The 57,671-nt window shown below is 43.6% G+C and carries 50 protein-coding genes (2 of these 50 only partly in view); 22 read left to right on the top strand and 28 right to left on the bottom strand.

Going from position 1 to position 57,671, the window contains the following annotated elements:
* A protein-coding gene (locus EXT48_RS08795; protein WP_130164231.1) for a transposase crosses the window boundary here: on the bottom strand, nucleotides 1–276 show its beginning. It extends 696 nt beyond the left edge of the window; only the first 276 of its 972 coding nucleotides appear in the window; its start codon is at nucleotides 274–276; its stop codon lies off the left edge, out of view.
* 128 nt (nucleotides 277–404) lie between these two features.
* Here EXT48_RS08795 and EXT48_RS08790 point away from each other — a divergent pair, with 128 nt between their 5' ends.
* Complete coding sequence (locus tag EXT48_RS08790) at nucleotides 405–869, top strand: nuclear transport factor 2 family protein (protein WP_130164230.1); 465 nt, start codon at nucleotides 405–407, stop codon at nucleotides 867–869.
* A 156-nt stretch (nucleotides 870–1,025) separates the two neighbouring features.
* On the opposite strand, the gene EXT48_RS08785 is transcribed toward EXT48_RS08790, so the two are convergent.
* From EXT48_RS08785 to EXT48_RS08775, 3 genes are all read right to left on the bottom strand, one after another.
* The gene (locus EXT48_RS08785) at nucleotides 1,026–1,919 is read right to left on the bottom strand and encodes an ABC transporter ATP-binding protein (RefSeq protein WP_130164229.1); all 894 of its coding nucleotides are present in this window, start codon (nucleotides 1,917–1,919) and stop codon (nucleotides 1,026–1,028) included.
* The gene (locus EXT48_RS08780; protein WP_039497625.1) at nucleotides 1,916–2,722 is read right to left on the bottom strand and encodes an ABC transporter permease subunit; all 807 of its coding nucleotides are present in this window, start codon (nucleotides 2,720–2,722) and stop codon (nucleotides 1,916–1,918) included. The genes EXT48_RS08785 and EXT48_RS08780 overlap by 4 nt, the downstream gene beginning before the upstream one ends.
* Nucleotides 2,723–2,898: 176 nt before the next feature.
* Complete coding sequence (locus tag EXT48_RS08775) at nucleotides 2,899–4,719, bottom strand: M2 family metallopeptidase (RefSeq protein ID WP_039497626.1); 1,821 nt, start codon at nucleotides 4,717–4,719, stop codon at nucleotides 2,899–2,901.
* A 362-nt stretch (nucleotides 4,720–5,081) separates the two neighbouring features.
* Between EXT48_RS08775 and EXT48_RS08770 the strand changes: the two genes are divergently transcribed.
* Nucleotides 5,082–7,352: an acyl-CoA dehydrogenase gene (locus EXT48_RS08770; RefSeq protein WP_130164228.1), complete on the top strand. Its 2,271-nt coding sequence runs from the start codon at nucleotides 5,082–5,084 to the stop codon at nucleotides 7,350–7,352.
* Nucleotides 7,353–7,426: 74 nt separating this feature from the next.
* Here EXT48_RS08770 and EXT48_RS08765 read toward each other — a convergent pair whose 3' ends face one another.
* A complete protein-coding gene (locus tag EXT48_RS08765; RefSeq protein WP_039497631.1) occupies nucleotides 7,427–7,876 on the bottom strand; it encodes a hypothetical protein in 450 nt (149 codons plus the stop codon).
* Nucleotides 7,877–7,992: 116 nt separating this feature from the next.
* On the opposite strand from EXT48_RS08765, the gene EXT48_RS08760 reads away from it, so the two are divergent.
* On the top strand, nucleotides 7,993–8,979 hold the full coding sequence (locus EXT48_RS08760) for a WD40 repeat domain-containing protein (RefSeq protein WP_130164227.1): 987 nt from the start codon (nucleotides 7,993–7,995) through the stop codon (nucleotides 8,977–8,979).
* A 62-nt stretch (nucleotides 8,980–9,041) separates the two neighbouring features.
* On the opposite strand, the gene astB is transcribed toward EXT48_RS08760, so the two are convergent.
* Nucleotides 9,042–10,382: an N-succinylarginine dihydrolase gene (gene astB / locus EXT48_RS08755; RefSeq protein ID WP_130164226.1), complete on the bottom strand. Its 1,341-nt coding sequence runs from the start codon at nucleotides 10,380–10,382 to the stop codon at nucleotides 9,042–9,044.
* 386 nt (nucleotides 10,383–10,768) lie between these two features.
* Between astB and EXT48_RS08750 the strand changes: the two genes are divergently transcribed.
* A complete protein-coding gene (locus EXT48_RS08750) occupies nucleotides 10,769–12,664 on the top strand; it encodes a DUF294 nucleotidyltransferase-like domain-containing protein (RefSeq protein ID WP_130164225.1) in 1,896 nt (631 codons plus the stop codon).
* Nucleotides 12,665–12,673: 9 nt separating this feature from the next.
* Nucleotides 12,674–13,375: a 3'-5' exonuclease gene (locus tag EXT48_RS08745; RefSeq protein ID WP_039497646.1), complete on the top strand. Its 702-nt coding sequence runs from the start codon at nucleotides 12,674–12,676 to the stop codon at nucleotides 13,373–13,375.
* 61 nt (nucleotides 13,376–13,436) lie between these two features.
* Here the strand turns inward: EXT48_RS08745 and EXT48_RS08740 are convergent, their stop codons facing one another.
* The 9 genes from EXT48_RS08740 to EXT48_RS08700 all read right to left on the bottom strand — a co-directional run bounded on the left by EXT48_RS08740 (nucleotide 13,437) and on the right by EXT48_RS08700 (nucleotide 23,967).
* A complete protein-coding gene (locus EXT48_RS08740) occupies nucleotides 13,437–15,011 on the bottom strand; it encodes a BCCT family transporter (RefSeq protein WP_130164224.1) in 1,575 nt (524 codons plus the stop codon).
* Between the two features lie 693 nt (nucleotides 15,012–15,704).
* Nucleotides 15,705–16,370, bottom strand: coding sequence for a CoA transferase subunit B (locus tag EXT48_RS08735; protein ID WP_010604942.1), 666 nt, complete (start codon nucleotides 16,368–16,370; stop codon nucleotides 15,705–15,707).
* A gap of 9 nt (nucleotides 16,371–16,379) precedes the next feature.
* Entirely contained in the window at nucleotides 16,380–17,078 is a 699-nt protein-coding gene (locus EXT48_RS08730) for a CoA transferase subunit A (protein ID WP_045988113.1), read from the bottom strand.
* 27 nt (nucleotides 17,079–17,105) lie between these two features.
* Nucleotides 17,106–18,014 (bottom strand): hydroxymethylglutaryl-CoA lyase, encoded by a 909-nt coding sequence (locus EXT48_RS08725; RefSeq protein ID WP_130126478.1) that lies wholly within the window; start codon nucleotides 18,012–18,014, stop codon nucleotides 17,106–17,108.
* Nucleotides 18,014–19,957, bottom strand: coding sequence for an acetyl/propionyl/methylcrotonyl-CoA carboxylase subunit alpha (locus EXT48_RS08720; RefSeq protein ID WP_130164223.1), 1,944 nt, complete (start codon nucleotides 19,955–19,957; stop codon nucleotides 18,014–18,016). The genes EXT48_RS08725 and EXT48_RS08720 overlap by 1 nt, the downstream gene beginning before the upstream one ends.
* An 8-nt stretch (nucleotides 19,958–19,965) precedes the next feature.
* Entirely contained in the window at nucleotides 19,966–20,748 is a 783-nt protein-coding gene (locus tag EXT48_RS08715; protein ID WP_130164222.1) for an enoyl-CoA hydratase-related protein, read from the bottom strand.
* 9 nt (nucleotides 20,749–20,757) lie between these two features.
* Nucleotides 20,758–22,365, bottom strand: a complete 1,608-nt coding sequence (locus tag EXT48_RS08710; RefSeq protein WP_130164221.1) for a carboxyl transferase domain-containing protein — start codon at nucleotides 22,363–22,365, stop codon at nucleotides 20,758–20,760.
* Nucleotides 22,366–22,374: 9 nt separating this feature from the next.
* Nucleotides 22,375–23,550: an isovaleryl-CoA dehydrogenase gene (locus tag EXT48_RS08705; protein WP_010378622.1), complete on the bottom strand. Its 1,176-nt coding sequence runs from the start codon at nucleotides 23,548–23,550 to the stop codon at nucleotides 22,375–22,377.
* A 24-nt stretch (nucleotides 23,551–23,574) separates the two neighbouring features.
* Nucleotides 23,575–23,967 carry a MerR family DNA-binding transcriptional regulator gene (locus EXT48_RS08700; RefSeq protein WP_010378624.1) on the bottom strand — a complete coding sequence of 131 codons (393 nt, stop codon included), beginning with the start codon at nucleotides 23,965–23,967 and terminating at the stop codon, nucleotides 23,575–23,577.
* 314 nt (nucleotides 23,968–24,281) lie between these two features.
* Between EXT48_RS08700 and EXT48_RS08695 the strand changes: the two genes are divergently transcribed.
* From EXT48_RS08695 to EXT48_RS08625, 14 genes are all read left to right on the top strand, one after another.
* Nucleotides 24,282–25,460 carry an acetyl-CoA C-acyltransferase gene (locus EXT48_RS08695; protein ID WP_130164220.1) on the top strand — a complete coding sequence of 393 codons (1,179 nt, stop codon included), beginning with the start codon at nucleotides 24,282–24,284 and terminating at the stop codon, nucleotides 25,458–25,460.
* 96 nt (nucleotides 25,461–25,556) lie between these two features.
* On the top strand, nucleotides 25,557–27,047 hold the full coding sequence (locus EXT48_RS08690) for a CoA-acylating methylmalonate-semialdehyde dehydrogenase (protein WP_010604936.1): 1,491 nt from the start codon (nucleotides 25,557–25,559) through the stop codon (nucleotides 27,045–27,047).
* A 107-nt stretch (nucleotides 27,048–27,154) separates the two neighbouring features.
* Nucleotides 27,155–28,312 carry an acyl-CoA dehydrogenase family protein gene (locus EXT48_RS08685; protein ID WP_010604935.1) on the top strand — a complete coding sequence of 386 codons (1,158 nt, stop codon included), beginning with the start codon at nucleotides 27,155–27,157 and terminating at the stop codon, nucleotides 28,310–28,312.
* A 10-nt stretch (nucleotides 28,313–28,322) separates the two neighbouring features.
* On the top strand, nucleotides 28,323–29,099 hold the full coding sequence (locus EXT48_RS08680) for an enoyl-CoA hydratase (protein ID WP_130164219.1): 777 nt from the start codon (nucleotides 28,323–28,325) through the stop codon (nucleotides 29,097–29,099).
* Nucleotides 29,099–30,238 (top strand): enoyl-CoA hydratase/isomerase family protein, encoded by a 1,140-nt coding sequence (locus tag EXT48_RS08675; protein WP_130164218.1) that lies wholly within the window; start codon nucleotides 29,099–29,101, stop codon nucleotides 30,236–30,238. The genes EXT48_RS08680 and EXT48_RS08675 overlap by 1 nt, the downstream gene beginning before the upstream one ends.
* 12 nt (nucleotides 30,239–30,250) lie before the next feature.
* Nucleotides 30,251–31,138 carry a 3-hydroxyisobutyrate dehydrogenase gene (gene mmsB / locus EXT48_RS08670; protein ID WP_010604932.1) on the top strand — a complete coding sequence of 296 codons (888 nt, stop codon included), beginning with the start codon at nucleotides 30,251–30,253 and terminating at the stop codon, nucleotides 31,136–31,138.
* Nucleotides 31,139–31,144: 6 nt separating this feature from the next.
* The gene (locus EXT48_RS08665) at nucleotides 31,145–31,906 is read left to right on the top strand and encodes an SDR family oxidoreductase (RefSeq protein WP_010604931.1); all 762 of its coding nucleotides are present in this window, start codon (nucleotides 31,145–31,147) and stop codon (nucleotides 31,904–31,906) included.
* 118 nt (nucleotides 31,907–32,024) lie between these two features.
* Nucleotides 32,025–32,414, top strand: a complete 390-nt coding sequence (locus EXT48_RS08660) for a VOC family protein (protein WP_130164217.1) — start codon at nucleotides 32,025–32,027, stop codon at nucleotides 32,412–32,414.
* 29 nt (nucleotides 32,415–32,443) lie between these two features.
* On the top strand, nucleotides 32,444–32,740 hold the full coding sequence (locus EXT48_RS08655; protein WP_045988103.1) for a DUF1330 domain-containing protein: 297 nt from the start codon (nucleotides 32,444–32,446) through the stop codon (nucleotides 32,738–32,740).
* A gap of 100 nt (nucleotides 32,741–32,840) precedes the next feature.
* The gene (locus EXT48_RS08650) at nucleotides 32,841–34,238 is read left to right on the top strand and encodes a hypothetical protein (RefSeq protein ID WP_130164216.1); all 1,398 of its coding nucleotides are present in this window, start codon (nucleotides 32,841–32,843) and stop codon (nucleotides 34,236–34,238) included.
* A gap of 130 nt (nucleotides 34,239–34,368) precedes the next feature.
* Nucleotides 34,369–34,908 carry a heme NO-binding domain-containing protein gene (locus EXT48_RS08645; RefSeq protein WP_039497675.1) on the top strand — a complete coding sequence of 180 codons (540 nt, stop codon included), beginning with the start codon at nucleotides 34,369–34,371 and terminating at the stop codon, nucleotides 34,906–34,908.
* Between the two features lie 4 nt (nucleotides 34,909–34,912).
* Nucleotides 34,913–35,863: a sensor histidine kinase gene (locus tag EXT48_RS08640; protein ID WP_130164215.1), complete on the top strand. Its 951-nt coding sequence runs from the start codon at nucleotides 34,913–34,915 to the stop codon at nucleotides 35,861–35,863.
* A gap of 125 nt (nucleotides 35,864–35,988) precedes the next feature.
* Complete coding sequence (locus EXT48_RS23850) at nucleotides 35,989–37,644, top strand: biotin/lipoyl-containing protein (protein WP_240703367.1); 1,656 nt, start codon at nucleotides 35,989–35,991, stop codon at nucleotides 37,642–37,644.
* Nucleotides 37,645–37,707: 63 nt separating this feature from the next.
* A complete protein-coding gene (locus EXT48_RS08625) occupies nucleotides 37,708–38,223 on the top strand; it encodes a hypothetical protein (RefSeq protein WP_130164214.1) in 516 nt (171 codons plus the stop codon).
* A gap of 62 nt (nucleotides 38,224–38,285) precedes the next feature.
* On the opposite strand, the gene EXT48_RS08620 is transcribed toward EXT48_RS08625, so the two are convergent.
* The 5 genes from EXT48_RS08620 to EXT48_RS08600 form a co-directional block, all read right to left on the bottom strand.
* Nucleotides 38,286–39,638, bottom strand: a complete 1,353-nt coding sequence (locus EXT48_RS08620) for a cell wall metabolism sensor histidine kinase WalK (protein WP_130164213.1) — start codon at nucleotides 39,636–39,638, stop codon at nucleotides 38,286–38,288.
* Nucleotides 39,635–40,300 (bottom strand): response regulator transcription factor, encoded by a 666-nt coding sequence (locus EXT48_RS08615; protein ID WP_130164212.1) that lies wholly within the window; start codon nucleotides 40,298–40,300, stop codon nucleotides 39,635–39,637. The genes EXT48_RS08620 and EXT48_RS08615 overlap by 4 nt, the downstream gene beginning before the upstream one ends.
* Nucleotides 40,297–43,362 carry an efflux RND transporter permease subunit gene (locus EXT48_RS08610; RefSeq protein ID WP_130164211.1) on the bottom strand — a complete coding sequence of 1,022 codons (3,066 nt, stop codon included), beginning with the start codon at nucleotides 43,360–43,362 and terminating at the stop codon, nucleotides 40,297–40,299. Before EXT48_RS08610 ends, EXT48_RS08615 begins: the two co-directional genes overlap by 4 nt.
* A gap of 104 nt (nucleotides 43,363–43,466) precedes the next feature.
* Nucleotides 43,467–44,540 carry an efflux RND transporter periplasmic adaptor subunit gene (locus tag EXT48_RS08605; protein ID WP_165384102.1) on the bottom strand — a complete coding sequence of 358 codons (1,074 nt, stop codon included), beginning with the start codon at nucleotides 44,538–44,540 and terminating at the stop codon, nucleotides 43,467–43,469.
* Nucleotides 44,530–45,288, bottom strand: coding sequence for a MipA/OmpV family protein (locus tag EXT48_RS08600; protein ID WP_052258383.1), 759 nt, complete (start codon nucleotides 45,286–45,288; stop codon nucleotides 44,530–44,532). The genes EXT48_RS08605 and EXT48_RS08600 overlap by 11 nt, the downstream gene beginning before the upstream one ends.
* A gap of 289 nt (nucleotides 45,289–45,577) precedes the next feature.
* Here EXT48_RS08600 and EXT48_RS08595 point away from each other — a divergent pair, with 289 nt between their 5' ends.
* Nucleotides 45,578–46,027 carry a DUF4826 family protein gene (locus EXT48_RS08595; RefSeq protein WP_017219474.1) on the top strand — a complete coding sequence of 150 codons (450 nt, stop codon included), beginning with the start codon at nucleotides 45,578–45,580 and terminating at the stop codon, nucleotides 46,025–46,027.
* Here EXT48_RS08595 and EXT48_RS08590 read toward each other — a convergent pair.
* The 8 genes from EXT48_RS08590 to cspD form a co-directional block, all read right to left on the bottom strand.
* A complete protein-coding gene (locus EXT48_RS08590; protein WP_130164209.1) occupies nucleotides 46,011–46,469 on the bottom strand; it encodes a GNAT family N-acetyltransferase in 459 nt (152 codons plus the stop codon). The genes EXT48_RS08595 and EXT48_RS08590 overlap by 17 nt on opposite strands.
* Nucleotides 46,470–46,602: 133 nt before the next feature.
* A complete protein-coding gene (locus EXT48_RS08585) occupies nucleotides 46,603–47,790 on the bottom strand; it encodes a cupin domain-containing protein (RefSeq protein ID WP_130164208.1) in 1,188 nt (395 codons plus the stop codon).
* Between the two features lie 87 nt (nucleotides 47,791–47,877).
* Complete coding sequence (purB, locus tag EXT48_RS08580) at nucleotides 47,878–49,248, bottom strand: adenylosuccinate lyase (RefSeq protein WP_039497692.1); 1,371 nt, start codon at nucleotides 49,246–49,248, stop codon at nucleotides 47,878–47,880.
* 274 nt (nucleotides 49,249–49,522) lie between these two features.
* A complete protein-coding gene (gene hflD / locus EXT48_RS08575; RefSeq protein ID WP_010604919.1) occupies nucleotides 49,523–50,125 on the bottom strand; it encodes a high frequency lysogenization protein HflD in 603 nt (200 codons plus the stop codon).
* Nucleotides 50,125–51,225: a tRNA 2-thiouridine(34) synthase MnmA gene (gene mnmA / locus EXT48_RS08570; protein ID WP_010379287.1), complete on the bottom strand. Its 1,101-nt coding sequence runs from the start codon at nucleotides 51,223–51,225 to the stop codon at nucleotides 50,125–50,127. The genes hflD and mnmA overlap by 1 nt, the downstream gene beginning before the upstream one ends.
* 114 nt (nucleotides 51,226–51,339) lie before the next feature.
* Nucleotides 51,340–52,008 carry a pseudouridine synthase gene (locus EXT48_RS08565; RefSeq protein WP_130164207.1) on the bottom strand — a complete coding sequence of 223 codons (669 nt, stop codon included), beginning with the start codon at nucleotides 52,006–52,008 and terminating at the stop codon, nucleotides 51,340–51,342.
* A gap of 111 nt (nucleotides 52,009–52,119) precedes the next feature.
* Nucleotides 52,120–54,339, bottom strand: coding sequence for an NADP-dependent isocitrate dehydrogenase (locus EXT48_RS08560; RefSeq protein WP_130164206.1), 2,220 nt, complete (start codon nucleotides 54,337–54,339; stop codon nucleotides 52,120–52,122).
* Nucleotides 54,340–54,830: 491 nt separating this feature from the next.
* Complete coding sequence (gene cspD, locus EXT48_RS08555) at nucleotides 54,831–55,049, bottom strand: cold shock domain-containing protein CspD (protein ID WP_010379294.1); 219 nt, start codon at nucleotides 55,047–55,049, stop codon at nucleotides 54,831–54,833.
* A 199-nt stretch (nucleotides 55,050–55,248) separates the two neighbouring features.
* On the opposite strand from cspD, the gene clpS reads away from it, so the two are divergent.
* Complete coding sequence (gene clpS / locus EXT48_RS08550) at nucleotides 55,249–55,566, top strand: ATP-dependent Clp protease adapter ClpS (RefSeq protein ID WP_010379297.1); 318 nt, start codon at nucleotides 55,249–55,251, stop codon at nucleotides 55,564–55,566.
* A gap of 28 nt (nucleotides 55,567–55,594) precedes the next feature.
* Nucleotides 55,595–57,671, top strand: the 5' portion of a protein-coding gene (gene clpA / locus EXT48_RS08545) for an ATP-dependent Clp protease ATP-binding subunit ClpA (RefSeq protein ID WP_017219467.1). The gene runs 188 nt beyond the window's last position; only the first 2,077 of its 2,265 coding nucleotides appear in the window; its start codon is at nucleotides 55,595–55,597; the stop codon falls past the right edge of the window.

The raw sequence follows: 57,671 nt of genomic DNA, 5'->3' as shown, positions 1-57,671 counted from the left end.
CAAAATCGCTTTATCCGACAGACGCTTAGCCTTTATATCATCAACATATAAAACAATGTGAGTGTGATTACTCATCACGGCGTAAGCACAAACATCAATACAAAACACAGACCCCAACATCAATAGCTTTTCTCCAACCCAATCCCGGCGGTGTTCATATGATTTTCCAGTAAATCTATCTTCACCGCACAGAAAGGCGCGTCTTACGCAACGGGAGATACAGTGGTAGTATTTGGTGTCGGTTAAACTGATTTGCTTTTTACGGGCAGTAGCCATAGTTTGGTTTCCTCAATCCTTTGAGTGCAGAATTAAAGCTTAGGCGGTATCTTAGAAAGGTGCAAATTAGTGGTGGGTGTCAGCGATTTGAGCGATTTGGCTTTAGGTACAGCAGGAAGGAAAGATCCGTGAATAAATTTATATTAGTGTTATTTTGTTTGCTTTTTTCGTTTTCTAGTAGTGCACACGATAATTTCACATCAGAGCAACTAATTGAGAAAGCAAAAGTATTTGTAGCGGCAAAAAATGCGCGTCAACAACCCAATTCAACAATTAAAGAAATAGAAAACTATATCTCATTACTTTCTGATGACTTTATCGATGAGCACGTCAAATTTAAATTTACTTATACAGATAAATCTAAACTCCGAGAAGATATGATTAATAAATTAAAAGATGAAGTCATCCATAGTTCAATAGAAATAAATGAGGTAATGGTTGGCGCTAATGTCGTCATTGTGAAAATGACCGAATCAGGCAAAGTAAAACCTGCTCATTTAGATAAAACTATTGAATATAGTAAAACCAATATTGTTTCACTTGAGTTTAATAAAGAGGGCTTAGTTACGCACATTCGTCGACACCACGGGTAATTTATAACCATACAAACGCTTTAACAAATTAGTAGTGGATGTCAGCGATTTGGTCCGATTTGGCTCAAAAAAACGCCCGATGAAGTTCATCGAGCGCTTTAATTTCAAAAAGTGTCAACCCACATGCTAAGACGGGTCAACTAAACTAACCGTGTGCTAGCCGAACAGTTCATCTTCTAGTGTTTTACCGTTAACTAAAGACTTGTAACGCCAGCCCTGTTCACGGCAAAGCCTGAGTACATCAATATCAACCTGTTGGCCGCTACGATACTCAATAAGCAGGGCGCCACTGGCATTTACCGTCACCTCTTCAACGCCTTGTAAGGTCCTCAAAAGCGCTATGTGACTACTGGTGCCAGACTCTTTAAGTTTTACAGTCAGCGTGGCAAGTTCCGCTTCTTGAATGCGGTCAACAGCGGTTAATTTACCATGCTGTAAATGTAATACCTGATCGCACAAATCATCGAGTTCTACTAAATCGTGTGAACTCAAAATAAAGGTCGTTTCAGATTGAAGCCTTTTTACTAAGTTTCTGATCTCACGAGCATTCACGGGATCTAATCCTGCCGTGGCTTCGTCAAGCAGTACAATTTCAGGCTTTGAAAGTAGTGTTTGGGCAATACAGATACGTTTTCGCATGCCATGAGATAACTCATGAGGTTTGGCGTGATAACAGTCTTTGAGGTCGACAAGCTCAAGCACTCTGTGTGTTTCACTCTCGGCCGCTTTCGCATCTAAACCTTGAAGTTGTCCGTATAAACGTAGCTGATTACTGACAGAAAACCTTGGATCAAGCTGAGCATCCTGTGGAAGTGCCGCAAGTCGGCCAAAAAGCGCAGCGCTACCAGGCTTGCAGCCCAAAATTTGAACACTGCCAGCATCGGCATTTAGATATCCGCAAAGAGAGCTAAAAAGGGTGGTTTTACCCGCGCCATTTGGGCCGACAAGTGCAATGGGTGAACCTGCGTTTAGGGTAAACGATACGTTATCTAGTGCGCGCTTTCGTCCATATGCTTTCACTAAATTATTAACTTCAATAATGCAACTCATAGCGCGCGCCTTCTTAATAGTTCACAACTAATTGCAATTAACACGAGGCTATGCAGCACCGGTGTGGCAAAGCGAGTGAGGTTGATATTCTGTGCGATGGTTTCTGAGCCTTGGAATCCAGGAAAAAGATAAAAAAGGTACTCTGCGTAAGCGCTGTACTCAAGTGCAAAAGCGACTAAAGTGGCAAGCGTTAAGTAGGTTAAAATTGCGTAAATCATGCTCATTTTGCTCGAGTTAGCAAAGTGATTTGCAACAGACATCAGGGCAATAAATGGCGCAGTAATAAGCGTTAGCTCTAAAACAATTAATGTTGCTCGAGTAAGGCCTGTGAGCCATAAGCTTGGGTCGCGCACCACCATTAATATCCAAGCACCTACAGCAGAAATTGCTATGAGCAGCAACGTATTGAATACCTGCCCAACAAAGCGACCAACAACAATTTCCGCGCGAGATGTGCGCAGGGTTAGAAATCTCAGTGTGCCGCGAGTTCTATCTTCTACGGTTTGATCTGCACTTGAAAAGATCACAAAAAGAGGAAACAAGAAGATTGACCAAACTAAGTACAGTGCAAGTTCCATTTCAGGCCACTGGGCAATGCGATGCATACCAACGACGCCGGAAAAACTCTGGATCATATTTTTGAAGTTGGGGTCGCTGACAATGGATACCGCTTCTGCAATGGCGTAGCGCAAAATGGCATACCAAACCAAAACAAATGCGGCGATGGCTATCCATCCGCGTTTCGTTGCAAACAAGCGTTGCAATTCAAAGATGGCTATTAGGCCAATTCTTTTTATATTCATAAGGATCCTTGCAGGTGACAACACAGACTTTCACTACTAGAGCGGTAGGTCTGATTTTGATTTGAGCGTATATGATTGGGGCTAAAAAAGGAAGTTACTGAACTGTAACAAAATTAAACCAATAAAAAACGGGCACAATTGAGTGTGCCCGTTTCTGAATCTCTATTTGCTAGCAATTACCAGCCGCAATTACGGCCTTTATTTTGCTCATCTAGGTATTTTTGCAATGGTGCAAAGTAGTCAAGTACTGCTGTTGCATCCATTTCATCTTTACCTGTTAGCGTTTTAAGTGCTTGTTGCCAAGGTTTGCTGCTGCCCATTTCAAGCATGGCATTTAAACGCTCACCAGCTGCTTTCGAGTTGTAAACAGAACAGCGGTGAATGGCTTCTTTGCTGCCAGCAATTTCACAAAGTGATTTGTGGAATTGGAACTGCAAAATATGCGCTAGGAAGTAACGAGTGTAAGGTACATTACCAGGTACGTGGTATTTTGCACCTGGATCAAAGTCATTTTCTGTACGTGAAATTGGTGCTTTAACACCTTGATATTTCTCTCTTAATTCCCACCACGCTTGGTTGTACTCTGCTGGGGAAATCTCACCAGAGAATACTTTCCAGCGCCATTGGTCGACAAGTAGACCAAATGGAATAAATGCAACTTTATCAAGTGCCATCTTCATCAATAGACCGATATCTTTTGACTCATCCGGTACGTTATCCAACAAACCAATTTGCTTTAAGTAGCCGGGTGTTACAGATAGCGCGATGGTGTCGCCGATAGCTTCGTGGAAGCCATCGTTGGCACTTTCTTGGTAATACACAGGCTGCTGATTGTAAGCGCGTTGATAGAAGTTATGGCCTAGTTCATGGTGGATAACTGAGAACTCTTCACCTGTGCGTTGGATACACATTTTGATGCGTAGGTCGTCTTTGGCATCTAAGTTCCAAGCTGATGCATGACATTGTACGTCGCGATCTTGTGGTTTAATAAATAAAGAGCGTTCGTAGAAAGTCTCAGGTAATGGGGCAAAACCCATAGAGGTGAAGAACTTTTCTGCACCTTTTACCATTTTGATTTCGTCGTAATTGTGTTTAGCCAGTAGCGCCGTTACATCATAACCCGGATCTGCGTTTTCTGGCGCGACTAGGTCATAGATATTGCCCCAGCTTTGTGCCCACATATTGCCAAGCAAGTGTGCAGGAATAGGCTGGTCTTGAGGCACTTTATCTTCGCCGTATTTCTCGCCAAGCTTGGCTCTAACATGACAGTGCAGCGAATCATATAGCGGCTTTACTTGATTCCAAGTACGGTCAAGCTCTTTTGCAAAGTCGTCCGCTGGCATGTCGTATTTACTGCGCCACATTGCGCCTGTGTCTGCGTAGCCAAGCTCATTCGCACCTTCGTTGGTAAGTACCACTTGCTTTTCATAGAGTGGACGCATTGGCTTTGACACTTCACGCCAACCTTGCCAGATGTCTAAAAGCTCTTCATAGTCGCGACTATTAGCCATCTTAGCCGTCATGTCGCCAAGGCTTAGGCAAGTGCCATCATCTTTACAGTATTTGCCCTTGCCGTACATACCATCAAGCTCTGCAGTGAGCTTTGCAAGTTCCGCTGTTTTGTCAGCATCTTTTGGTGCAGGTAATGTCAGGTTTAGCTTCAATTTATCAAGCTTACGTCGGGTATCTTCGCTTAACGCCAAGCCATCAAATTGTGCTGCTTGGTTAGCAAGCTCCACGAGCGCAGCGGTGTATTCCTCATTCACGTCTGCAGCAAGTGAAGCGGTGTCGTGAGTAATAAAGTTCGCATAAATCCAAGCTGAGCGGCTAGAGCGGAAGTTAAGGTCAACCAGCTGCTCTGACGCCTTATCTAAAAATGCAACTGCATCGGCTTCTGATAATGCTTTATTTGTAGTTTCAGTGGATTTGCAGGCAGAGAGTGCAAAAGTACTGGCAACGATGAGTGCGCCAACACTTAACTTAAATCTTGGTTTCATAGGGTTCACTTGTTGTTTTAATTAATACACGAGCCGACTTAACACTAGACGGCGTTTTAGTATCTATAGCCAGCTACACTAATTGGGTTAATTGCTACAAATCAGCAAGTAAATTAATCCAATTAGTATTAGTCGTATGAACAACTAATCGTAGTGAGCGCGGCTTTTTCTCGCAGCAAAGCATCATTTTTTGCTGTGGTGGCAAGAATAATAGCAGGACGACTTTAAAACGACAATTTTGCGATGGACAAACAAAGAGATGCGAGCGCAGATAAAAGTTGAGTTAGTGTGATTATTAACCATAATTAAGGCAGTCAATTGTATCAAAAGGCCGTATTTGAAGCCTGCAAAAAGGAGTGCATATGACTTTAGTTTTATTGGTGATATTGGCAATTGTGGTGGTATTTTGTGTCCGTGATATCAGGGTTAAGTTGATCACTAAACCGCTCTTTAATTATTTCAAAACGTCATTACCTGAACTCTCCCAAACCGAGCGAGAAGCGATGGAAGCGGGGAGTATCTGGTGGGATGGGGCGTTGTTTTCTGGTAAGCCGAATTGGCGAAAGTGGTTGAGTAATGATAAGCCAAAGTTGAGCGATGAGGAACAGGCATTTATAGATAACGAATTACATACGCTGCTAAAAATGCTTGATGAAGAAAAAATATCTGAGGCTCAAGACCTGCCTGAAGAAGTTTGGCAATTTTTAAAAGAAAAGGGTTTTTTTGCTTTTATTATTCCAAAGGCTTTTGGTGGTCGGGAATTTAGTGCTCAGGCGAACTCCACCGTCGTTGCAAAAATAGCCAGCCGTAGTTTGTCTACGGCAGTGACCGTGATGGTGCCAAATAGTTTAGGCCCTGCGGAGCTGCTGCTTCATTACGGCACCAATGAACAGCAGAATACTTGGCTGCCAAAGCTTGCCTCGGGTGAGACACTTCCTTGTTTTGCATTGACCTCTCCAGAGGCAGGATCGGATGCGGGTAGCATTCAAGACTTTGCGATTGTGTGTGAGCGAGAATTTGAGGGAGAAAAGCAAATTGGACTTGCGGTAACTTGGCAAAAACGATACATCACGCTGGCGCCCGTCGCTGATGTATTAGGACTTGCGTTTAAGGTTTACGACCCGGATCAATTGCTTTCAAATAAAGTAGAGCTTGGGATCACTTGTGCACTTATACCGACTGCACATAAAGGCGTAAAAACAGGAGATCGACATAACCCGCTGGGGCAAGCCTTTATGAATGGCACAACCAGTGGTGAAGATGTTTTTATTCCAATGGCTTGGGTGATAGGCGAACAAGCAGGTATCGGCAAAGGGTGGCGCATGCTGGTGTCGTGTTTAAGTGCTGGACGGGGGATATCTTTGCCTGCACTGAGCGCGGGAACCGCTCAATTAAGTGCCAGAACGACTTCGGCTTATGCCGGTGTCCGTCGTCAATTTGGTGTACCTATCTCTGCCTTTGAAGGAGTGCAAAGCGCGTTGGCCAGAATTTACGGCTATAGCTATCTCATTGAAGCGGTGAGACAAACTACAGCGTTGGCAATTGATTTAAAGCAAAGCCCTTCGGTAGTTACTGCGATTGCCAAGTATCACCTCACAGAGCATGCAAGGGTGGCATTAAATGATGCGATGGATATTCATGGCGGTAAAGCCATTCAAATGGGGGAAATGAATTATCTTGCCCACAATTACATGGGGATGCCGATTTCTATTACCGTTGAGGGCGCCAATATTTTAACGCGAAGCTTGATGATTTTTGGTCAAGGTGCAACGCGTTGCCATCCTTTTATACTGAAAGAAATGAGTATCGTACAGCAAGAAGATCAATTAATCGCATTGAAAGAGTTTGATGAAGTGCTTTGCAAACACTTGCAGCATACCTCTGTGAATGGGCTTAAGGCGTTTTTTAATGGCTTCACACTTGCACGTTTCGAACGCGCGCCAGTGAGTGGTGATGTGGCGGCGTATTACCGACGGCTAACATGGTTGAGCCAAGCGCTTTCTGTGTATAGTGATATCGCTATGTTAAAGCTTGGCGGTTCACTAAAACGTAGAGAAATGCTCTCTGCAAAATTAGGAGATGTCCTGAGCTTTCTTTATATCGCCTCGTGCGTATTAAAAAAATACGAAGATGATGGCCGTCAGCAAGGGGACTTACCGCTGGTAAAGTTTGCCTTAGATCACTGTCTTAACGAAGCAAGTAAGGCTATTTATGCATTTTGCGATAACTTTACCGCAGCACCTCTGGCATTTTTGTTAAAACGTTTGGCGTTTCCTGTTGGTAAGTGGCTCAAAGCGCCAAGTGATAAATTGGCGGTTCAGGTATGTAGCAATGTTTCCGATCACAACTCGACCCGAGAACGTATCTCGCATCTGTGCGCCGTTGTAAAACACTCTGCTATAGATACGGTTGAGCATGCTTATTTACTGGAAAAGGCACATGCTCCACTAATGGCAAAATATCGTAAGTGGTGTAAACAAAACAGCGTGAAACTGGTGGGTAAGACATTGAATGAAAAACTCAGTATCGCAATGGACGACAAGGTGATTGATGATAAGAGTTCTGAAACCATCTTTTGTATTGAAACGCTGGTTGCAAAAGCGATTGCTGTTGATGCAAGAGCGCCCAACTAGTTTGTTGTGACGGAGTATATTGGCTAATTTGTAAAAAAGCCCCGACAACGGGGCTTTCCAATCTAATTCTTGAGTTAACGTGCAAAGGGGTCGGCTAGTACCTTGTCTACGTACCATTTGCCTTTTTTGCGCACCATACTGACACTACGCATGTCGTCTACTTGCTCACCGTGGAGCTGACCTGTAAAAATTAAATTAATTTTTGCGCTGTCGCCATACTGTTCGCGTAGACTTTGATTGGTCATATCAACTTCTATGGTGACTTCATCGTATTGCATATTCACTAAATTTCTGGCGAATTGCGACGCAGTACCGTAAGAGCGCATGATACGCGCGTGACGGGGAGTGGCGATTTTCATTGCAGCGTCTAAATCTTTTTGATTATAGAGTGCGTCAAAATACATTGTTGCGGCATATCCAGGAGTGTCCTTGTCACCACTGACATTATCCTCTGAGCCGCACGCTGAGAGTAAAATCATTGCGGCTAAGACAACGAAAGTTTGCTTAATAAGTGACTTTGTCATGCTAAAATACATCATATGCAGTCTAAAATTATTCACAATAAGTTAAGTTTGTCTGCTAACGGCCGATATGTAAAGCCAGTAAATGAAATAAATGTATTATGTGCTAAGGGTTTAAGATGTCTCGTTTAATATCACTAGCTTGTTTCGCTTTATTTTTAGTAGGGTGTGGATCGCAGCCTGAAATTAGTAAAGGGGTAACAAGCCAGTTGACGCAAAATGGCATAATACTCGGGCATTTTTCTAAAGATGGAAAGTGGAGCGTAACATTAGACAGTAATGCTGAAATCCATATTTATGACAATGCCAATCAGTCTGTCATATTCTCAGTACCTAAAGACAAAATAAAAACACCAGTTAAAGAAGTTTTATTGTCAGATGATAAGGAAATGCTCATCGTGGCAGGTGAAAACCTTATCTCAATTTGGTCTGTTCCAAAGCAAAAGTTGATAACGAACGTACCTTTTGCTGGGGTGAGTCCACTTGCTTCAATCTCTGCTTTAGCGCTTTCCCATAATAATCAGCGTTTGCTAGTTGCGATGGATGATGGCTCACTCAATATGGCGGATCTATTCACTAAGTTAAACAATCGTTTTATGCCACATACTCGGCCGATAGAGCATTTGGCGTTTGATAATAGTGGCGACTATTTTGTTACAGGCGCGCAAGATGGGTTGGTTGCCCTTTGGCAATTTGCCTCACCAGAACCTTTATATGAGCATCAATTTAGTCATCGTGTTACCAGTTTAACAGTGAGTCATGATGGCAAGCATTTATTCGTCTCAGATGGGTTGAATGCGCAACATGTACTAGACTTTGAGTCTGGAAAACAGCTCAGTGAGCTAAAGTATATGGCCCGTTTTAAGATGTTTAGAAAGGCTAAATTTATTTCTGACTCAGGCTTACTCGCGACATCATCGTCAAAATCTCACCTCTCCATCTGGCGCTATGAGAGCGGGGAAGAATTAGGCACTTGGTCTATTCATACTGAAAGTGAGGGAGCAACGGTAGTCGATATGTATGTCCCAAACCCAGACACCTTAGTAACGCTAAATAGCGACGGTATGCTTGAGACGTGGGCGGTTAATGTACTTGCTAAAAAGTAAGGGAGTGAAATCACTCCCTTAAAACCTCAGATTAATTGTAGTTTGACAAGCAAAGCTTGAAATTAGGCGCGTTGGAAGTCGTAAACGCTACCAAGATCGAGTAATTGCGTGAGTTCATCCAGTGCAGTATAGGACTCTTGCAGTAGGCTCGGATCAGCTAAATCTTGCTCTGTGACTTTATCGCGATAATGTTTATTGACCCACGCGCTTAGTTGAATAAATTTGTCTTCACTCATCATCACTTCTGGATTTACCGCTTTTAGCTCATCTTCATTGAGTGCTACACGTAATCGCAAACATGCAGGTCCACCACCATTTTGCATACTTTGGCGTAAGTCAAAAAAGCGTACTTGCGAAATCGGATTTTTTGCACAGAGCATATATTCGATATACGCGGCAACGTTATCATTCTTCGCACATTCCTCCGGTGCAACCAGCATCATCTCGCCTGATGGCAAGGTGATCAATTGTGAGTTAAATAGGTAGCTTTTTACTGCGTCCTCAACACTCACTGCATGCGTCGGAACTTCTACAATATGTAAAGGTTTTTCGCCGATATACGCTTGTCTAATTTTAGTTAGACTGGTGGTCTGATCGATGAAGGCTTGATCATGGCAAAACAGCACATTCTCATTGCCCACCGCAATGACGTCATTATGGAACACGCCTTGATCAATCACATTTGGATTTTGCTGGATAAAAATTGCTTGCTTATCATCTAATTGATGTAATCTTGCAATCGCTTGGCTTGCTTCTAATGTTTGTCGAGCAGGATATTTAGTAGGACCCTTTATATTGCTGTTAAAGCCACTTGAACCGTACACAAATAATTGTAGACCTTTACTGCCATGGCTATCGGCGAGGCGAGTGTGGTTCGCCGCACCTTCATCGCCAAAAAAAGGCTGCTCAGGCAAATGCGGGTGATGTGCAAAATATTGCGCATTGGCGAACATAGCTCGAAGTAAATTTGTGGTGGTTTCGGGCTCTATTGAACGGTGGAATTTGCAGTTTAAATTGGCACTTGTGAAATGTACTTTACCATCGCTGGAGTCAATAGAAGGCGATACAGTCGCCGCATTTGCTGTCCACATTGCAGAGGCCGAGTAACAAGCTCTAAGCAATATAGGATCGTGTTTATACGCTTTTTCAAGTACCTGTGCATCGGTGCCTGAAAAGCCAACGCGGCGTAGTGGGGTTAAACTCGGGCGTGCATGAGGTGCGAATATCCCTTGTTTTAGGCCGATATCATGCATTGCTTTCATCTTTTCAAGACCTTGCAATGCCGCTTCTTTTGGATTAGAGACGCTGGTAGCGTTAGAAAGTGACGCGACATTACCATAAGATAATCCGGCATAATTATGTGTTGGCCCTACTAAGCCGTCGAAATTGACTTCATAAGTCATGAGTGCGGTTCCTGTTGCAAATAGTTATAGATGACTAGTATGAGGCGGTTTTGCTGGTTTTTAAAGTGACTTAGGTCAAATTTGGCGTTTGTACTTATTTAGCTTTAGCACGCAGTCATAGTAAAATAAACTAATTGGTAATTGGTAATTGGTAATTGGTAATTGGTAATTGGTAATTGGTAATTGGAATTAACCTATTACAACGCAATTCCTCAGTTTTACTAAATTCGATTGCATCCTAGTGAGTCTTCTGCGCGTAGTGGTGAACAGCTGAAAAACTATGGCTGCAGCCTTAGTTTATTACCCTAGTTAAACCAGCTTTCATTGCAAATTTATCCCTCGTTGCCCACAATAGGGTTAAATTCCTTTTTATATCAAGGCAAACCATGGAAGTTGAACATCAGGAAATTGCCAATTTTTTAGTAGCTTACCCGCCGTTTTCGGATTTGCCTCAAGAGGCACTACATAAACTCGCAAGCCAAGTCGAAGTAGGTTATTACCGAGCGGGCAGCGGCATTTTGGAATATGGAGAGCAGATCACCTACCTGTATGTGATCCGATCTGGTGCTGTCGAGCTCTATCGGCGCTCAGGTGAGTTATACAATCGTATTTCCACAGGTGGGATCTTTGGCCAGCGTGGTTTATTGATGAATCGCAAAGTTCGTTTTGGCGCTCAAAGCCTTGAAGATACGCTGGTGTACTGTATTCCTGTAGGCATTTTTGATGAGTATTGCGACGTTTATGAAGCGTTTGCTGATTATTTTGAAGCAGACGATAATGCTAGACTAAAAATCACGGTTTCTGAGCAAGCCGACAGCAACGATTTGACCACGGCCAAAGTGCGTAAACTATTGCTACGCGACGTGGTATACGTTGAACGCAACGCCACGGTACAGCAGGCAGCTCAAGTGATGGCAAAAGAGCATGTATCATCACTACTTATCTATGACCCCGAGAAACCTGTTGTCGAAGATCCAGATGAAGATGATGGTCAGGTGGTTGGCCTTATCAGTGACAGAGATCTTCGCACAAAAGTAGTCGCTGAGGGGCTGAATTATCAAACTCCGGTCTCTGAGATTATGTCGACCGATCTTATTATTGTTGACTCCAATGCCTACGTCTTCGAAGCCATGATGCTGATGCTAAGAGACAATGTGCATCATTTGCCCGTTGTTCATAAGCGTAAACCGATAGGAGTGGTCGCGCTATCCGATATTTTGCGCTATGAGTCTCAAAGCAGCCTGTTGTTTGTTAGAGGGCTAATGGACCAGCAAAGTGTTGAAGACTTGAGTAGTTACGCCAAACAGCTTCCTGCAATTTTTACGCGTATGGTGAATGAAGACGCCAATTCACACATGATTGGTTCTGCGATGTCGATTATAGGTAAAACGTTTAAACACAAGTTACTCGAACTCGCGGAAGCAAAATTAGGTCCGCCACCAGTTCCTTACTGCTTTATTGCCCTTGGTTCAATGGCTCGAGACGAACAGTTAATTGTGACCGATCAAGATAATGCACTGATCTTGGATGACAGTTATCAACCCGCTGAGCATGGCGCTTACTTCGAAAAGTTGGCGAAGTTTGTGTGTGATGGTCTAGCCAATTGCGGCTATAAATATTGCGATGGTGGGATCATGGCAAGCAACCCAGCTTGGCGTATAACTTATAGTCAATGGTTAGCACAATTTGAAGACTGGATAGAAAACCCCAGTCCTGAGGCTTTGCTTAATAGTTCGATTTTCTTTGATCTGGAAGGCGTATGGGGTGAAACAAAATGGGCTGAGAAACTCACTGCTTTTATCAGTAAAAAGGCCAAAAGCACCCCTAAATTTTTGGCTGCGATGGCACATAATGCGCTAAGAAGAACACCGCCTTTGGGCTTTTTTAATGGTTTTGTCCTTGAGCAAGATGGTGAGCACAGGCGTTCGATGAACATTAAACGCCGTGGCACAGCACCGCTTTCAGACTTGGTTCGAGTGCATGCCCTTGGTGTTGGCTCTAAAAAACAAAACTCCTTTGAACGATTAGAAGATATTGATGAGGCAAATATACTGCCAAAGGGCAAAGTGTTAGATCTGCAAGCTGCGCTTGAATACATCGCCATCATGCGTATTCGTCATCAAGCATGGCAAATTGAGCAGGGCGAAAAGCCTGATAACAGCTTGCCGCCTGAAACACTCTCTGATTTTGAACAGCGTAATCTTAAAGAAGCTTTTGGCGTGTTAGACAAAGCACAGAGCTTTTTAAAGTTTCGCTATCAAAACAAATCCATGATGAAGTAGCGGTGTAATATGCAAGGCGAGATTATGTCATGGCCAAATCGCTTTCAGCATTTGGTAGAAACGTCGAAAGACCCGAGAATTCAAGCATTTTATCAGCAAGGCGTGGTAGATCCGTACCAGCAATTGAGCCAGTGCGAGTTTGTTGCCCTTGATTTTGAAACTACAGGGCTCGACCCAAACACCGATGACATTGTGAGCGTTGGCGTCGTGCCATTTAATTTACGACGGATCCGTTTGGCTCAAGCGAAGCATTGGTTAGTGAAGCCAACCAGTCCGCTGGCTGAAGAGTCTGTGGTACTGCACCGGATCACACACTCACAAGTTGAAAGCGCGCCAGATCTGCAGGATATTCTTGAGGAAGTGTTTGCTTCACTACATGGTAAAGTCATTGTGGTGCACTATCAGTTTGTCGAAAAGTCATTTTTCAATTCTGCGCTAAAAGCGAGATTGGGGGAGGGTATTGAGTTTCCAGTGATTGATACGATGGAAATTGAAAAGTCAGCGATAAACAACGCCAGAAGTTGGCTTGATAAGCTCAAACGTAAACCTATTCCTTCGGTACGTTTAGCTGACTGCAGAAAGCGCTATGGGCTTCCCTATTATCAGCCACATCATGCCTTGTCCGATGCGTTAGCAACGGCGGAGTTATTTCAAGCTCAAGCTCAATATTGTTTAGACCCATCAGACATGGTGAAACGCTGGTGGAGCTAATCCCAAATAACAAAAAGGCGGAGCATACAGCAAGCTCCGCCTGTAATGAGGTTAACGACCGTTAGCTTTTAGGCTCAGTTCTAAGCCCGAGGATCAAACTTACACACATCAATAGTAGTACAAAAGTAAACGGTAAACCTGTTGAAATAGCACCAGCTTGCAGTGCTTCAATTGCTTCTTTACCGCCGATCCACAATAGTGCTGCCGCAATTGCACCCTCAATACTCGCCCAGAATATACGTTGTGGTACTGGGGCATCTATTTTACCACCAGCGGTAATGCTATCGATAACCAAAGAACCAGAATCCGACGAGGTGATGAAGAAAACCAGTACAAGTAAAATCGCTGTGAACGAGAGTAAATCGCTCATCGGTAGGTTTTCAAACATTTGGAACATCGCCAGTGGCACTTCAGTCAAACCATCAGTACCTAGAGCGCCAATGCCATTTTTTACCTGATTGATAGCAAGGCCACCATAGATTGACATCCAGATCACGGTTACCAATGTCGGGATTAATAATACTGCGGTAATAAACTCGCGTATGGTGCGACCCTCAGAAACGCGTGCGATAAACATACCGACAAACGGTGACCAAGAAATCCACCATGCCCAGTAAAATACGGTCCAACCTTGGAACCATGCTTCATCTTCACGACCATGCGGGTTACTCAGTGGAATGATGTTTTCAACATAGGCCATTAAAGTCGTCGGAATATTACCCATGGCAATCGCAAAACCTGCAATACCAACGAATACTAATAACACAAATGCAATTAACATATTAACGTTACTAAGTATCTTTACACCGCCATCAATACCGCGAACAACCGAAATAATCGCAAGGGCAGTAACGCCCACAATCACGGCAATTTCTAGACCGAGACCTGCTTCTATGCCAAATACATGTTGGATCCCAGCACCAGCTTGCTGTGCGCCCAGACCGAGTGACGTCGCAAGGCCAAACAAGGTAGCAAGAACGGCGAGAATATCGATGATATGGCCCGGCCAACCCCAAGCTCTGTCTCCTAAAATAGGATAAAAGATCGAGCGGATTGACAGTGGTAAGCCTTTATTGTAGGCAAAGAATGCTAAAGAAAGCGCGACAACGGCGTAAATAGCCCAAGGATGCAAACCCCAATGGTACATGGTCGCGCCCATTGCAAGTTCAGCCGCTTCAGGTGTGTTTGCAGCAACATTTAATGGTGTTTTATACCAGCCAGTGTAGTAGGCAACAGGCTCCGCTACACCCCAAAACATCAGACCAATACCCATACCTGCTGCAAATAGCATCGCCAGCCATGACGCCCGAGTATAGCTTGGTTTGGCGTTTTCACCACCTAAACGAATTTTACCGTAAGGCGATAAAACGAGCACCAAACAAAATAGCACAAAGAAATTACCAGACCACATAAATAGGGCATCAAAGTTACCTATGATATCCCACTTTATGCCGTCTAAAGTGGTTTTAGCTGTGTTTGCATCAACTAATAATACGGCGACTAAAAACGCCAGTATTAATCCAGCACTTACACCAAATACAGGGTTATGTACGTCAAATCCCCACTTTTGAACATTGTCTTGTCCAACGGTGTAGTCTGTATTATCGATGCTGTACTTATCGTGGTGATTGCCCATGATATCCTCTTGTTGTTCTCATCGTGATACGACACCAAGCTGATATACTGAATTAATCGCTAGACAATGGTTGATAACAATTCGACATAAACTAACTATGCAACAAAGCAAAATGTAATCTGGCTATTAATGCTAATCATTAGCGGCTTAGAATGACTTTATCTGCCATACAATATGCTAGCCATAAGCCACAAAAATTACTTAGTCTAGTTTAGATTATTTAGCGTATTCATTCGATTTATGCATTTCAATCACACCAGCCGAATGACTATCTAAATATATGATGGGTTTATGTTAGTTACAGCGACAGTATACTGCCTCAATACTTGTAATTAAGATAAACCAACCGAACCGTTATGCTACTAAGCTATGGTATCAATATATTGTGTCAACTTGATATTCAGTCGATGCTTCAAAGCAGCAACTTTTTAGTTTTAAGTTGTACTGGCAGGTGAAAATTCAATGCCAACCAAAACTATCTTTACTAGTTTAGGGGGTGAGATTGAAAAGTAAATGGCTACTGAATTTTTTATTTAAAAATCATCACATTCATCAACTAGACATAAAGAGTGATGTAGAGTAAAGAGTTTTCCTTTGATGGTGAAAAAAAACCCCTCTTGCGAGGGGTTTTGGGTAACTCAGCGCCTTTGGCACTGGGAATGAGGTCGGTACATTTGTAAGTTAGGGTGTGTCTTACGACGCCTCAAACTGCATTTCGGGGATCTCACCGTCGACGATAAGCTTGCCTGCAGTTTTGCTGATTATTTCATCAACACTAACACCCGGTGCGCGTTCTAGCAAATGGAATGCGCCGTCTTTTACTTCTAACACAGCTAAATCTGTTACGATTTTCTTTACACAATTTACGCCGGTCAGTGGCAATGTGCATGATTCAAGCAATTTAGAATCGCCGTGTTTGCTAGCATGGGTCATGGTCACTATGATGTTGCGTGCACCAGCAACTAAGTCCATTGCACCACCCATGCCTTTGATTAATTTTTTCGGGATCATCCAAGACGCGATATTGCCTTGTTGATCAACTTCAAAAGCACCTAGTACCGTCAAGTCTACATGACCACCACGGATCATGGCAAAGCTTTCCGCACTATTAAAAATTGCTGCACCTGTCGCTGCTGTCACGGTTTCTTTACCCGCGTTGATCATATCGGCATCAACTTGGTCTTCAGTTGGGTAGGGACCCATACCCAACAAGCCATTTTCCGATTGCAGCATCACTTCAATGCCTTGTGGTACGTAGTTAGCCACTAAGGTTGGAATACCTATGCCTAAGTTAACGTAGTAACCGTCTTCAAGCTCTTGCGCCACGCGCATCGCAATTTGTTCACGATTTAAACCCATGATTGCCTCCTATTTGCGCGTTGTGACACGTTCAATACGTTTTTCAAAGTCACCTTTGATCACGCGATTGACATAAATACCAGGGGTGTGGATTTGACTCGGCTCAAGTTCACCCGGTTCTACGATTTCTTCAACTTCCGCGACGGTGATTTTTCCGGCTGTCGCTGCCATTGGGTTAAAGTTCATTGCTGTGTGGCGGAACACCAAGTTGCCGTAGCGATCTGCTTTCCAAGCCTTAACAATAGCAAACTCACCGGTAATTGATTCTTCCAAAATATATGGTCGGCCATCAAATTCTTTTACTTCTTTACCTTCAGCAATGGGAGTACCGTACCCTGTTGCCGTGTAAAAAGCTGGGATCCCAGCGCCACCAGCGCGCATCTTCTCTGCAAGCGTACCTTGTGGTGTTAATTCAACGTCAATAATGCCATCGAGTAGTTGCTGTTCAAACAGCGCATTTTCACCAACATAAGAGGCAATGATCTTCTTAATTTGACGATCTTTAAGCAAAATACCTAAACCAAAGTCGTCGACCCCACAGTTGTTTGAAACCACGGTAAGTTCTTTTGTTTGCAGGCGCTTAATTTCTGCAATTAAGCCTTCTGGAATACCACACAAACCAAAGCCACCTGCGATGATGGTATCGCCGTCTTTAAGACCCGCCATCGCTTCGCTGTAGCTTGATACGACTTTATCGAAACCGGCCATAAGCCCACTCCTAATAATGTTATTGTTTTAAGATTGACAAGTTTGTTTGAGTGCTAACGACACTTTACTGCTTGGTGTCTTGCCTAGCGCATCACAAATTGTCCATCCTGCTTTTGCTAGCCTTTCTAAATCAATTCCACACTCAATGCCAAGTCCTTGCAGCAAGTAAACTACATCCTCAGTGGCAACATTTCCTGACGCGCCTTTGGCGTAAGGGCAACCACCAAGACCTGCAACGGCGCTATCAACAGTTGCGATCCCCATTTGCAGGGCCGTGTGAATATTCGTTAATGCTTGTCCGTAGGTATCATGGAAATGCACCGCAAGCTTGTCAGCAGGGATATGTTGCAGTAACAAGGTGAGCAGCTGCTGGACCTTTTTAGGCGTACCAACACCTATGGTGTCGCCTAGGCTGATTTCATAACAACCAAGTGACAACAATTGTTTACATACCGCTAAAACTTGCTCTGGTTGTACTTCACCTTGATATGGGCAACCAACCACGCAGCTAACATAACCTCTTACTTTTATGTTGTTTTTTTGTGCAAGTTCAACAACGGGACGAAAGCGTTCAATACTTTGTTCAATCGTGCAGTTGATGTTTTTTTGCGTAAATGCCTCACTGGCGGCAGTAAAAATGGCAAATTCGTCGACCTGATTTTCTAGTGCAAGCTCTGCGCCTTTAAGGTTTGGCGTTAGGGCGCTTATTTCAACGCCTTCACTACGCTCAAAGCCTTGGATCACCGCAGCAGAATCGGCCATTTGTGGCACCCATTTGGGCGACACAAACGCGCCTGCTTCTATGTGCTTGAGACCAGCGTCTTTTAATGCGTTAACCAGCGCGATTTTAGCTTCTGTGGCAACACTGACCTCATTTTGTAAGCCGTCACGTGCGCCGACTTCTACAATTTTGACGTTAGCCGGATACTGAGACATTAGTCTTGCTCCTCAACAATCGCCAGCATATCGCCATGACTGACCAGCTCGCCTTCTGCAAAGCAGTATGAAGTGAGCGTGCCATCAAATGGTGCATTGAGCGTATATTCCATCTTCATGGCTTCGATTATCACCACGGCATCGCCTTTATTAACTTGGGTACCGACGGCTAACAAATGTTTAACCACGGTGCCGTTCAATGGCGCTGCCAGCGGTGCAGCTTCGTGCTCATGATCGCTAATGTAATGCTTTGACTTGAGTTCAACGGTATGTTGATACGGGCCATACATAATAGTGATCGCGGTTTCGGTCACAATGGCACTGGCTTGTAACCTTGCACCATCAATCACCACTGTCAACTGGTGTCCATTTAATTCACATTCAACTTGGTGGATTTGCTCGTTAAACGAAACCTTCCAACCACCTTGAGATTGATAGGCACAGGCGACATGATCTGCAAATGGTAAATCCACTTTCGCGGTTTGGTTAAGCCTAAAGCCTAAGTTTCCCCACACCGTGTTTTTACATGGTTGTTGGTGGCTAAGATAGGCCGCACTTGCTAATAACACCATTTTATCCAGCGGCGTATTCGATAGAGTTAATACCTCAGTTTGCGTGTCAATAAAGTGGGTATCAGGCGCACCAGCTGTGAAAGTAGGGTGGCCTGCTAAGTGATGTAAAAATGCAATATTGGATTTTAAACCACACAGATGTACTTGCTCTAAACTCGATTTTAGCTTTAGTAACGCTTGTTCACGATTTTTGCCATGAACAATAAGCTTGGCGATCATAGGATCGTAAAATGGGCTGATCTCATCGCCTTGCTGCACGCCTGTGTCAATTCTTACGCCATCTTTGGCTTCTGGAAAGCTAAGGTGTGAAAGTACACCTGAAAACGGCATGAAGTTTTCTTCAGGGTCTTCTGCGTAAATACGTGCTTCAAAGCTATGACCAGATAACGAAATCTGCTGTTGAGTCAGCGGTAGCTGTTCACCCGCAGCAACCATCAGTTGCCACTCGACTAAATCGAGATCAGTTACCATTTCTGTCACTGGGTGCTCTACTTGCAGGCGGGTATTCATCTCCATAAAGAAGAACTCATCGCCACATAATAAGAACTCTACTGTACCTGCGCCGCGATAGTTAATCGCTTGCGCACAGCGTACTGCTGCTTCACCCATAGCTTTGCGCATCGCATCACTCAAATCTGGGGCGGGCGCTTCTTCAATCACCTTTTGGTGACGACGCTGTAGTGAACAGTCTCTATCACCGAGGTAAACACAGTTACCGTGACTATCGGCAAAAACTTGTACTTCTACGTGACGAGGCTTATCAACAAAACGCTCAAGCAGTACTAAGTCATTGCCAAAACTCGCTGCAGCTTCACGTTTAGCACCATGTAGTGCCGACAAAAACTCGCTGCTTTCTCGTACCACGCGCATCCCTTTACCACCACCGCCGTAAGCGGCTTTGATAAGTACCGGAAAGCCGATTTTTTCTGCTTCTGCTTGCAAGAAATCATCTTCTTGTTTGTCGCCATAATACCCCGGGACTAAGGGCACATTAGCGTCATGCATGATTTCCTTGGCACGGGTCTTAGAACCCATCGCTTCAATAGAGCTTGCCAGCGGACCAATAAACGCAATGTTTGCCGCTTCACATGCTTTAGCGAATACTTCATTTTCAGACAAAAAACCATAACCAGGGTGGATGCAATCGACGCCCGCCGCCTTGGCGACTTCAAGAATTCGGTCCGCAACCAAATAAGACTCTTTACTTGGTGCCGGACCGATATGATAGGCTTCGTCAGCTGTTTTCACATGCATCGCATTGGCATCTGCATCAGAATAAACTGCCACTGTGGTTAGGCCCAATTTCTTTGCGGTGCGCATCACGCGGCAGGCAATTTCACCACGGTTCGCGACTAGAATTTTAGTTAGCATGTTGACTCCTATTCGCTTGCGGCGGTTTGCCAGCGTGGTGCTCGTTTATCGAAAAAGGCGCTAAGACCTTCTTGGCCTTCGTCACTTACTCTAATTTCAGCGATACGCTTTGCGGTATGGGCGACCAACGCTTCATTTATCTCTTTACCAGCAACTTCGCTGATCAGTGCTTTGGCACTTTTCACAGCAGCAGGGCCATTGTTAAGCAAGGTATCGAGAAAGTCCGCTTCGCTTTTTGCTAAATTATCGCTCAATTCGTGAATTAAACCCATTTCTAGCGCCTTTTCACCATCGAAGACTTCGGCTGTTAAAAAATAGCGTCGCGCTTGGCGCTCCCCAATGGCTTTAATGACATAAGGACTAATCACAGCCGGAATAAGACCAAGCTTGACTTCACTTAAACAAAATTTAGAGTTGTGCTCTGCAATGGCGATATCACAACAGGCGATTAACCCAAGCGCACCGCCAAAAGCAGCACCTTGCACCAAACACAGCGTTGGGTGAGGGCAAGTGGCCAGCACTTGCATTAATTTAGCAAGTTCTAAAGAATCAGCGACGTTTTCGTCATAGTCGTTGTCTGCCATGGATTTCATCCACGCCAGATCAGCCCCCGCTGAAAAGTGTTTACCTTCGGTTTTTAATACCAGCGCTCTGACATCGAGATCGCTGGCATATTCGATATTCTTAATGAGTTCGGCAATCACCTCCGCATTGAAGGCATTATGTTTTTCTGGGCGACTTAGCTCTAAAATCGCCACTTTGCTTTTTGTTATATTTAAAGTGACAGGCATAAGTGCTCCTTACATTCTGAAGACGCCAAATTTAGACTCTTTTTGCGGCGCATTGCTCGCAGCCTCTAAGGCAAGACCAAGTACTGTGCGCGTATCCGCAGGGTCGATAACGCCATCGTCCCAAAGCCTTGCGCTGGCATAGAATGGGTGTCCTTGCTTTTCGTATTGCTCGATAATTGGCTTTTTAAATTCGCTCACTTCGGCATCGCTCATGCTAAGGCCTTTGCGCGCTAAACCATCTTGTTTAACCTGCGTTAATACGCCAGCAGCTTGTTCACCACCCATTACGGAGATCCGTGCGTTTGGCCACATCCACATCATGGTTGGCTCGTAGGCTCTACCACACATGCCATAGTTACCAGCACCATATGAGCCGCCAATCAATACTGTAAACTTAGGCACATCAGCACAGGAAACGGCTGTTACCATTTTTGCACCGTGCTTAGCGATACCTTCCGCTTCGTATTTTTGGCCAACCATAAATCCAGTAATATTCTGCAAAAATAGCAGCGGAATATTGCGCTGTGCACAGAGTTGAATAAAGTGTGCGCCTTTTTGCGCTGATTCAGAGAAGAGAATACCGTTGTTTGCTACGATCCCCACAGGGTGACCATAAATCTCAGCAAAACCAGTCACGAGCGTTTCGCCGAAGTAGCGTTTAAATTCATCAAACTGAGAATCGTCCACGATACGGGCAATGACTTCGCGTACATCAAATGGCTTTTTCAGATCCGTACCGACAATGCCATACACCTCACTGATGTCATAACGTGGTGGTTTGGCATCTTGAAGGAGTGGGCGAATAGGGCGCTGATGGTTAAGGCGTGACACGCACTGCCTTGCGATAGAAAGCGCATGCTCGTCATTTTCTGCATAGTGATCGGCTACACCTGAGACTTTACAGTGAACATCTGCGCCGCCTAAGTCTTCTGCACTCACTTCTTCACCCGTGGCCGCTTTAACAAGTGGTGGCCCTGCCAAGAAAATGGTGCCTTGTTCTTTGACGATAATACTTTCATCGGCCATTGCTGGTACATATGCGCCGCCAGCGGTACATAACCCCATGACCACTGCGATTTGTGGGATCCCCTTTGCAGACATACGGGCTTGATTGTAGAAAATCCGACCAAAATGCAATTTATCTGGGAATACTTCATCTTGTTCTGGCAAGTTCGCACCGCCAGAATCCACTAAATAAATACAAGGAAGATGGCAGCGCTCAGCGATTTCTTGCGCTCGTAGGTGTTTTTTTACAGTAATAGGGAAATAGGTTCCCCCTTTTACCGTCGCATCATTTGCCACAATCATGCATTCAACGCCTTTGACGCGTCCGATCCCGGCGACCACACCAGCACAAGGAATATCTTGCTCGTAAACGCCAAACGCGGCGAATTGGCCAATTTCTAAAAACGGCGAGCCCTCGTCAAGCAAGGTTTCAATTCGGTCACGGACAAATAATTTACCGCGACTTTGGTGACGGGCAATAAGCGCTTCACCACCGCCTTGGTTCAGTGTAGCGACTTTATCTTTAAGATCAGCAACCAGCGATGCCATCGCATCGCTGTTTGCCTTGAATTGAGGATCATGCGGATTAACCGCAGAATTTAGTACCGTCATGTAGCACTCCTAGCGACTTTCGTTGAATAGCTCACGTCCGATAAGCATACGGCGGATCTCAGACGTACCAGCGCCAATTTCATACAGCTTGGCATCGCGAAGTAGTCGACCTGTAGGATATTCATTGATATAACCGTTTCCGCCTAGTAGCTGAATGGCATCAAGTGCAAGTTTGGTTGCAAGTTCTGCGGCATACAAAATTGCACCAGCAGCATCTTTACGTGTGGTTTCGCCACGGTCACAGGCTTTCGCCACGGTATAAACGTATGAGCGTGCGGCGTTCATTTGCGTGTACATGTCAGCAACTTTGCCCTGCACCAGCTGGAATTCACCGATGGATTGGTTAAATTGTTTACGCTCGTGAATATAAGGTACTACCACATCCATACAAGCCTGCATAATACCAAGCGGACCGCCTGCCAATACCACACGCTCGTAGTCTAGGCCACTCATGAGTACCTTAACGCCTTCGTTGTATTCGCCAAGGATGTTTTCTGCAGGTACTTCGCAGTTTTCGAATACCAGCTCACAGGTGTTTGAACCACGCATTCCAAGTTTGTCTAACTTTTGTGCCGTTGAAAAACCAGGGAAGCTTTTTTCGACGATAAAGGCCGTGATCCCGCGAGGGCCTGCATTGGTATCCGTTTTTGCGTAAATCACAAAAACGTCGGCATCTGGACCATTGGTGATCCACATTTTATTACCGTTTAGGATGAACTTGTCACCTTGCTTTTCAGCACGTAGTTTCATTGAAACCACGTCAGAGCCAGCATTGGGCTCACTCATTGCTAGTGCACCGATGTGTTCACCGCTGATAAGTTTTGGTAGATACTTTTCTTTTTGGGCTTGGTTACCGTTACGGTTAATTTGGTTTACACATAGGTTTGAGTGTGCGCCGTAGCTTAAGCCAATTGATGCACTCGCACGGCTTATCTCTTCCATTGCGATAACGTGTTCAAGATAACCCATGTTTGAGCCGCCAAATTCTTCAGCGACGGTGATCCCAAGTAGGCCCATTTCGCCAAACTTTGGCCACATTTCGTTTGGAAATGCATTTTCTTGATCTGTTTTTTCAGCAAGTGGGGCAATTTCACTGGTCGCAAAGCTATTGACATGATCACGGATCATGTCTGCTGTTTCGCCTAGTCCAAAGTTTAATTCTTTATATAAAGATACTGTGCTCATCGGTATTCATCCTGTTGTGAGAGTTTATTTTTCGAGCTCGTGTAGGGTGTCGCGACAACGGCGCTCAGCCGTCACCAGTTCCATTAAGACAACTTTAATGTCGTCCATTTGTTGGCTTAAGTCGGCTTTTTTTTCTTCAATGAGTTGCAACATGGTTTTAAGTTGCTTTTCGCTCGATTTGTCGGCGTCGTAAAGCTCAAATAGTCGGCCAGTTTCAGCAAGTGTAAAACCAAGACGTTTTCCGCGAAGGATCAGTTTTAATCGAACTTTGTCACGTTTTGAGTAAATACGCGTTTGTCCTTGGCGCCTAGGAGAAAGGAGTCCTTGGTCTTCGTAAAAACGAATACTGCGAGTAGTAATATCAAATTCTTTAGCTAACTCGCTGATTGAATAGGTAGGTTCATTAATTTCTTGCATTTTTATTTACACTTACAACGTCACTGATTAGACCAATATAAGTGAAGTTTACGTAAAGGTAAAGTAAGAATAGCAGATCCTTCTTTAGTCTTATAAAGGGAATAATCTGTCCGTTCGAATTGTCATCAAATCTTCATTACAGCTAGAGAAAATAAGCCTTGGAAACAAATTTGTGCAAGTTAGCTTTACACTTTCACTGATCTCGTTTGGCTTGATTTTAGATTTACGTTGGCGTAAACGTAAATATTATGTATGCTCGAATACAGAGTTAATTTTTAACAAGCCAAGATTGGCTTGTAAACAGGAGTTTTGCAATGAGTAACGAAGCTGTTGTCATCGTCGCTGCTAAGCGTACACCAATGGGTGGCTTTATGGGAAGCCTATCTGACGCAACCGCGACAGACTTAGGTGCGACTGCAATTAAAGCAGTAATGAATGAAACAGGTCTTAGTGACGCGAGTATAGACGAAGTTATCATGGGTTGCGTACTACCCGCAGGCCTAGGTCAAGCGCCAGCGCGTCAAGCGATGCTACACGCGGGGCTTGCACGCTCGACGGGAGCGACAACAATCAATAAAGTGTGCGGCTCGGGTCTAAAAGCGGCGATGTTCGCGCATGATCTCATCCGCTCGGGTAGTATTAATTCTGCTATCGCTGGTGGCATGGAAAGCATGACTAACTCACCTTACTTTATTCCAAAAGCCCGTGGCGGAATGCGTATGGGCCATGGCGAAATCAAAGACCATATGATGGCTGATGGCTTAGAAGATGCTTATGACAATAAAGCGATGGGTTGTTTCGCACAAGCTACCGCTGATGAATATGGCATTACCCGCGAGCACATGGATGAATTTGCACTTGACTCACTAAGTAAAGCAAACGCCGCAATCGAAAATGGCAGCTTTGGCAATGAAATTGCCCCTCATGTAATGAGTACACGTAAGGGGGATGTTGAGGTTAATACTGACGAGCAACCTGGTAACGCGCGTCCAGACAAAATTCCATCACTTCGTCCAGCATTTAAAAAAGACGGCACTATCACTGCTGCCAACTCTTCGTCTATTTCTGATGGTGCAGCAGCGCTGATTTTAATGAGTGAATCAGAAGCGAAAAAGCACGGTTTGACACCACTTTGTAAGATTGTCGCCCATGCAACTCACTCACAAGCTCCCGCTGAATTTACCGTGGCACCAGTCGGTGCGATGAATAAGCTGCTTGAAAAAGCAGGTTGGTCGACAGCAGATGTTGACCTTTGGGAGATCAACGAAGCGTTTGCCATGGTGACTATGTTAGCTATCAACGAAATGCAGTTAGATAGCAACAAAGTCAACGTCAACGGTGGTGCTTGTGCATTAGGTCACCCAATCGGTGCAAGCGGTGCACGCATCTTAGTTACACTTATCCATGCACTAAAAAACCGCGGCTTATCAAAAGGCGTAGCGTCACTATGTATCGGCGGTGGTGAAGCTGTAGCGCTCGCGGTAGAAGTGTAAGTTACTGCAATTTATTTCGTTCAAGGGGCGCTGCGTTTTCCATAATTCTAATCATTCACGCAGCGCATAAACTCGTTTTATGGGGAGGAGTGCTTCATGCACCAAGTACCTTTATACATCAACGGTGAATTTTCACAGTCTCAGTCTGACAAATGGTTAGACGTTGTTAATCCGGCTAATCAAGAAGTATTAGCAAAAGTACCTTGTGCTACTAACGAAGAAGTACAAGCTGCAATTCATTCAGCTCAAGAAGCATTTAAAACGTGGCGTAATGTTCCGGTAACTGAGCGTGCGCGAATTATGATGCGTTATGCAGCGCTTCTTAAAGAGCATCAAGAAGAAATCGCAACCATCATTTGCCATGAACTAGGCAAAACTTTTGAAGATGCGAAAGGTGATGTATGGCGTGGTATTGAAGTGGTTGAGCAAGCATGTAATGCCCCTTCAATGATGATGGGCGAGACGGTAGAAAACGTTGCCCGAAATATCGACACCTATTCATATACCCAACCGCTAGGCGTTTGTGCGGGTATTACGCCATTTAACTTCCCAGCAATGATCCCGCTGTGGATGTTCCCAATGGCAATTGTATGCGGCAACACCTTTGTACTTAAGCCATCAGAGCAAGATCCACTAACGCCAATGCGCTTGGTTGAATTGTTTGAAGAAGCCGGTGCACCAAAAGGCGTACTACAGGTAGTACACGGTAGTAAGGATCAGGTTGACCAAATCCTTGAAGCGCCGGAAATTCGCGCGATTTCTTTCGTGGGTTCTTGTGGTGTCGGTCAGTACATTTACAGCAAAGGTACGCAAAATCTCAAACGCGTTCAAGCGTGTGTTGGTGCGAAAAACCACATGGTTATTATGCCCGATGCGAAAAAAGAACAAGTGATCAATAACCTAGTTGGCTCTTCGGTCGGTGCGGGTGGTCAGCGTTGTATGGGGATCTCAGTTGCTGTGTTTGTTGGGCAATCACAACAGTGGGTAGAGGAACTAAAAGACGCAATGGCGAAGGTTCGTCCTGGCGTTTGGGATGATCCTGAAGCCGCTTATGGTCCGCAAACGACGCCGCAGGCTAAAGCGCGCATTCTGTCGCTGATCGACAGTGGTAAGCAGCAAGGCGCAACGTGTTTGCTAGACGGTTCTGATTTTACAGTTGAGGGTTATGAAAGTGGTAACTGGGTAGGTCCAACACTGTTTTCAAATGTCACAACTGAAATGGATATCTACAAAGAAGAAATCTTTGGCCCAGTCCTTTGCTGTGTCTTTGTCGATAGTTTAGATGAAGCAATTACGCTTATTAATAACAACCCATACGGTAACGGTACCTCATTATTCACTGCAAGCGGTGGCGCAGCACGTAAGTTCCAGCGTGAAATCGAAGTGGGTCAGGTCGGTATTAATATTCCTATTCCTGTGCCATTGCCGTTCTTCTCATTTACCGGTTGGAAGAATTCATTTTATGGCGACCAACACACCTATGGTAAGCAAGGCGTGCGTTTCTATACAGAAACCAAAACAATTACCTCACGTTGGTTTGACGATGAGGCTGTTAGTGGTCCAAATATGAGTATCAACCTTAGATAACTCATATTGCATAGCGTGCTCTGCAGGGGGAGCACGCTATTTTTTACCAAAACGATAAGAATTACCGACACACATTCAGGGTGTCAGAACAGCAAGAGAGGTCTAGCGTGGACTTTAACCTAAACGAAGATCAACAAGCATTTGCCGATATGGCGCACCAATTTGCAATGAGCGAGCTTGCTCCACATGCTGCAAAATGGGATCAAGAGCACATTTTTCCAAAAGACGTAATTCAAAAAGCAGGTGAGCTTGGTTTTTGCGGTCTATATACGCCAGAAGAGGCAGGTGGTCTGGGTTTATCTCGCCTTGACTCAAGTATTATTTTTGAACAACTTTCTATGGGTTGTACAGCAACCACCGCCATGTTGACTATTCATAACATGGCAACGTGGATGATAGCGAGCTTTGCAACGGAAGAAACCAAAGCAAAATATATGGATCAGTTAGTAACAGGTGAGCTTCTGGCTTCTTATTGTCTAACAGAGCCAGGTTCTGGCTCTGATGCCGCATCGCTGAAAACAAAAGCAATAAAAGAAGGCGACGAGTACGTTTTGTCTGGCTCTAAGATGTTTATCTCAGGTGCAGGTGAAACAGACGTATTGGTGGTAATGGCAAGAACCGGTGAAGCCGGTCCAAAAGGTATTTCAGCCTTTGTTGTACCTGCCGATGCTGATGGCGTTATTTATGGCAAAGCAGAAGAAAAAATGGGTTGGAACGCTCAACCTACGCGCCTTATCACGCTTGAAAATGTCCGGATCCCAGCTGCCAACCTACTAGGCCAAGAAGGCGAAGGCTTCAAATTTGCGATGCAAGGCCTTGATGGTGGTCGTATTAATATTGCAACTTGCTCGATCGGAACAGCCCAGCAGGCGCTCAATACCGCCAAACAGTATATGCAAGAGCGTTCTCAGTTTGGTAAACCGTTAGCAGCGTTCCAAGCACTGCAATTTAAAATTGCAGATATGAATACAGAACTTGTGGCTGCGCGCCAAATGGTCCGACTTGCGGCATTTAAACTGGATAGCAACGACCCAGAAAAGACCACTTATTGTGCAATGGCGAAGCGTTTTGCCACTGATGTAGGCACTAAGGTGTGTGATGATGCACTGCAAATTCATGGTGGTTACGGGTATATCAAAGAATATCCACTTGAACGTCATTTACGTGACGTACGTGTTCATCAGATCCTTGAAGGTACAAACGAAATCATGCGTGTAATTATTGCACGTCGGATCTTAGCTGAAGGCGCGGCAAGCGTCCTATAAGGAGAGTATCATGACTGCACAATTAAAACTCGAAAAACAAGGCCATACTGCCGTTGTTACTATGTCAAATCCACCCGCGAATACGTGGACAAAAGACACACTAATTGCACTTAAAAATCTAGTAATCGAATTGAATGCAGATAAAGAAATCTATTCGTTAGTGATCACTGGCGAAGGTGAAAAGTTCTTTTCAGCAGGTGCAGATCTAAACGTATTTGCTGACGGCGACAAAGGAGTCGCTGCGGATATGTCTCGAGTATTTGGCGAAGCGTTTGAAACACTCAGCGACTTTAGAGGCGTATCAATTGCTGCTATCAATGGTTTTGCAATGGGTGGCGGTTTAGAAGTAGCACTCGCATGCGATATCCGCATTGCCGAAGTTCAAGCACAAATGGCGCTTCCTGAGGCGAAAGTAGGATTGTTACCTTGTGCTGGCGGCACACAAAACTTGTCGTGGCTTGTGGGTGAAGGCTGGGCAAAACGTATGATTTTATGCGGTGAGCGCTTAAAAGCCGATAAAGCACAGCAAATTGGCTTAGTTGAAGAAGTGGTCGAGCAGGGTAAAGCACTGGAAGCGGCGCTTGAACTTGCTAAGAAAGTAGAAGATCAAAGTCCAGTTGCGGTCACGGCTTGTAAGGCTCTAATTCAAAAAGGCCGCACAGGCACTATCAATAGCGCACTGCCACTTGAACGCGAACTTTTCGTAACACTATTCGATACGCAGGATCAAAAAGAAGGCGTAAACGCGTTTTTAGAGAAGCGTAAAGCGAATTGGGTAAATGGCTAATGACTGAATTTGAGCTAATAAATCACGAAGAGGCGCCGGTTATATTCGAACAGGCAACGTGCCATAACGGGATGAAAATAGCGCTGGCGACATTAAATGCACCAAAAGCGTTAAATGCCTTAAACCTCGATATGATCCGTTTGCTCGCGCCACAACTAGACGCTTGGGCAAACGACCCACAAATAGCAATGGTTATGCTAAAAGGTGCTGGAGAGAAGGCGTTTTGTGCCGGCGGCGATGTCGTGAGTTTATATCGCGAAATGTCGTCTGATACGAGTAACGCATTAATCGAAACCTTTTTCAGTGAAGAGTACCGGTTAGATTATCAAATCCATAACTATGATAAGCCAATCCTACTATGGGGTAATGGCATCATCATGGGTGGTGGATTGGGCTTAACGGCTGGCGCAAGCCATAAAGTGATGACCGAAACGTCGCGCATCGCGATGCCGGAAATCACCATTGGTTTATACCCTGATGTGGGTGGGAGCTATTTCCTCAATAAGATGCCAAAGGGCGTTGGACTATTCTTGGGTCTCACTGCTGCAAACATTAACGCTGCGGATGCCAAGCTGGTTGGGCTTGCCGACCATTTTATGGACTCAGAAAAGCTGAGCTTACTGTTACAAAACCTAGTTGAAGTAAACTGGGGCAAAACCAATGTATTAAATCATGAAAAGCTTACTCAGTTGCTGTTGTCACTAGATGAAGCGTCTCATGCGCCGCCAAAAAGCGAAATTAAACCGCTTATCAAAGTGTTCGAAGCGCTTGATGAGAAACGTGAGTTATCAGAGCAGGTTGAATTCATTTTGGCGTTGGATAGCACTGACAACAAATGGCTAAGCAAGGCACAGGCTGCATTAAAGCATGGTTCTCCATTAAGTGCTGCATTGGTTAAAGCACAGCTCACTAGAAGTGCAGGCAAAACACTAAGAGACTGTTTTAAGCAGGAATTAGGAATGTCGGTAACGGCTGGCGAGTTTGGTGAGTTTCAAGAAGGTGTTCGTGCGTTGCTTATTGATAAAGATGGTAAGCCAAATTGGCGATTTAAATCTGTCGCCGAAGTTACAGACGACGCGGTAGAACGCTTTTTTGCACCTCGCTGGGATGAAAACGATCACCCATTGCGTGACTTATAAGGAGTGACTTAAATGGCACAAGTAGGATTTATCGGCTTAGGTAATATGGGTGGTCCAATGGCCATTAACCTATTAAAGGCTGGCCACCAAGTATGTGTATTCGATTTGAACCCAGAGGCCGTTGCGACGCTTGAAGCAAGTGGCGCGACGAAAGCGACGGTTGTGAGCGATGTATGTCGCGAAGCCGATTATGTGATCAGTATGCTGCCTGCCGGCAAACATGTTCGAGCAGTGTATACCGGCGATGACGGATTAATTAATTACCTTAGTAAAAATACACAAGTAATTGATTGCTCGACCATTGATGCTGAATCTGCTCAGTTTGTTGGCAACAAGTTGGCAGAATCGGGTATTTCATTTGTCGATGCGCCCGTGTCTGGCGGGGTGGCAGGTGCAGCGGCCGGTACCTTAACTTTTATTGTCGGCGGTAATAAAGCAGACTTTGAACGTGCGCATGTGGTACTGACCAATATGGGTAAGAATATCTTCCATGCTGGAGATATTGGTGCCGGACAAGTCGCTAAGATATGTAACAATATGCTGTTATCAATACTTATGGCGGGCACAAGTGAAGCGCTGCAAATGGGTGTAGATCATGGCTTAGATCCTAAAGTATTGAGCGAAATTATGCTAAACAGCTCTGGTCGTAACTGGACGCTAGAGCTATACAACCCATGTCCTGATGTACTAGAAAATGTGCCTTCTTCGAACGGTTATAAGCCGGGCTTTATGGTTGATTTAATGGCTAAAGATCTTGGCCTTGCGATGCAATCTGCGCAGCAAACGAATTCTGCGACGCCCATGGGGGCGCTGGCGAAGAATCTGTATAACTTGATGCAAAATCAAGGCAAAGGCAGTGAAGACTTTAGTGCGATTTTTAAGCTTTATTCAGAGAAATAGGACACTATGGATATTAATAATAAAACAGTCGTGATCACTGGTGGTGCGCAAGGCTTAGGTCTTGCCATGGCGACTGAAATGGCAAAGCATGGGGCAAAACTCGCCCTGATTGATATGCAAGAAGACGTTTTAGCAGAAGCGAAGCACGAACTTGCTCAATTCGGCACACAAGTTAACACGTATGTCGCTAATGTTAGTCAAGAATCAGACGTCGAAAATGTGTTTAATGCCATCGTAAATGACTTCGGCGATATTTCGGTATTAATTAATAATGCGGGTATTTTGCGTGATGGTTTGCTGCTCAAAGCAAAAGACGGGCAAGTCATCGATAAAATGTCGCTTTCGCAATTTCAATCCGTTATTGATGTCAATCTCACAGGTGTTTTCCTGTGCGGCCGCGAAGCTGCTGTCAAAATGGTAGAAGCGGGTAACGGTGGCGTGATCATTAATATGTCTAGCGTTGCGCGCGCTGGTAATATGGGACAAACCAATTATTCAGCGGCAAAGTCTGGTGTCGTTGCGATGACTACCAGTTGGGCTAAAGAATTAGGTCGTTTTGGTATTCGCGTGGGGGCAATTGCACCTGGTGTGATCCGTACAAAAATGACCGATGCAATGAAGCCTGAAGCCAAAGAGCGGCTAGTGAAAATGAAGCCAGTAGGGCGTCTTGGCGAAGCGCAAGAAATTGCCCACACAGCAAAATATATCATTGAAAACGATTTCTTTACGGGACGTGTCGTTGAGATTGACGGCGGCATTCGCCTGTAATGAAAAAATAGGCTTGGTTTTACAACGTGTAGTCCAAGTTCCTACTTGAGTGTGTGAAGCGGCAATGCAAATTGCCGCTTTTTTATTTAAAAGACCTTAAATTAGTTAGGAGAAGTGCTTGAAGTTATCTGGAATACATCACGTCGCTGTTATTTGTTCTGACTATCAAAGATCAAAAGTGTTTTATACCGAAGTACTTGGTTTGCATGTACTCCGTGAAAACTATCGAAAAGATAGAGCGTCCTACAAATTAGATCTTGCGCTGCCAGATGGCAGCCAGATTGAGTTGTTTTCGTTTCCAAGCCCTCCAAAACGACCATCACACCCAGAGGCGCAAGGACTGAGGCATTTAGCATTTAGTGTATCGGATATTGATGCTTGCATTGCACACCTTGTGCAGTATCAAGTGGCTGTAGAGCCTGTTCGAATAGATGAATATACAGGCAAACGGTTTACCTTTTTCAGCGATCCTGATGGTTTGCCGCTGGAGCTTTATGAGCAATGTTAAGATGATAACAACTTTAAAAGGGCTAAATTATGTATGAGATGTTAGTGGCGATGGAAATTCATAACAGCGAGCGATATGCCAAATATCGAGAAGCGATGAAGCCAATCTTAAGACAATATGGTGGTGGATTTAGTAACGATTTTCATATTGCAGAAACCTTGCTAACGGAGGGACAGTGCCAAGCTAATCGACTTTTTACCATATATTTTCCTGATCAAGCTTCAATGGAGTCCTTCTTCAGTGATGCTGAATATGTAGAGGTAAAAGCACGATACTTTGAAGATAGCGTCAGTGGGTTTGATATTTTGGCGAGCTACATTAGGTAAGGCTAAAACAAGGAGCAAAATTGGGTAAAGTTTATTCTAAGTGGGTCGATAACGTTTAATAACTCCGCGGTAAATTGAATTTGTAACAAGGATATAGGTTATGAATATAAAGCCACAATTTCACACCAACCATGTCAGTGTTGGTGCTCCATCTTCGTCGAAAGAAATGCAAGACGCACTCAAAACGCTCGCAAAAGATAGACCTGATGAAGAGGTATCCCAATTTCCAGATGTGAATAGTGAGTTCACAATTGATTTTTCCTACACCGAATCACCTGTCTCATATGATAGAGACTTTATGCGTAATTTTGAATTCAGAATGTTAGGCATGAAAAGTTACGGTATTCACCGAGAGCACATAGGGACGGATGAAAATGGTCGTATCTATAAAGATACTTACGGTGATTTTGAAGGCCGAGAAAAAATTGATGAATTTTTAGCAATCTTCGACCGTTTGAATGAAGAACAACAGATTAAATTTGCACACTTCAAGCCCACAGAATCACTTCTAGACGTGGCTAACAGATTAACGGATGAAGAGCTTGGTCAGCTCACCGATTTTATCGTCCAGTCACTTAGTGTTAACAGCTTTGGTCAAAGGGGTGAAGACTACTCAGAAAAGTTGATTGATAAACTGAGCAGTATGTCTGATGAGTTATTAAAAGACACCGTAAAAACCATGTCTAGCTTAATGGAACAGGCTGAAAACAAAGTTTTTTCAGAACCAGCGTTGCCAGCTTATTTATTGGATGAAGACGGTAGAACAGACATGGACTTAACTGTGCGAGAGGCAGATCTTTTCGACCAGTTTAATGCGTATGGTGACATGAACAACCAATTATTAAATGACTATGCAAAATTTGTCATTGATAACAAATTCTCAGACGGTGATCTTTTAGATCTGAACGCGCATTTAGCAAATTCTGATTTTGATACGAGTCGTGGCATGCTAGATATGGCAACCTTGGTTAAGGCAAATGACCGAACTACTTTTATAGAAATGTTAAACGAAGTGGATACGCGGGAGCCGAATAACCTGTTCGCAAGATTGAGCAAACTCAATTACGAAAATGAGAATACAGAATACTTTAGAACTGACAATCGAGAATACGTTAAATTTAAAGGTGCACCAACTGACGATAACGAAAAAAGTAGGTTATACAATCAGCTGATAAAAGCCTATGAAAATCAGGGACTCGGTTGGATGAATGACGTAATGGAGCAGTCAGAAGGTATGCCTGTGCGAGCTGAGCTCAATATGTGGCTATCTATTTTAGAAAATGTTGAAGAAAACCCCGATGCGTTTAAACGCTCAGACTCTGTTGAAACTTGGATGGAGCGCAATTTATCTGGAATTGTAAATGACTACTATCAAGGCATAAAAGAGAAGGTATTTGCGCATAATGAGGAACTAGATAACTTTCTCAATATGTCTATGCTTGAAAGAATTGAACTCGATACAATTAAACTTGACGAACAAACTTCTACAGCTGAATAGAGAAAGATCTATTACATCCCAAATATTGTTCTACACTTAATTAAGAACGAAACAAGCTAGTTAATTCAAAGGCTTGTTTCGAGGTGAGTCTTGACTATATAACGCAGCAACTTTGTTAAGGGAGAGTTTAATGCGCGGCGTGATATTTAGAGGTTTAGAAGAATTAGTTGTAGAAGCGATTGGCATGCAAGCTTGGGATGAGTTACTCGAAGCACATGCACCTGAGGGAAGGGTTTATGTTTCCCCTACATCCTACCCAGATGCAGAGTTATTTGCGTTAGCACAAGGCGTTGCTGACAAATTGAATAAGCCATTGACAGATGTATTGGCCATTTTCGGACAGTCGTTATTTGGATTTTTGGCGGAAAAGCACAAAGGTATCTCGTCAAAATTTGCGTCGTTTGAAGAATTGGTTTTATCTATCGATAGCGTGATACACATGGAGGTAAAAAAGCTTTACGATGAGCCGAATCTCCCCTCAATTGCGGCGATAGTGAAAGATGACAAAACTATCGTATTAGAGTATTGCTCGAATCGTAAATTGTGTTTTTGTGCCGAAGGGCTACTTTATGGTGCCGCCCAATTTTACAGTCGCAAACTAAAAATTGAACATCCACAGTGCATGCACAGCGGCGCTAAACATTGCGTACTCATTCTGCATTTGGATTAATTCGATGTCTGAATATAACGACTATAAAAAGGCGTATCTAAGAGAGCGTCGTGCACGTGATGAAGTCGAGTCATTACTTGAAGAGAAAACGCGTGCGTTATATTTGGCTAACCAAACACTTGAACGTCAATTAGCGCAGCTTAAGAATCAACAAGCTGTATTAATAAACAACGAACGTATGGCGACGTTAGGGACACTATCAGCAGGCGTTGCACATGAATTAAATAACCCGTTGGCATATGTGGCAGGGAACCTTGAGTCACTTAATTACTATATCTCGCCAATCTTGCAGTTGCTTGAGACAGTAAAATTACTTGAGCAAAATGAATTGAGAGGAGAGCAATTGGAAGCTCGCCTTATTGACATATATTTAAGGCAACGTATTGACGAAATTACGAATGATTTGCCGGACCTCGTTCACGACACGCTGCATGGCTGCGAGCGAATTAAAACCATAGTAAACGATTTAATGAATTTCTCCCGCTCCAATAGCGATAGTTTCGGTAGGGCGTCTCTAAAGTCTATTGTTGAAGACACACTTCGTTTACTTCATGGGCAACTTAAGGGATACGAGCTAACCGTCGCGGTCGAAGATGTGCCAAATATCTATTGCAAGGAGGGGGCGCTAAAACAGGCGATCATCAATCTGTTGGTGAATGCTAAATATGCGGTAGACATGAGCCATAAGTCGCATAAATCAATAGAAGTGTTACTCGCACCGGGTAACGATCAAGATATTATCTTAAGCGTTAGCGACAACGGAGTTGGAATAGATGCTGATGTGCTTCCTAGATTGTTTGATCCTTTCTTTACGACTAAGCCTGTCGGCGAAGGTACGGGCATGGGACTTGCTGTTACTCATGCGATTGTAAAAGAGCACAAAGGGAAAATTGATGTTCAAAGTCAAGAAGGAGTGGGTAGTCAGTTTACTATTTCCTTTCCTTTGGAGCAGTGAGAAGCTTGCACCTGTCCCCACTTTGTAATACGTTAATCGACTAAATTAGACATATTATCAGTGATTTTCATCTGAGGTTTTGAGCCTCATCTTTTAATTGGATACTTAAACGTAATAGGGAAATTATGACGATTGAAATGAAAGTACCCGTGTTGCCTGAGTTAATAGATACTGCAAAAATTGCAACACTCTATGTAGCTGAAGGACATCAAGTTGCAAAAGATCAAGTCTTATGTGATATCGAAACGAGTAAGGTCGTATTGGAGCTACGAGCGCCAGAAGCCAGCCGTATCGGTAAAATCGTGGTGAGCGAAGGCGATGTTTTGAAAGCTGATGCGCTTATTATGTCAATCACTCCGGATCCAGAATTAAACCACTTAGTTGCACTTGAATCGAAGAGAGTTCATCAGCTGCTCAGTAATGAAGACATCACTACTGACCACGAGTTGAAAGGAAAAGGCAATATTGACGTGCAGATCGATGTATTACCCGATTTTGTCGAGAGTGCAACGGTTATTGAAATCTATGTTAAAGAAGGAGATATGGTTGCTTGTGGCGATAGGCTTTGTGATGTTTATACTGACAAGGCCATCCTTGAAGTTTGTGCTCCCAATGATGGCGTAGTGTGCGATTTTATCAAAAAGCTTGAGCAAGCAGTCGTTGCAGGTGAAACGATCGTCACTTTGTATCACCCCGAGTATATTGCGCCTGAGACTACACTTCCTGAATCGGAAGAAGATAATACTGATACCTTAATAGCTCAAGTATTGTTAGATCCAGCTTTGGATAATGAACCTTCTACGCAGGTCGAGCTTAATAGGCCTTCTCATCAGGCTACATGTGATAGTTTAGAAGCGCATAAAGACATAGCGGCAGTCGAAGCAACCGATAGCACGGTTATTGACGCACAGCTTAAAAATGAATCTCCCCCTTTTAGTACTCAAACTGGCGATAGCTATGTTGATTTAACAAATGACCATGTTGGTCCAGCTTCAACGGTTTTACGATCAGAGTCTGCAGTGATATCGAAGAGAGTTCAACTCATGCTCAGTAATGAAGACATCACTACTGAGCATGAGTTGAAAGGGAAAGGCAATATTGACGTGCAGATTGATGCATTACCCGACTTTGTAGATAGTGCGACAATTATTGAAATCTATGTTAAAGAAGGAGATATGGTTGCTTGTGGCGATAGGCTTTGCGATGTTTATACTGACAAGGCCATCCTTGAAGTTTGTGCTCCCAATGATGGCGTAGTGTGCGATTTTATCAAAAAGCTTGAGCAAGCAGTCGTTGCAGGTGAAACGATCGTCACTTTGTATCACCCCGAGTATATTGCGCCTGAGACTACACTTCCTGAATCGGAAGAAGATAATACTGATACCTTAATAGCTCAAGTATTGTTAGATCCAGCTTTGGATAATGAACCTTCTACGCAGGTCGAGCTTAATAGGCCTTTTCATCAGGCTACATGTGATAGTTTAGAAGCGCATAAATACATAGCGGCAGTCGAAGCAACCGATAGCACGGTTATTGACGCACAGCTTAAAAATGAATCTCCCCCTTTTAGTTCTCAAACTGGCGATAGCTATGTTGATTTAACAAATGACCATGTTAGCCCAGCTTCAACGGTTTTACGATCGGAGTCTGCAGTGATTGCCCATGTAAGAGAAGATTGTAGCAAAGACACTCAAGAAGGAGGTGCAAGCTCTGGCAAAGTGTTTACGTTTGCCGCCAGTGTAATCGTTATTGCGCTGGCAGGTTATTTTTTGCTGGTATAGCTTCGCGCTTGTAGCAGCTGCAAAGAAGTTAGCCAGCTATTTTACTCAAAAAGGAGATTTTTAATGAGTTATAATGTCATTGCATATCAAGTTGATGCAGAAAAAGTAAAAGCGGTGTGGGGAAGTAAAGATCAGCAATTTTTGGATAGGTTTTTATCCAAATATCGAGATGAAATTGCAGGGCAAGAAGAAGAGCTGGATGTTAAGGGATATGCCGCTTGCATGGCGAATATTATAAATGGAACGAGTATAGATGAGGACGACGAAGACAACTTTATTTACGGTTATTTATATGAAATGCTGTGCCAAGAATTTGGTGAGATGGTTCGCCATGATGACTTTCTAGACATAATGGAAGATGTGACGCCATCTAATCATAAAGCATTTATTCCTATCCCCAATAATGATGATTGGCCTGAATTCTACAGTGTCCCTTTTGAAGAATTAGAGTCGGGTCGACAGGTTTTTCTTGGTAGTGACGAACCATATACGAAGGAAACTTCCTACATAGAAACGGTAAACTTCATTTTCGATACAGCAGTTCAAAACCACAAAGCTTTGGTTTTCTTTGGTTATTGATTTGAGGTCTCAATCTACCGATTAAAATTTCTGACAATAAATACGGCGCTGTTTGGAGGTGGTCATTTAAATGTGACACAAAAGGTCGCACCACCCATATAATTTTGACATGTAACATCTAATGTGGCGTGATGTAAATCGACTACCTCTTTTACAATAGCGAGACCAAGACCACTGCCAGTCATTGATGACTGCTCTTTGCGCCAAAAACGCTCGAAGATTTTTTCATAATTTTGGATATCGATCCCAGGGCCGCTATCCATAACTTCGATACATTTTCCAGAGGCCTTTACTTTAATCTGAGCTTGCTCAGTACTGTGGCGTAGGGCATTTTCGATGAGATTCTTTATCATGATATGAATGGAGGACTGATCGCCTGTAATTACTTCTTCAGTATCATCAATTTCCAGTTCTAGCTGTTTATCCATGGTGACAGATAATGGCGCCAGCATCATACAGGCTTCTTTCGCTAACGGTACAATACTGAGCGAATGCTTTTCGTAAGCGTTAAGGCTCTGCGCACGAGACAGGTCTAACAATTGCTGTACAACACGTGTCATATAACTTACATCCGCCAAAATACCAGAGTGGGTGTGTTTATCTAACTGGGCGAGTTCAACACGGGTATTGAGAATTGCAAGCGGGGTTTTTAACTCATGGGCTGCGTTAGCAACAAATCGTTTTTGTTCATCAAAACCTGTTTCGACTCTTGCCATCGCTTGATTCAACGAATGCACAATGGGAACGATTTCAACAGGGAGACCTTGCTCACTTAGCCTAAAATTGAGTTGTTCAGGCCTTATCCTTTGAAGTTGTTCCGCAACGCTTTTCACGGGCCGAACAATAGAGCGAATAGACAGATATCCAACAACCATAAACACTAAAAATGCCGCGCTGATGATAAAAATAGAGACTTGGCTCAGTACGGGCATGACAGCTTCATTGGCAAGCTCGCCAATAAGATCATTTCTGCCCAAATCGATGAACACTGGGACGGTGTCAATGTTGGTTTCGATGCGATAACGATCAATACCATTAAGGTGAGAATATCCAAGGGGGATATCTTTAGTATCAATCAATGCTTGCAACGCCGAGGAACTACTCTCATTGGTCGTAGACTGCAGCAAAACAGTACCAGTTTGTGCGTGTGTGACGCGAAACACGAGGTTATTGTACAAAGCATCATAGCCCCATTTCTCAGCCACGCTGTCAGATTGATATATTAACTTATTCGTATTATCAAAGTAGAGTTGCTCTTGAATGTCTTCACTCATACCAACCATGCTTTGCTCAACAGCAAGATTGGCATAATTTGTGGAGAATAAATATAAACTAACACCAATCAAGCTGAATACTGCAGATCCAATAATAAAAAAATGCAGAAATATCTTTTTCGCGAGAGAAAGTTGCTTCATGTCAAAATATATCCTATACCGCGCAGTGTATTGATAGTTGTTTGTGCATTGGACGATTCTAGTTTTTTGCGGATCCTGTGCACTGCAACTTGGATTGCATTATCCGTTACTTCGAAACCCATGGCATAGATAGCATCGTAAAGCGCATCTTTGCCCACGGTTAAACCTGCATTTCTGATCATATATTCTAAAATGGCAACTTCCGTTTTCCCCATCGCTAAATTTTCACAGCCAACGGTGACACGACGTGCCTTTGTATCAACAGCAAGATTGTTATGTGTTAATAGATTTCCGGTGTAGGTACTCGGGCGACGCAGCAATGCTCGAAGTCTTGCCTTAAGCTCGTCAATCGCGAAGGGTTTATTCAGGTAGTCATCCGCACCCAAATCAAGTCCTTTGATGCGATCATCGACACTGCCACGCGCGGTGAGGATCAAAATTGGTAATCCATTTTGTTGTTTTCGAATTGAGCGAATAACCTCTAAACCATCTTTATCTGGCAAGCCTAAATCTAGTATGAGGGCATCATACTGCCAGCTTTGCATTAACTGTTCATTTTGTGCAGCAGTTGCAGCAATATCAGCGGCGTGACCATCTTGAGTAATTGCTTGCTGTATAAATGTCGCAAGCTGCTGATTATCTTCAGTGATTAGCACTCTCATTGAATTAATATTTCCTTATTTTCTGTTTCTAGTTGTGGTTTTTGAAAACGTTTACTTGATAGTAAAAACTTCAGTATAAGCGGCAATATCAGCATCGTAAGCAAAGTTGAAGTCAGCAAACCTCCAATTACTGCAAAGGCTAATGGTGGCCACAAAGGGCTTGCACTGGAAGTTAGCGGCAACATGCCAACTATGGTTGTTAATGTAGTTACTATAACAGGACGAAGACGCGTTTGTACCGATAAACAAATTGCCTGCGATAGCTCTGTGCCTTGATTTAAATGTTCAAGAGTATGCTCAATCAGCAAAATTGCGCTGTTCACTACAATACCCATAAGCGCGAGCACACCTAATATTGACATAAAGCCAAAGGGTACTCCGACGATAGATAACATAGCCGGCGCTCCTACAACGCCGAGGGGAATAGTTAGCATCACCAATATTGCTAAACGATATGAATTAAACTGCAACATTAATGCCCCAAATAACAATGCGACTCCAAAAGGAAGTGTTTGTAGTAAAGCGCCATTAGCCTGTTCCGATTCTTCCAATTCCCCGCCAAACATTAACGTCACTTGATGTTGCTGCGCGATTTTTAGCAAGGTCGGTTGTAACCCTTCGAGGATTTCTTCTTCGTCACTTCCCATAGCGACATCTGCTTTTATAGACATTACAAACTTGCCATCGCGCCTTTCAATAAATGGTGGTGTGCCAATAACCTCGGCATTCAAGACCGCAAATAGGGGTGTGCTTAGTTGGTTGGGTAGCATGATTTGAGTATTTAGAATATCAGTACTACTTTGATTAGAAGTAGTGTCAACAATCATCAAATCTATCGGTTCGAAATTATAATCAAGAGTTGTTACTTTTAATCCAGAGCTACGCCATGCGATATATTCGGCAATATCGCTGCGTGCTAAACCCAAGGCTGATAAGGTAAGTTGCTGAGCTGCTAAGTTAATGGTAGGAGCGCCCAAACTATAATTACGATATGGGGAGGTGATTTTAGGGTGCTGTCTGAGGTGCATAAGCATAGCTTCAGCGCTTGCGAATAGAGCATTGCGGTCATTGCCACTCAACCTCAACTCAATCGGGCTTTCAATAGGAGGTCCTTGCCCGAGCTCACGGGCGTTGATTAAGATTTCAGGAAATTGCTTGTTTAAATTACTATCGATGAAGCGCGAAAATTCAGGCGGGTTAACATCATCCTGCAACGTTAGTACAACTCGAGCAATATGGGATTCATTTGGTTTTTGCGCAAGGTTATAGTAGAACCTTGGACCTGAAAAGCCGCTAAATACCATCGCTTCGCTGACTTCAGGATACTGAAGGGCATACTCGGCGATTTGATTTGCTGTCTTGGTTGTTGTTTCTATGTGGCTAGCTAACGGCAATTGGACGTCGATATAAATCTGATTGCGGTTAGCATTTGGGAAGAACTTGCCGTTGGCATTGGGTAGCGAAAGTAAAGTGCATAGCATGGCAGTCGCGGCCACAATCGTGTATACGGGATGTTGTAATGTTTTATGAGCTAGCTGATAGCCAAATGTTGAAAGTTTCTGAGTAACGGTTTCCTGCCACCTTTCTAGCCAAGGGATGGAAATAGGGAAATAAACAAAAAGTACAGGAAGCAGTAGTAAAGCTGCAACATAACTCAATGAGATGCAGATGATAACGAGCACTGGAATAGTAGCAATGAAATCAGCGACACTGCCTTTTGCCAACAGCATGGGAACGAAGGCTGCGATAGTAGTCATTGTTGCCGCCGCAAGCGGTTTTTTCAATTCGTTCACAGAGTGCGCCAAGGCAGATCTCATCGTAAACCCTTTGCTGCGTAAATAACTCAGTCGCTCAGCTACGATAATGCAGTTATCAACCATCAAGCCCAATGAGAGTACCAAGCCAGCAATGGTCATTTGGTGAATAACACCATCGAAAGTAGTAAATAACGCCAGTGACGAAAACACGATAGCGGGTACGGTTAAACTGATAACAATCGCACTTTGCACCGAGAGAAATAGTAATAAAACAACGCAAATAGCGATACAGCTTTGAATTAGAGAATTTACCAATCCTTCACGGCGTTTTTGAGACCAGTCGGGCTGGAAAATCTCAAGTTTAATGGGAGCATCTGTAAATCGTGCATTAATGTCGGCAATAGCTTGTTTGATAGTATCCCCTGCGTTAGCGATATTATGCTGGTTGGGCGGTAGAGATAATGCAATACCGATGACTCGCTGACCATTTTTCCAAAATTGCTCGCTTGAAGTTGGGGCAGTCCGGTAGCCAATATCAGCGAGAGTGCTGAGTGGGATTTTTGACCCGTCAGGTGTTGTTATTTGTACGTCTTTTAACTGAGCGTCGTTACGCAGGTGATTGACAGGCAATAGCGATAGCGCACTTAGATTTTGCGACAATACGCCAAGGCTATCTTGCTGATTGGCATCCCGTAGCTGTTTTGCAATCTCTGCTGGCGAGAGGGCAAAAGCGAGCATTCGCTCTTGAGAATAGGAAATAGCCAATTCAAGCCCGGGGTCGCCTACTAGCGAGGCACTTCTCACAACGTCGAGATACTCAAGCTCATCACGTACTTCGAGGGCGAGCTTTCTATCTGCTGTTAATCCTTTTCCCGTGCGCACGGTTAAGACTATCCCTTGAGTATCTTGTGCTCGATCTACTACATAGAATTGGCTATCAGCTAAGCTTGCACCCAGTGGTGCTACTTCATCTTTGATGCGTTGCCAAACTAAAGCGGTATTATACACTTGCTCTTTAAGCTCAATATCGATAACAGCACTTCCTGTTCTTATCCGTGCGTGTATGGTATTAATCTCATCAATTTTTGCTAAACGTCGCTCAAGTGGCTTAACAACGACATCATTGAGTTGAGTGACACTAGCACTTGGATTTACAATTTGAATAAAGCCATTTCGATAGGGGAAGCTGGGGTCCTCCTGACTTTTTGCTTTAAACCAGCCTACAATACCTGTGAATACAAGCAGCAGAGTTAGCCCGAGTACTAGACGTGGAGTGAGATAATTAGATGGGAGAAGCTTATCCATAAACTTCCTCCTGTAACCTATTGATAGGTCTGCCAGTAATGCTTGTAAATAAGCGCTGCTGAAGTCGGTTAAATACAAAGTGCGAGAATAGGACTAATAAGCTTCTACTTTTGTTCATGAGACTCACCTTCCAGTAGCGCTAAGTTAAAATTTAACTTGGCCTCCGATGTGATGAGTACGTTTTTACCCATCAGTTTTGGTGCTGTGACTATGACTTGGTTATCATCATTGTCAAAAATAGTCACATCGCGTCTTTGGACCTTGGGTTCAGTAACCAGCACATAGGCTTTCCCCAAGGCATCATAGTGGATTGCGTTGCTTGGCACTTTATAGAGTGGTGTATTGGTGATAGGGAGCTCAAGACGACTATGCAGGCCAACTAGTTCAGAGTCACTCACTTCCAAATCGACGATAAGTTTAAAAAGCTTACCAACGGCATTAGAGGGTAAACCTTTCTCTATAATTTTACCGCTTAGACTTTTGCTTAGCGAAGGAATGGCTATGTGAACGGTTTGGTTAAGTTGTAAAGCAATAAATTCTTGTTCAGGGAGCTGAAATTCAGCCTTTAGCGTAGATAATGTCTGGAGTTGGAAAATTGGCTGTCCCGCAGAGACAACATCACCTGAACGAGCGTAAATATTGGTGACGATACCTTCCTTTCGAGCGAATATTTTGTTCTCATTCAGTGCATTCTTTGCCTCTTCAACCTGAGCTTGTGCTGCTTGGACTTGCTGAGTTGCAATATTAAACGCAAGCCTTGCGGACTCAAATGCAGAATTTGCTATAAGCTTCTCCGTAAAGAGCTTTTTAGCTCGGTCGAAATCAATCTGTGTCTTTTGCTCAGTACGTTTAGAACTGGCTAGTAACGCTTGCTTTTCACGCAGCTGTGCGCTAAGTCTTGGAGAATAGAGGGACGCTAGCACGTCTCCTTTTTTAACTAATTGACCTGAGTAGGCATATAAAGACTCAATTCTCCCTTGTGACAGTGAAGCAACATAGACAACATTACTACCTGTGATACGACTATAAAAATGCTTCGTCGGAATAGTTGTAGCTAACTCTACAGGTACTGAAATAAGCGTCGTTGAGCGTTTTTCTGCAGTAGTCTCTAGGTTTGAAGGATCACCGCAGCCCTGAAGCGTTAAGGTGATCGTCATTATTGCTAATCTAAAAAACATACACATACCCAAGCAAAACTTGTACGTTGCCAGAGGCATCGATAAGGGGAGAATCTTTTATTTCATCACCGTAACTGGTGTAACTAACATCAGCTTTAAGCATATGATGTTTACCAAAAAACCAATCGCTTTGAATACCGACTTCGAGTGCAGTGCTGGATTCACCAAGGTAATAGGGTCGAGAACTTAATGCTTCGTTTACTCTGACACCATAGTAATAATCAACAAGGTCTTCACTTTGAAAGTTCGCAGCGATATACGGGTATACTCTGCCGTCAGCAAATCTAAATGGTACACCATAGCTTACGCTGGCTTCATAGCCTTCGTGTGTACTACTCACGTCATGCATAAATTCGAATCCAAATTCACCAAAGCTAGTATCATATTCTGCTTCAAATCCAGCATCGAAACTCATATCTCTGTCTTCCATGCCAGTAAAGAACTTGCTATCAGCTGCCTCGAATCCATCTAACCGTAATTGAGCACCCACACTGATTTCAAATTGTTCGGCTTGATATAGTTTATAGGTTGCTCTTGGCCCTAGTAGGTTGAAGTCGCCATATTGTATGGCGATGGCCGGTACAAACTCTGTTTCATTTCCAATATCTATATAACCTTGGTCCTGAGCAATAATAGCGCCGCCGATCCCCCATTTTAGCGCTTCTGATTGGGGCTGCTGTTCAGCAAACGCTGACGAACAACAAAAGAATGAAAGAGAAGTAGTGATCGTTAATAGTAATCTAGCCATAGTCAGTATTCCTTGAGTTTAAGTAATCATGTTGATGTGGCTAGAATAGAAAAAGAAACTTTCTCGAAACTTACAGCTCAGTAATTAATCATATAAACTCAAAATTCCTTTGTTCGTATTGCCGTTATGACTGCAAAAGCTTAGTATCAGGTAACTTCGCAAGCATTTGAGTGCTTGGTGTATAAGAATCAAAACCGATTTGCTGGATAATTTGCTATGAAACGCACTGCGTAAATAACGATAAAGTAAAATGCTATTCGGTAATCTAAAAAGAATAAAAGGGCGAACAATGAGTGAAGAACAAAACCAACCGCAGCAAGAGGCGTTAACACCAGAACAACAGCAGCAAAGATCAATACAATGGCAGCGTAGCTGCGTACAAGCTGCACAAAAACATCTCGCGGATAAAGGGGTGTTACCGCAGAGTATTATTGAAAAAGAATGTCGCTATATTGAACCATTGGTTGCGCTTTGGAAAATCAAAGGTCAAAACGGCAAAAAGTATTGGGTGATCACAGGTAATCTACCGACGGATCATATTGAGGCATCAGCAGCCGCTACAGCACGTGAAGCACTGCGCTATTTTTCATTCCATTGGCAAATGAAAGCAGAAGAAATTATGTCTGCAAAGCCAGTAGAAAAAACACAAGCCCAGTTTGCTAATCTACTGGTAAACCGAGCTCACGGTCTATATGACCTTTTCGCTAAAGATGAACTTTGGGCTAATGAAGCATCGTAAACGGATCCATCTTGAGTGATTGGATAGGGCATTTCAAGCGCTGTCTTGGAATGCCTGCTTCCATAAATACGTGACCATGTGTAGAAAACCCTGATTGTAAAAATTCGGGCACTTCATCCAAAATGCATTGGATAAAAACATCTTCAAAGCCTTTGTCTTTTGCCAAGTCAACAAGTCCCCCAATCAATGAGGCATAAGCTTCTCGATTACGGTGAGATTTGAATATCGCGATACGGCTTAACAAGCCGTCTTCACACAGTCGTCCTGTGCCAACTGGACCATCGAATTCGTCAATAATAATTAAGTGTTCAGCAGTGATATCCTGCTGATCAAACTCAACTTCTTTAGGAATGTGAAGTTCATACACAAATACGCGCTCGCGTATCGCTTTGAGCTCCAATTTTTTGGTTTGCCAAGTTACTCTACTGATCCTATAACTCATACTGCCCCCATCTACAGATTGCACCTGCATTCCCTGTTTAGCGACAAGCTAGAGCTTGCGAAAACCTTGAAGATCAAAGCTTTCGCGGCATATTGTTGTTTTTGTGAACGCGGCTATCTTGTTCTAACAGGCTCTACTCCCAGCCCTCATCGAAGTCAGCATCGGCTGGATCACTGTCTTCAACGAAGTAGGTCCCATCATTAATCAGTTTAGTTAACGTTTGTTTAAATTCCAAACTATTTAATGCAGGAATTATTGCATTAAACTCAAACTCAACATGATCGCTTAGCTGCTTTACGGCATCTAAACAATGATGGTCTAATTCATAGTTTTCACCATTGACACTGAACAAAATATGATCGTCACAGATTTGGTAAATCGCACGTACTCCACCAGCGCGATAAACCAATGGGTTATCTTTGGCGATCTCGAGAAGCTCCTGAGGATCAATTACGGGGTCTAATGGCGCGAGATCCATCTCATGTTTTGGTTCGCTGAGTGTTTTTCCAAGCCATTGACTGTATAGTGCTTTATCTTCAAGTAAAGCATTGAGCAGAGACTTTATCTGTTGTTGGTCGTCGCAGGTCACTTCGCCAATAGACGCTCTTAGTTGTAATTCTGGATCGCTAAAACGGCGTTTTCCAGCTTCCATATCAATTACGTGATCAGCAAAGCTTGAAAGCAAGTCTTTTTGATCAGGCGCTCTAAAGCCAACTGAGTAGTTTAAAGCATCCTCAACTGCATAACCTTCGTGAGGACAAGCTGGTGGAATATATAAGATATCACCCGGTTCAAGAACTGCATCAATGACCGCTTCGAATTGCTCTACTTGTAATAGACTCTTGTTGCGCGCAAATTGCTTTAGGCTGTTGTCGCGTTCGCCGACTCGCCAATGACGTTTACCTTGTCCTTGAATTATAAAAACATCATATTGATCTAAGTGCGGACCAACGCCACCACCAGGCGTCGAAAAGCTGATCATCAGATCGTCTATACGCCAATTTGGTATAAATCTAAACGCTTCTATTAATTGTGCGGCTTGTGGGTGCCAGTGATCAACGGCTTGGACCAACAGGGTGCTGTTGCTATCGGTGAGTAAATCAAATTGTTTAAAAGGGCCGTGATGGGCTTCCCAGTTATCATTGTGATTAGTAACAATTCGAGATTCTATGCATTCTTCAGTTGCAAGGCCGGCAAGTTCTTCTGGCTCAATTGGGTCTTCAAAGTCTCGGAATCCTTGCTTGATGAGTAGTGGCTTCTTTTGCCAATACTGGGCAAGAAATTGTTCGAAGGTAAGGTCATTTATTTGCAGTTGATACATAGGGAGATTCCAGTAATAAAAAAGCGAAAGAGTGCACTCTTTCGCTTATTCTATACCAAGTAGTAAGAAGCTGGTGTCGCTTTATACTTAGTTTAGTTCGTCAATGAACGCTTCAGCACGACCGATATAGTTTGCTGGCGTCATTTCTTTCATTTGTGCTTTTACTTCATTTGGCAAGTCTAGGTTATCGATGAAGTCAGCCATGATTTCTTTGTTTACGCGTTTACCACGAGTAAGATCTTTTAGCTTTTCATATGGTTTTTCGATACCGTACTTACGCATTACCGTTTGGATTGGCTCTGCTAGTAGTTCCCAGTTATCATCAAGCTCAGCAAGTAAACGCTCAGCATTAACTTCTAACTTGCTAACGCCTTTTAGCGTTGCTTGATACGCGATAAGCGCATAACCCATACCAACACCTAAGTTACGTAAAACTGTTGAGTCAGTTAGGTCACGTTGCCAGCGTGAAACAGGTAGCTTTTGTGCAAGATGCGCAAAGATAGCGTTAGCAATGCCAAGGTTACCTTCAGAGTTTTCAAAGTCGATAGGGTTAACTTTATGAGGCATTGTTGAAGAACCAATCTCACCAGCAATGGTTTTTTGCTTGAAGTGGTTTAGCGCGATATAACCCCAAACGTCACGGTCAAAGTCAATTAAGATAGTATTGAAGCGTGCAATCGCATCGAATAGCTCAGCGATATAGTCATGCGGTTCGATTTGCGTTGTGAACGGGTTCCAAGTCAAACCTAGGCTTGATACAAAACGTTCACTGTGTGCATGCCAATCGTAATCTGGGTAAGCGCTTAGGTGAGCATTGTAGTTACCAACGGCACCATTGATTTTACCCAGCATTTGTACGTTAGCAATTTGCTGGCGTTGACGTTGCAGACGAACATACACGTTTGCAAACTCTTTACCCATAGTTGATGGTGAAGCAGGTTGGCCGTGTGTACGAGTCATCATTGGAATTGACTTATACTCAACCGCTTTGTCTTTGATTGCGCTCAGTAGCTCATCACAGTATGGCAGTAATACCGTGTCACGCGCTTCTGTTAGCATTAGGCCATGAGAAAGGTTGTTGATGTCCTCAGAGGTACATGCAAAATGAATAAATTCATTGACGGCATTTAGCTCGGCATTGTCAGCTACTTTTTCTTTAAGAAGGTATTCTACAGCTTTAACGTCGTGGTTAGTGGTGCGCTCAATCTCTTTTACGCGTGCTGCGTCTGCTTCGCTGAAGTTTTCAACGATGCTATCAAGAAGTGCGTTGGCTTCATCGCTGAAAGCAGGTACTTCTTTAATGGCGTCGCTGCTCGCTAGCGCTTGTAGCCAACGAACTTCTACGATGACGCGGTATTTGATCAAGCCAAATTCACTGAAGATGCTTCTCAGTTCTTTGGTCTTGCTACCATAGCGACCATCCACAGGAGAGATAGCGGTTAACGCTGAAAGCTCCATAATAACTCCTAACTATTTGTTTTTGAACGATACTTGGATAGTGGTATTTGAACCACTACGAATTTTATACCAACTTGATTAATTAAGTGGTCTACTTTGAGGCGATAAAATCTAGTCGATAACACCGCTTCCGCATCCTGCTCACGCCAAGCTACCTACATCCATATAGGCAAGGCAAAATTTTGCTATTTAGTGTTCTAAATAAAAAATTTTTAACGCTGTTAGCGTCAGATTTGCTCCCTTCAAATTGAGCAAGTATTAAGACAAATTGGTATTACATATAACTTTTTGCAGCAGTAATGATTTTCTTTTTCGCAAAAAAGAAATGGCGACGTTTACCGCCGAGTTGGCGCCACAGTACTGCACTACGGATCCCCGCGAGTAATAGTGCCCGAATTTTTTGTTGTGTTGCTGTTTGTTTTAATAACTCAGGCTTACCGAATACTTGGATCTTAGGACCAAGAGGGCTTATCACTTGACCGTAAATGTCGGCAAGTGCGGCAACAACTTGACTTTCACAGATATCAAAGTGTAATAACTGGCGCTCAACTTGCTGAATTTTTTGTGCTAACAAATCAAGAGATTTGCTATCGTTACTTAGCACTCGCTCTAATTGCATCATCGCGCCAACATATTTAACCATTTCAACGTCTTTTTCGCCGCCAGCCGAAAGCTGTTCAATTAGTGTTCGACAGCCTGTTTTGATGGCAAATTTGTCTGGGTAAACGTCCTCTGGGCGTTCAGGAGAAGTGTTAATAATGCTTTTTAAAAAGCCCTCAACTTCGTTTTCATTGAAGGTGCCGTAACGCGCACATTTTTGTACCAGTTTACTGATCTGACACATTGCCGCCAGAGGCATTACGTATTGGTTTTGCATTATTTAATCACCGACTCAATAATACCGCCGCCAAGGCACACGTCATTTGCGTAGAATACCGCAGATTGTCCAGGAGTTACGGCTTTTTGTGGCTCATCGAATAGCACACGTGCCATACCATCTTGGCCAACTAATAACGTACAAGGGATGTCGGTTTGGCGATAACGTGTTTTTACCGTGCAGCGAGTTGTACCTTGCGGACCTACGCGGTCGACCCAATGTAGTTGATTTGCGTTTAAACCGTTGCTGAACAGGCGAGGGTGGTTTTTACCTTGACCAACAACCAGTACATTACGTTCGATATCTTTATCGACCACATACCAAGGTTCGCCGTTGCCTTCTTTTGAACCACCAATTAATAGGCCCTTACGTTGACCTAGCGTGTGGTACATCAAGCCTTCATGCTCACCAACATGATTACCTTCACAATCTTCAATCACACCAGGCTGCGCGGGCAAAAATTTGGCAAGGAAGTCTTTAAATTTGCGCTCGCCGATAAAGCAGATCCCGGTTGAATCTTTTTTATCGTGCGTGATTAAGCCTTGATCTTCTGCAATTTTACGCACTTCTGGCTTTTCAATTTCACCCACAGGGAAGAGTGTTTGCGCAATATGTTCATGGCTTAATGTGTAAAGGAAGTAGCTTTGATCTTTGTTCTCGTCATCTCCACGAAGCATAACGAATTTACCGTCACGCTCCGCGCGACGAACATAGTGGCCAGTTGCGATATAGTCCGCGCCCAACGCTTCTGCTGCAAACTGTAAAAATGCTTTAAATTTGATTTCTTTGTTGCACATGATGTCTGGGTTTGGTGTACGGCCAGCCTTGTATTCTTCAAGGAAGTGTTCAAACACATTGTCCCAGTATTCAGCAGCAAAGTTCACTGTGTGTAGCTCAATACCTAACTTATCACACACTGCCTGAGCATCTTTTAGATCTTCAGCTGCTGCACAATACTCATCATTGTCATCTTCTTCCCAGTTCTTCATAAACAGGCCTTCAACTTGATAGCCTTGTTGTTTTAAAAGGTAGGCAGATACAGAAGAATCTACACCGCCGGACATTCCGACAATGACTTTAATGTGACTATTATCGCTCATAATTTCGCTATTAATCTTAATGCTCAGATAGAAAGCGCTTATTATACTCAAATCTCTTTAAATTGCACGTCCGTGAGGCGTTCAAGCGCAGGAGAAAAGTCCTAGTAGGAAATGCTAAAGCACTCGATATTCACCGTTTTTAAGATCGCCCAGACTATATTTACCTATTTGTGCGCGAATAAGTCTAAGCGTGGGATGACCAATATGTGCCGTCATACGACGAACTTGTCTATTACGTCCTTCTTTGATGGAAATAGAAAGCCAGGTTGTCGGGATATTTTTGCGTTCTCTAATCGGCGGGTTACGTGGCCAAACATTGGGCTCAGTTATTACTTCTACTTTGGCAGGTAAAGTTGGACCATCTTTTAGTTCTACACCGTTTCTAAGCGCATTTAGGCTTTCGCTACTTGGCTCTCCTTCGACCTGAACCCAGTAGGTTTTATAGGTCGATTTTTTAGGAGAAGTCAGGGTGTTTTGTAATTTACCGCAGTTGGTCAGTAGCAATAGTCCCTCACTATCTCTATCCAAGCGACCTGCTGCATACACATCTTTGATATCAATAAAGTCAGCCAATGTTTGACGATTTTGATCATCAGTAAACTGACACAAAACATCAAAAGGTTTATTAAATAGAACGACTTTTACTTGCTCTGGCGGTAAGGCGGGTTTTGACTGCCGATTAGTTATTGATTTTTTCCGCGTTGTGGTGTGCCTAGAGAATGCGGGCTTGTTAGCATGTGATTTTCTTTTGTTATTTGTGCTGGCTCTACTACTTGTGTTCATCGCCACATTCCTAAGGTTCACGAAAAATGGCATTTTAGCGTAATTGCTCGCGAGTGTCGCCTGAAAGCAAAAAAGCGACCCTTGGGCCGCTTTTTGACTGTTATCCGAAGATTACAGTGACGCTAATACGTCGTTAAATACCGCAGAAGGACGCATAGCTGCGAACGCTTTGTCATCTTCTGGCTGGTAATAACCACCAACATCCATTGCTTGACCTTGTGCTTCATTCAGTGCTGCAACAATATCAGCCTCTTTTGCTGTTAGTTCCGCAGCAACATTTTCAAACTTAGCTTTAAGCTCTGCATCTTTGTTTTGTGCAGCAAGCTCTTGAGCCCAGTACATTGCGAGGTAGAAATGGCTACCACGGTTATCAAGCTCTTTCACTTTACGTGAAGGTGACTTGTTTTCATCTAAGAATTTAGCCGTTGCTGCATCTAATGTATCTGCAAGTACTTGTGCCTTAGCATTACCCGTTGTTTGGCTCAAATGCTCAAAAGAAGCAGCAAGTGCAAGGAATTCGCCTAGCGAGTCCCAACGCAAGTGGTTTTCTTTTTCGAACTGTTGTACGTGTTTAGGCGCAGAACCACCCGCACCTGTTTCGAATAAGCCACCGCCATTCATTAGTGGAACGATAGATAGCATTTTTGCACTGGTACCGAGCTCTAAAATTGGGAATAGGTCAGTTAGATAGTCACGTAATACGTTACCCGTTACTGAAATAGTATCTTCGCCTTTTTTCATGCGCTCTAGTGAGTATAGCGTTGCATCTACTGGTGCTTTGATTAGGATTTCAAGGCCATCAGTGTCATGCTCAGGCAAATATGCGTTTACCTTTTTGATAAGTTCAGCGTCGTGAGCACGGGCTTCGTCTAACCAGAAAACGGCAGGTGTATTCGTTGCGCGAGCACGGTTAACCGCTAGTTTTACCCAGTCTTTGATCGGTGCATCTTTCACCTGACACATGCGCCAGATGTCGCCTTCTTCTACTGTGTGTTCAAGTAAGGTGTTACCTGCAATATCTACAACACGAATTGTGCCAGCTGATGGTGCTTCAAACGTTTTGTCGTGTGAACCGTACTCTTCCGCTTTTTGTGCCATCAGGCCGACGTTAGGGATGGTACCCATAGTACGTGGGTCAAATGCACCATTTTCTTTACAGAAATCGATAGTTGCGCCGTACACACCTGAGTAACAACGATCAGGGATCACAAAAGCCGTATCTTGTTGTTTACCTTCAGCATTCCACATCTGGCCGCTTGAACGAATGGCAGCTGGCATTGATGCATCGATGATCACGTCACTAGGTACATGCAGGTTTGTAATACCACGGTCTGAATCTACCATCGCGATATCAGGTGCTGTCTCGTAAACTGCTGCAAGGTCAGCTTCGATTTCTTTGCGCTTCGCGTCGTCCAACGACTCAATTTTTGAGTACACGTCGCCAACACCGTTGCTTGCATCAACACCGATTTCAGCAAATGTCGCCGCATGCTTTTCGAATACGTCTTTGTAGAATACTTTTACAGCATGACCAAAGATGATTGGATCTGACACCTTCATCATGGTTGCTTTCATGTGTAGCGAGAATAAAACGCCTTTATCTTTTGCTTCTTGTACTTGCGCTGCTAAGAATTCACGTAGTGCCTGTACACTCATACGAGAGGCGTCAATGATTTCACCTGCAAGTAGTGGTGTGCTTTGTTTAAGTACGGTGATGTCACCATTGCTCGCTACGTGTTCAATACGAACATCAGTCGCTTCAGTAACCGTTACCGACTGTTCAGAACCGAAGAAGTCACCGTCAGCCATTGATGCAACATAAGACTGTGAATCTTTAGACCAAGCACCCATTGAATGCGGGTTTTTACGAGCGTAGCCTTTGACTGAAGTTGGGGCACGGCGGTCTGAGTTACCTTCACGAAGTACAGGGTTTACTGCACTGCCTTTGATTTTGTCATAACGTGCTTTAACATCTGCTTCTTCGTCTGTTTTGGCTTCAGAAGGATACTCTGGGAGCGCGTAACCTTTAGCTTGCAATTCTTTAATCGCTGCACGAAGTTGTGGAATTGAAGCACTGATATTAGGTAACTTGATGATGTTAGCTTCAGGCGTTTTAGCAAGTGCACCTAGCTCAGCGAGTGCATCACCAATACGTTGTTCTTCTTTTAAGTACTCAGGGAAAGTCGCAATGATACGTCCTGCAAGTGAAATATCGCGAGTTTCAACTTCGATATTTGCAGGCTTAGTGAATGCTTGGATGATTGGCAATAGCGAGTAAGTTGCGAGAGCCGGGGCTTCATCTGTTTTGGTATAGATAATTTTCGATGTCATCATCATTCCTAGATAGTTGTGGGCTGTTACGCCGTTCAACAATTGCTAATAGGACTAAGCAACGCAATTTTCACACTCAACAACGTGTTGTTGTAGCCGGTTTAAACTGGACCAGTTCACTAAGCGATTAGTGAAAGATGCAAAAAACCTCGACAATCCTCGTTAGGATCTATGTCTAGGTAGCGCAGCATTAGCAAGTTTGTTAGGTATTTATACTTTTGGCTTATCACAATAACTGGTATTCATTCAGCATTGAAATGCATCAAAGTAGCAATATCTAACCAACCTGAAATTGACTTTGCAAGCGTGCTTTAGTCTAACAGTGTTTGCATATGGGGGCTAATTATTAAATTTAAAGTGCAAAAGTGAAAAGTTATAACAAACTTGATAAAGGAAAGGCTGAAAATTTCTTTTAGATTTGGTGGAGCGATTCAAAGAGAGGAATAAGCGAGCACTCATGTAACCCGCTTTAGCCAAAAACTACTTAACACTTATACAACATCTTCCGTAATTGGAGCGATGTTGGTTGCGTGTAGACCCTTAGGTCCTTGTTGTAGCTCGAATGATACATCCTGACCAGCTTTAAGCGTCTTGTATCCATCCATTACAATCGTTGAGTAATGAGCAAAGATATCTTCGTCACTGCCGTCTTCTACGATGAAACCAAACCCTTTGGCGTTATTGAACCATTTGACTTTTCCGCAAGCCATACTTCTACATCCTTCTATAAGTTGACTAAATTAAAGTTAATCTACTCTTTTAATTTTGCTAAACTGCCCATAGATTAGACAGTCATGTAAGACTGTAGTTTATATGAGCAAGCAGTCAAGTTTTTTGCTCTTTTTTTTAACATTTTATTTATTTCTCAAATCTATTTGCTTGAGTATATAAGACAAGACTATATTTATTATGAGTGGGACAAAAGATTCTGGTGTATTGGACGCCGTTCGCGAGGAACAGAAGCAGCAGCTTCAACCGCCGCGAAAATATAAAGTGATTTTGAATAATGATGATTACACGCCCATGGATTTTGTTGTCGAGGTATTGACGACATTCTTCAATATGGATAGCGAGAGAGCAACTGAGGTGATGCTTGAAGTGCATCACAAGGGAAAAGCGGTATGTGGAGTATACCCTGCTGACATAGCCCATACTAAGGCTGAGCAGGTAAACCGATATGCTCGTGACAACGAGCACCCGCTGCTCTGTAGTTGTGAGCAGGAATGACCTATAAATTTCTTGTTGGGGGTTGCCAATGCTAAACAAAGACTTAGAACTTACTCTTAATGCCGCGTTTCGCGAGGCTCGTTCTCGCCGTCACGAATTTATGACGGTTGAGCATTTATTACTTGCATTGATCGATAACCCTTCTGCTAGTGAGGCGCTTGATGCTTGTGGTGTCGATATGGATACCTTGAAGCGCGAGTTATCAGAGTTTATTGATGAAACTACGCCTGTTATTCCTGATTTAGAGGAAGACAGAGAAACACAACCAACACTTGGTTTTCAACGTGTGCTACAACGCGCTGTATTCCATGTTCAATCCTCTGGTCGCTCAGAAGTGACTGGAGTAAATGTACTTGTTGCTATTTTTTCTGAGCAAGAAAGCCAAGCTGTTTATTTACTGAAAAAGGCTGACGTGAGCCGCTTGGATATCGTTAATTTCATTAGTCATGGTATCTCTAAGATTGAAGATGATCACGAGCAAGAAGATCATGAAGAAATGCAAGACGATAGCGGTGAAATGCAACAGGAAGAGAAAACCAAGCTGGAAAATTTCACTTCTAATCTAAATATTCAAGCGGAATCTGGCCGCATTGATCCGCTGGTTGGTCGTGATGAGGAAGTTGAGCGTACGGTTCAGGTACTGTGCCGTCGTAAGAAAAATAACCCATTACTCGTTGGTGAAGCGGGGGTTGGTAAAACCGCGATTGCTGAAGGTTTAGCGTATCGAATAGTTAATAATCAGGTACCCGATGTAATTGCCGATGCAGTGGTTTACTCTCTGGATATGGGGGCATTACTTGCGGGTACAAAATATCGCGGTGACTTTGAGAAGCGCTTTAAAGCGCTACTAAAAGAACTTCAATCGAAACCTCATGCGATATTATTTATTGATGAAATCCATACCATTATCGGCGCTGGCGCTGCTTCAGGTGGTGTGATGGATGCGTCTAATCTAATTAAGCCACTATTATCGAGTGGACAGCTTCGCTGTATGGGCTCAACAACATATTCTGAATTCAAGAATATTTTTGAGAAAGACAGAGCGTTAGTGCGCCGCTTCCAAAAAATTGATGTGGTTGAACCAAGCGTCGAAGATACCACTAAGATTTTACATGGTTTGAAAGAGCGTTATGAAGAGCACCACGGTATTCGTTACACGCAAAAAGCGTTAAAAGCGGCAGCTGAGCTGAGCGCTAAATATATCAATGAGCGCCATTTGCCTGACAAAGCAATCGATGTCATTGATGAAGCGGGAGCCAGTCAGAGGCTACAGCCAACTTCAAGACGTAAGAAAACGATTAATGTGTCGGACATTGAAGCGATTGTGTCTAAAATGGCGCGTATTCCACAGCAAAGCGTGTCATCTAGTGATAAAGAAACGCTCAAGAATCTTGATCGTAACTTGAAGATGCTGGTGTTTGGCCAAGATGAGTCGATTGACGCGTTAACATCAGCAATTCGCTTATCACGTTCCGGTCTTGCTAATGAAGACAAGCCTGTAGGTTCATTCTTGTTTGCAGGTCCTACAGGGGTCGGTAAAACCGAAGTAACCAAGCAACTTGCTAAGTGTATGGGCATAGAATTTATTCGCTTCGACATGTCTGAGTATTCTGAGCGCCATGCCGTTAGCCGCCTGATAGGTGCGCCTCCTGGGTATGTTGGCTTTGAGCAGGGAGGTCTGTTGACCGAGGCTGCAATCAAGCATCCTCATGCAGTGGTGTTGCTCGATGAAATAGAGAAAGCGCACCCAGACATCTACAACATTCTATTGCAGGTTATGGATCATGGTACACTAACAGACAACAATGGTCGTAAGGCAGACTTTAGAAACATTGTGTTGGTGATGACAACAAATGCGGGTGTGCAAGAGACTGTTCGTCAATCGATTGGATTCCAGCAGCAAGACTACTCTCATGATGCCATGGTAGAAATCAATAAGGTGTTCACACCAGAGTTTAGAAACCGCTTGGATAACATCATTTGGTTCAACCACCTAGAGAAAGAAGTTATCTTGCAAGTTGTTGATAAATTCATTGTTGAATTGCAAGCGCAGCTTGATAAGAAATCGGTTAATCTGGAACTTACGGCGCAAGCACGAGATTGGC

Origin of the sequence: Pseudoalteromonas sp. CO348, assembly GCF_004208845.1 — a bacterium.
Taxonomy (GTDB): domain Bacteria; phylum Pseudomonadota; class Gammaproteobacteria; order Enterobacterales; family Alteromonadaceae; genus Pseudoalteromonas; species Pseudoalteromonas maricaloris.
Note: the sequence above shows the minus strand (reverse complement) of the source record. Positions and strands in the feature narration are given on the sequence as shown.

What these genes read in the sequence shown, in the direction of transcription:
- cspD (WP_010379294.1), bottom strand. Translation starts at nt 55,049, where the DNA reads ATGGCTTGCGGAAAAGTCAAATGGTTCAATAACGCCAAAGGGTTTGGT.
- clpS (WP_010379297.1), top strand. Translation starts at nt 55,249, where the DNA reads ATGAGTGGGACAAAAGATTCTGGTGTATTGGACGCCGTTCGCGAGGAA.
- EXT48_RS08625 (WP_130164214.1), top strand. Translation starts at nt 37,708, where the DNA reads ATGAGTTATAATGTCATTGCATATCAAGTTGATGCAGAAAAAGTAAAA.
- EXT48_RS08645 (WP_039497675.1), top strand. Translation starts at nt 34,369, where the DNA reads ATGCGCGGCGTGATATTTAGAGGTTTAGAAGAATTAGTTGTAGAAGCG.
- EXT48_RS08740 (WP_130164224.1), bottom strand. Translation starts at nt 15,011, where the DNA reads ATGGGCAATCACCACGATAAGTACAGCATCGATAATACAGACTACACC.
- EXT48_RS08775 (WP_039497626.1), bottom strand. Translation starts at nt 4,719, where the DNA reads ATGAAACCAAGATTTAAGTTAAGTGTTGGCGCACTCATCGTTGCCAGT.
- EXT48_RS08750 (WP_130164225.1), top strand. Translation starts at nt 10,769, where the DNA reads ATGGAAGTTGAACATCAGGAAATTGCCAATTTTTTAGTAGCTTACCCG.
- EXT48_RS08615 (WP_130164212.1), bottom strand. Translation starts at nt 40,300, where the DNA reads ATGAGAGTGCTAATCACTGAAGATAATCAGCAGCTTGCGACATTTATA.
- EXT48_RS08780 (WP_039497625.1), bottom strand. Translation starts at nt 2,722, where the DNA reads ATGAATATAAAAAGAATTGGCCTAATAGCCATCTTTGAATTGCAACGC.
- EXT48_RS08695 (WP_130164220.1), top strand. Translation starts at nt 24,282, where the DNA reads ATGAGTAACGAAGCTGTTGTCATCGTCGCTGCTAAGCGTACACCAATG.
- mmsB (WP_010604932.1), top strand. Translation starts at nt 30,251, where the DNA reads ATGGCACAAGTAGGATTTATCGGCTTAGGTAATATGGGTGGTCCAATG.
- hflD (WP_010604919.1), bottom strand. Translation starts at nt 50,125, where the DNA reads ATGCAAAACCAATACGTAATGCCTCTGGCGGCAATGTGTCAGATCAGT.
- EXT48_RS08770 (WP_130164228.1), top strand. Translation starts at nt 5,082, where the DNA reads ATGACTTTAGTTTTATTGGTGATATTGGCAATTGTGGTGGTATTTTGT.
- EXT48_RS08675 (WP_130164218.1), top strand. Translation starts at nt 29,099, where the DNA reads ATGACTGAATTTGAGCTAATAAATCACGAAGAGGCGCCGGTTATATTC.
- purB (WP_039497692.1), bottom strand. Translation starts at nt 49,248, where the DNA reads ATGGAGCTTTCAGCGTTAACCGCTATCTCTCCTGTGGATGGTCGCTAT.
- EXT48_RS08650 (WP_130164216.1), top strand. Translation starts at nt 32,841, where the DNA reads ATGAATATAAAGCCACAATTTCACACCAACCATGTCAGTGTTGGTGCT.
- EXT48_RS08610 (WP_130164211.1), bottom strand. Translation starts at nt 43,362, where the DNA reads ATGGATAAGCTTCTCCCATCTAATTATCTCACTCCACGTCTAGTACTC.
- EXT48_RS08585 (WP_130164208.1), bottom strand. Translation starts at nt 47,790, where the DNA reads ATGTATCAACTGCAAATAAATGACCTTACCTTCGAACAATTTCTTGCC.
- EXT48_RS08600 (WP_052258383.1), bottom strand. Translation starts at nt 45,288, where the DNA reads ATGGCTAGATTACTATTAACGATCACTACTTCTCTTTCATTCTTTTGT.
- EXT48_RS08595 (WP_017219474.1), top strand. Translation starts at nt 45,578, where the DNA reads ATGAGTGAAGAACAAAACCAACCGCAGCAAGAGGCGTTAACACCAGAA.
- EXT48_RS08765 (WP_039497631.1), bottom strand. Translation starts at nt 7,876, where the DNA reads ATGACAAAGTCACTTATTAAGCAAACTTTCGTTGTCTTAGCCGCAATG.
- EXT48_RS08590 (WP_130164209.1), bottom strand. Translation starts at nt 46,469, where the DNA reads ATGAGTTATAGGATCAGTAGAGTAACTTGGCAAACCAAAAAATTGGAG.
- EXT48_RS08640 (WP_130164215.1), top strand. Translation starts at nt 34,913, where the DNA reads ATGTCTGAATATAACGACTATAAAAAGGCGTATCTAAGAGAGCGTCGT.
- EXT48_RS08620 (WP_130164213.1), bottom strand. Translation starts at nt 39,638, where the DNA reads ATGAAGCAACTTTCTCTCGCGAAAAAGATATTTCTGCATTTTTTTATT.
- EXT48_RS08725 (WP_130126478.1), bottom strand. Translation starts at nt 18,014, where the DNA reads ATGTCTCAGTATCCGGCTAACGTCAAAATTGTAGAAGTCGGCGCACGT.
- EXT48_RS08565 (WP_130164207.1), bottom strand. Translation starts at nt 52,008, where the DNA reads ATGAACACAAGTAGTAGAGCCAGCACAAATAACAAAAGAAAATCACAT.
- EXT48_RS08710 (WP_130164221.1), bottom strand. Translation starts at nt 22,365, where the DNA reads ATGACGGTACTAAATTCTGCGGTTAATCCGCATGATCCTCAATTCAAG.
- astB (WP_130164226.1), bottom strand. Translation starts at nt 10,382, where the DNA reads ATGACTTATGAAGTCAATTTCGACGGCTTAGTAGGGCCAACACATAAT.
- EXT48_RS08735 (WP_010604942.1), bottom strand. Translation starts at nt 16,370, where the DNA reads ATGGGTTTAAATCGTGAACAAATTGCGATGCGCGTGGCGCAAGAGCTT.
- EXT48_RS08760 (WP_130164227.1), top strand. Translation starts at nt 7,993, where the DNA reads ATGTCTCGTTTAATATCACTAGCTTGTTTCGCTTTATTTTTAGTAGGG.
- EXT48_RS08560 (WP_130164206.1), bottom strand. Translation starts at nt 54,339, where the DNA reads ATGACATCGAAAATTATCTATACCAAAACAGATGAAGCCCCGGCTCTC.
- EXT48_RS08785 (WP_130164229.1), bottom strand. Translation starts at nt 1,919, where the DNA reads ATGAGTTGCATTATTGAAGTTAATAATTTAGTGAAAGCATATGGACGA.
- EXT48_RS08705 (WP_010378622.1), bottom strand. Translation starts at nt 23,550, where the DNA reads ATGAGCACAGTATCTTTATATAAAGAATTAAACTTTGGACTAGGCGAA.
- EXT48_RS08690 (WP_010604936.1), top strand. Translation starts at nt 25,557, where the DNA reads ATGCACCAAGTACCTTTATACATCAACGGTGAATTTTCACAGTCTCAG.
- EXT48_RS23850 (WP_240703367.1), top strand. Translation starts at nt 35,989, where the DNA reads ATGACGATTGAAATGAAAGTACCCGTGTTGCCTGAGTTAATAGATACT.
- EXT48_RS08605 (WP_165384102.1), bottom strand. Translation starts at nt 44,540, where the DNA reads ATGTTTTTTAGATTAGCAATAATGACGATCACCTTAACGCTTCAGGGC.
- EXT48_RS08680 (WP_130164219.1), top strand. Translation starts at nt 28,323, where the DNA reads ATGACTGCACAATTAAAACTCGAAAAACAAGGCCATACTGCCGTTGTT.
- EXT48_RS08655 (WP_045988103.1), top strand. Translation starts at nt 32,444, where the DNA reads ATGTATGAGATGTTAGTGGCGATGGAAATTCATAACAGCGAGCGATAT.
- EXT48_RS08720 (WP_130164223.1), bottom strand. Translation starts at nt 19,957, where the DNA reads ATGCTAACTAAAATTCTAGTCGCGAACCGTGGTGAAATTGCCTGCCGC.
- EXT48_RS08700 (WP_010378624.1), bottom strand. Translation starts at nt 23,967, where the DNA reads ATGCAAGAAATTAATGAACCTACCTATTCAATCAGCGAGTTAGCTAAA.
- EXT48_RS08715 (WP_130164222.1), bottom strand. Translation starts at nt 20,748, where the DNA reads ATGCCTGTCACTTTAAATATAACAAAAAGCAAAGTGGCGATTTTAGAG.
- EXT48_RS08745 (WP_039497646.1), top strand. Translation starts at nt 12,674, where the DNA reads ATGCAAGGCGAGATTATGTCATGGCCAAATCGCTTTCAGCATTTGGTA.
- EXT48_RS08730 (WP_045988113.1), bottom strand. Translation starts at nt 17,078, where the DNA reads ATGGCCGGTTTCGATAAAGTCGTATCAAGCTACAGCGAAGCGATGGCG.
- mnmA (WP_010379287.1), bottom strand. Translation starts at nt 51,225, where the DNA reads ATGAGCGATAATAGTCACATTAAAGTCATTGTCGGAATGTCCGGCGGT.
- EXT48_RS08665 (WP_010604931.1), top strand. Translation starts at nt 31,145, where the DNA reads ATGGATATTAATAATAAAACAGTCGTGATCACTGGTGGTGCGCAAGGC.